The 56,300-nt window shown below is 60.4% G+C and carries 54 protein-coding genes and 1 pseudogene (2 of these 55 only partly in view); 24 read left to right on the top strand and 31 right to left on the bottom strand.

The features are described 5' to 3' along the window. The 4 genes from H6M51_RS02555 to H6M51_RS02540 form a co-directional block, all read right to left on the bottom strand. A protein-coding gene (locus tag H6M51_RS02555; RefSeq protein ID WP_185808297.1) for a chemotaxis protein CheA crosses the window boundary here: on the bottom strand, positions 1-2,008 show its 5' portion. The gene continues 260 nt to the left of window position 1, outside the view; the window shows 2,008 of its 2,268 coding nt (coding positions 1-2,008); the start codon lies at positions 2,006-2,008; its stop codon lies off the left edge, out of view. A 16-nt stretch (positions 2,009-2,024) separates the two neighbouring features. Beyond that, positions 2,025-2,390, bottom strand: coding sequence for a chemotaxis response regulator CheY1 (gene cheY1, locus H6M51_RS02550; protein WP_006726298.1), 366 nt, complete (start codon positions 2,388-2,390; stop codon positions 2,025-2,027). Continuing rightward, positions 2,387-2,686, bottom strand: coding sequence for an STAS domain-containing protein (locus H6M51_RS02545; RefSeq protein ID WP_185808296.1), 300 nt, complete (start codon positions 2,684-2,686; stop codon positions 2,387-2,389). Before H6M51_RS02545 ends, cheY1 begins: the two co-directional genes overlap by 4 nt. Positions 2,687-2,822: 136 nt before the next feature. Then, complete coding sequence (locus H6M51_RS02540) at positions 2,823-4,460, bottom strand: globin-coupled sensor protein (RefSeq protein ID WP_185808295.1); 1,638 nt, start codon at positions 4,458-4,460, stop codon at positions 2,823-2,825. 412 nt (positions 4,461-4,872) lie between these two features. Between H6M51_RS02540 and H6M51_RS02535 the strand changes: the two genes are divergently transcribed. Both H6M51_RS02535 and ligD read left to right on the top strand, forming a co-directional pair. Beyond that, complete coding sequence (locus H6M51_RS02535) at positions 4,873-5,715, top strand: Ku protein (RefSeq protein ID WP_185808294.1); 843 nt, start codon at positions 4,873-4,875, stop codon at positions 5,713-5,715. A 2-nt stretch (positions 5,716-5,717) separates the two neighbouring features. After that, positions 5,718-8,297, top strand: a pseudogene (gene ligD / locus H6M51_RS02530) (DNA ligase D). 6 nt (positions 8,298-8,303) lie between these two features. Here the strand turns inward: ligD and H6M51_RS02525 are convergent. Further along, entirely contained in the window at positions 8,304-9,110 is an 807-nt protein-coding gene (locus H6M51_RS02525) for a Ku protein (RefSeq protein ID WP_185808293.1), read from the bottom strand. Between the two features lie 287 nt (positions 9,111-9,397). Here H6M51_RS02525 and H6M51_RS02520 point away from each other — a divergent pair, with 287 nt between their 5' ends. Further along, positions 9,398-9,661: a DUF2934 domain-containing protein gene (locus H6M51_RS02520; RefSeq protein ID WP_185808292.1), complete on the top strand. Its 264-nt coding sequence runs from the start codon at positions 9,398-9,400 to the stop codon at positions 9,659-9,661. Between the two features lie 128 nt (positions 9,662-9,789). Next, positions 9,790-11,241, top strand: coding sequence for a glycogen synthase GlgA (gene glgA, locus H6M51_RS02515; protein ID WP_185808440.1), 1,452 nt, complete (start codon positions 9,790-9,792; stop codon positions 11,239-11,241). Between the two features lie 79 nt (positions 11,242-11,320). On the opposite strand, the gene H6M51_RS02510 is transcribed toward glgA, so the two are convergent. Together H6M51_RS02510 and H6M51_RS02505 are read right to left on the bottom strand one after the other, a co-directional pair. Beyond that, entirely contained in the window at positions 11,321-11,527 is a 207-nt protein-coding gene (locus H6M51_RS02510) for a hypothetical protein (protein WP_185808291.1), read from the bottom strand. Further along, entirely contained in the window at positions 11,524-11,802 is a 279-nt protein-coding gene (locus tag H6M51_RS02505) for a hypothetical protein (RefSeq protein ID WP_185808290.1), read from the bottom strand. The genes H6M51_RS02510 and H6M51_RS02505 overlap by 4 nt, the downstream gene beginning before the upstream one ends. Before the next feature lie 100 nt (positions 11,803-11,902). On the opposite strand from H6M51_RS02505, the gene H6M51_RS02500 reads away from it, so the two are divergent. Continuing rightward, positions 11,903-12,223 carry a hypothetical protein gene (locus tag H6M51_RS02500; RefSeq protein ID WP_185808289.1) on the top strand — a complete coding sequence of 107 codons (321 nt, stop codon included), beginning with the start codon at positions 11,903-11,905 and terminating at the stop codon, positions 12,221-12,223. A 197-nt stretch (positions 12,224-12,420) separates the two neighbouring features. On the opposite strand, the gene H6M51_RS02495 is transcribed toward H6M51_RS02500, so the two are convergent. Next, positions 12,421-12,651: a hypothetical protein gene (locus H6M51_RS02495; RefSeq protein ID WP_185808288.1), complete on the bottom strand. Its 231-nt coding sequence runs from the start codon at positions 12,649-12,651 to the stop codon at positions 12,421-12,423. Between the two features lie 57 nt (positions 12,652-12,708). Then, positions 12,709-14,409, bottom strand: a complete 1,701-nt coding sequence (locus H6M51_RS02490; protein WP_348644381.1) for a sensor histidine kinase — start codon at positions 14,407-14,409, stop codon at positions 12,709-12,711. A gap of 98 nt (positions 14,410-14,507) precedes the next feature. On the opposite strand from H6M51_RS02490, the gene H6M51_RS02485 reads away from it, so the two are divergent. After that, on the top strand, positions 14,508-14,786 hold the full coding sequence (locus tag H6M51_RS02485; protein ID WP_185808287.1) for a BON domain-containing protein: 279 nt from the start codon (positions 14,508-14,510) through the stop codon (positions 14,784-14,786). A 145-nt stretch (positions 14,787-14,931) separates the two neighbouring features. Here the strand turns inward: H6M51_RS02485 and H6M51_RS02480 are convergent, their stop codons facing one another. Together H6M51_RS02480 and treZ are read right to left on the bottom strand one after the other, a co-directional pair. Continuing rightward, the gene (locus H6M51_RS02480) at positions 14,932-15,186 is read right to left on the bottom strand and encodes a hypothetical protein (protein WP_185808286.1); all 255 of its coding nucleotides are present in this window, start codon (positions 15,184-15,186) and stop codon (positions 14,932-14,934) included. A gap of 85 nt (positions 15,187-15,271) precedes the next feature. Beyond that, positions 15,272-17,122: a malto-oligosyltrehalose trehalohydrolase gene (gene treZ, locus H6M51_RS02475; protein WP_185808285.1), complete on the bottom strand. Its 1,851-nt coding sequence runs from the start codon at positions 17,120-17,122 to the stop codon at positions 15,272-15,274. 190 nt (positions 17,123-17,312) lie between these two features. Between treZ and H6M51_RS02470 the strand changes: the two genes are divergently transcribed. Continuing rightward, entirely contained in the window at positions 17,313-17,492 is a 180-nt protein-coding gene (locus H6M51_RS02470) for a hypothetical protein (RefSeq protein WP_185808438.1), read from the top strand. 19 nt (positions 17,493-17,511) lie between these two features. On the opposite strand, the gene H6M51_RS02465 is transcribed toward H6M51_RS02470, so the two are convergent. Beyond that, on the bottom strand, positions 17,512-18,606 hold the full coding sequence (locus tag H6M51_RS02465; protein ID WP_185808284.1) for a GH25 family lysozyme: 1,095 nt from the start codon (positions 18,604-18,606) through the stop codon (positions 17,512-17,514). Positions 18,607-18,890: 284 nt separating this feature from the next. On the opposite strand from H6M51_RS02465, the gene H6M51_RS02460 reads away from it, so the two are divergent. The 3 genes from H6M51_RS02460 to H6M51_RS02450 all read left to right on the top strand — a co-directional run bounded on the left by H6M51_RS02460 (position 18,891) and on the right by H6M51_RS02450 (position 21,479). Then, positions 18,891-19,436: a histidine phosphatase family protein gene (locus tag H6M51_RS02460; protein WP_246780358.1), complete on the top strand. Its 546-nt coding sequence runs from the start codon at positions 18,891-18,893 to the stop codon at positions 19,434-19,436. A 284-nt stretch (positions 19,437-19,720) separates the two neighbouring features. Beyond that, positions 19,721-20,593: a hypothetical protein gene (locus H6M51_RS02455; RefSeq protein WP_185808283.1), complete on the top strand. Its 873-nt coding sequence runs from the start codon at positions 19,721-19,723 to the stop codon at positions 20,591-20,593. Between the two features lie 130 nt (positions 20,594-20,723). Continuing rightward, positions 20,724-21,479 (top strand): SDR family oxidoreductase, encoded by a 756-nt coding sequence (locus tag H6M51_RS02450; RefSeq protein WP_185808282.1) that lies wholly within the window; start codon positions 20,724-20,726, stop codon positions 21,477-21,479. 23 nt (positions 21,480-21,502) lie between these two features. Here H6M51_RS02450 and H6M51_RS02445 read toward each other — a convergent pair whose 3' ends face one another. Next, complete coding sequence (locus H6M51_RS02445) at positions 21,503-22,153, bottom strand: GntR family transcriptional regulator (RefSeq protein WP_185808281.1); 651 nt, start codon at positions 22,151-22,153, stop codon at positions 21,503-21,505. Between the two features lie 362 nt (positions 22,154-22,515). Between H6M51_RS02445 and H6M51_RS02440 the strand changes: the two genes are divergently transcribed. Genes H6M51_RS02440 through H6M51_RS02425 form a run of 4 tightly spaced genes read left to right on the top strand, consistent with a single transcriptional unit; the run spans position 22,516 to position 27,912 of the window. Beyond that, a complete protein-coding gene (locus H6M51_RS02440; protein WP_407073544.1) occupies positions 22,516-23,730 on the top strand; it encodes an NRAMP family divalent metal transporter in 1,215 nt (404 codons plus the stop codon). 23 nt (positions 23,731-23,753) lie between these two features. Continuing rightward, positions 23,754-24,524 (top strand): LamB/YcsF family protein, encoded by a 771-nt coding sequence (locus tag H6M51_RS02435; protein WP_185808279.1) that lies wholly within the window; start codon positions 23,754-23,756, stop codon positions 24,522-24,524. A gap of 7 nt (positions 24,525-24,531) precedes the next feature. Beyond that, positions 24,532-26,133, top strand: a complete 1,602-nt coding sequence (locus H6M51_RS02430; RefSeq protein ID WP_185808278.1) for an urea amidolyase family protein — start codon at positions 24,532-24,534, stop codon at positions 26,131-26,133. Positions 26,134-26,181: 48 nt separating this feature from the next. Beyond that, positions 26,182-27,912 (top strand): biotin carboxylase N-terminal domain-containing protein, encoded by a 1,731-nt coding sequence (locus tag H6M51_RS02425; protein ID WP_185808277.1) that lies wholly within the window; start codon positions 26,182-26,184, stop codon positions 27,910-27,912. A 118-nt stretch (positions 27,913-28,030) separates the two neighbouring features. Here H6M51_RS02425 and H6M51_RS02420 read toward each other — a convergent pair whose 3' ends face one another. The 3 genes from H6M51_RS02420 to H6M51_RS02410 form a co-directional block, all read right to left on the bottom strand. After that, entirely contained in the window at positions 28,031-28,222 is a 192-nt protein-coding gene (locus tag H6M51_RS02420) for a CsbD family protein (protein ID WP_185808276.1), read from the bottom strand. Positions 28,223-28,321: 99 nt separating this feature from the next. Continuing rightward, a complete protein-coding gene (locus tag H6M51_RS02415) occupies positions 28,322-29,149 on the bottom strand; it encodes a p-hydroxycinnamoyl CoA hydratase/lyase (RefSeq protein WP_185808275.1) in 828 nt (275 codons plus the stop codon). A 52-nt stretch (positions 29,150-29,201) separates the two neighbouring features. Then, positions 29,202-30,758 carry an AMP-binding protein gene (locus tag H6M51_RS02410; RefSeq protein WP_185808274.1) on the bottom strand — a complete coding sequence of 519 codons (1,557 nt, stop codon included), beginning with the start codon at positions 30,756-30,758 and terminating at the stop codon, positions 29,202-29,204. A gap of 165 nt (positions 30,759-30,923) precedes the next feature. Here H6M51_RS02410 and H6M51_RS02405 point away from each other — a divergent pair, with 165 nt between their 5' ends. Continuing rightward, positions 30,924-31,436 (top strand): MarR family winged helix-turn-helix transcriptional regulator, encoded by a 513-nt coding sequence (locus H6M51_RS02405; protein ID WP_185808273.1) that lies wholly within the window; start codon positions 30,924-30,926, stop codon positions 31,434-31,436. A 59-nt stretch (positions 31,437-31,495) separates the two neighbouring features. Here H6M51_RS02405 and H6M51_RS02400 read toward each other — a convergent pair whose 3' ends face one another. Further along, positions 31,496-32,941 (bottom strand): aldehyde dehydrogenase, encoded by a 1,446-nt coding sequence (locus H6M51_RS02400; RefSeq protein ID WP_185808436.1) that lies wholly within the window; start codon positions 32,939-32,941, stop codon positions 31,496-31,498. A gap of 208 nt (positions 32,942-33,149) precedes the next feature. Then, entirely contained in the window at positions 33,150-34,322 is a 1,173-nt protein-coding gene (gene pobA / locus H6M51_RS02395) for a 4-hydroxybenzoate 3-monooxygenase (protein ID WP_185808272.1), read from the bottom strand. Positions 34,323-34,425: 103 nt separating this feature from the next. Here pobA and H6M51_RS02390 point away from each other — a divergent pair, with 103 nt between their 5' ends. Continuing rightward, positions 34,426-35,349, top strand: coding sequence for a helix-turn-helix domain-containing protein (locus H6M51_RS02390; protein WP_210314667.1), 924 nt, complete (start codon positions 34,426-34,428; stop codon positions 35,347-35,349). Positions 35,350-35,353: 4 nt separating this feature from the next. Here H6M51_RS02390 and H6M51_RS02385 read toward each other — a convergent pair whose 3' ends face one another. Then, positions 35,354-36,955 carry a sulfatase gene (locus tag H6M51_RS02385; protein WP_185808271.1) on the bottom strand — a complete coding sequence of 534 codons (1,602 nt, stop codon included), beginning with the start codon at positions 36,953-36,955 and terminating at the stop codon, positions 35,354-35,356. 206 nt (positions 36,956-37,161) lie between these two features. Here H6M51_RS02385 and H6M51_RS02380 point away from each other — a divergent pair, with 206 nt between their 5' ends. Beyond that, positions 37,162-38,010: a YbhN family protein gene (locus tag H6M51_RS02380; protein ID WP_407073536.1), complete on the top strand. Its 849-nt coding sequence runs from the start codon at positions 37,162-37,164 to the stop codon at positions 38,008-38,010. A gap of 8 nt (positions 38,011-38,018) precedes the next feature. Here the strand turns inward: H6M51_RS02380 and H6M51_RS02375 are convergent, their stop codons facing one another. Genes H6M51_RS02375 through ribA form a run of 3 tightly spaced genes read right to left on the bottom strand, consistent with a single transcriptional unit; the run spans position 38,019 to position 40,722 of the window. Further along, on the bottom strand, positions 38,019-38,777 hold the full coding sequence (locus H6M51_RS02375; RefSeq protein WP_185808269.1) for an FkbM family methyltransferase: 759 nt from the start codon (positions 38,775-38,777) through the stop codon (positions 38,019-38,021). After that, positions 38,774-39,586: a CDP-alcohol phosphatidyltransferase family protein gene (locus H6M51_RS02370; RefSeq protein ID WP_185808268.1), complete on the bottom strand. Its 813-nt coding sequence runs from the start codon at positions 39,584-39,586 to the stop codon at positions 38,774-38,776. The genes H6M51_RS02375 and H6M51_RS02370 overlap by 4 nt, the downstream gene beginning before the upstream one ends. Before the next feature lie 29 nt (positions 39,587-39,615). Then, positions 39,616-40,722: a GTP cyclohydrolase II RibA gene (gene ribA, locus H6M51_RS02365; protein ID WP_185808267.1), complete on the bottom strand. Its 1,107-nt coding sequence runs from the start codon at positions 40,720-40,722 to the stop codon at positions 39,616-39,618. Positions 40,723-40,881: 159 nt separating this feature from the next. Between ribA and H6M51_RS02360 the strand changes: the two genes are divergently transcribed. The 4 genes from H6M51_RS02360 to H6M51_RS02345 are packed head-to-tail and all read left to right on the top strand — an operon-like array spanning position 40,882 to position 44,129. After that, a complete protein-coding gene (locus H6M51_RS02360; protein WP_185808266.1) occupies positions 40,882-41,883 on the top strand; it encodes a zinc-binding alcohol dehydrogenase in 1,002 nt (333 codons plus the stop codon). 13 nt (positions 41,884-41,896) lie between these two features. Next, positions 41,897-42,295: a 6-carboxytetrahydropterin synthase gene (locus H6M51_RS02355; RefSeq protein ID WP_185808265.1), complete on the top strand. Its 399-nt coding sequence runs from the start codon at positions 41,897-41,899 to the stop codon at positions 42,293-42,295. Continuing rightward, complete coding sequence (locus tag H6M51_RS02350) at positions 42,292-43,335, top strand: glycosyltransferase family 4 protein (protein ID WP_185808264.1); 1,044 nt, start codon at positions 42,292-42,294, stop codon at positions 43,333-43,335. Before H6M51_RS02355 ends, H6M51_RS02350 begins: the two co-directional genes overlap by 4 nt. Continuing rightward, positions 43,332-44,129 (top strand): methyltransferase domain-containing protein, encoded by a 798-nt coding sequence (locus H6M51_RS02345; protein WP_185808263.1) that lies wholly within the window; start codon positions 43,332-43,334, stop codon positions 44,127-44,129. Before H6M51_RS02350 ends, H6M51_RS02345 begins: the two co-directional genes overlap by 4 nt. Here H6M51_RS02345 and H6M51_RS02340 read toward each other — a convergent pair. The 3 genes from H6M51_RS02340 to H6M51_RS02330 all read right to left on the bottom strand — a co-directional run bounded on the left by H6M51_RS02340 (position 44,082) and on the right by H6M51_RS02330 (position 46,605). After that, positions 44,082-44,891, bottom strand: a complete 810-nt coding sequence (locus H6M51_RS02340) for a RibD family protein (RefSeq protein WP_185808262.1) — start codon at positions 44,889-44,891, stop codon at positions 44,082-44,084. The genes H6M51_RS02345 and H6M51_RS02340 overlap by 48 nt on opposite strands. Positions 44,892-44,909: 18 nt before the next feature. Beyond that, the gene (locus H6M51_RS02335) at positions 44,910-45,440 is read right to left on the bottom strand and encodes a cytochrome b (RefSeq protein WP_185808261.1); all 531 of its coding nucleotides are present in this window, start codon (positions 45,438-45,440) and stop codon (positions 44,910-44,912) included. A gap of 142 nt (positions 45,441-45,582) precedes the next feature. Next, the gene (locus H6M51_RS02330; RefSeq protein WP_246780357.1) at positions 45,583-46,605 is read right to left on the bottom strand and encodes a hypothetical protein; all 1,023 of its coding nucleotides are present in this window, start codon (positions 46,603-46,605) and stop codon (positions 45,583-45,585) included. 485 nt (positions 46,606-47,090) lie between these two features. Between H6M51_RS02330 and H6M51_RS02325 the strand changes: the two genes are divergently transcribed. Further along, positions 47,091-48,053: a transglutaminase-like cysteine peptidase gene (locus tag H6M51_RS02325; protein WP_185808259.1), complete on the top strand. Its 963-nt coding sequence runs from the start codon at positions 47,091-47,093 to the stop codon at positions 48,051-48,053. Positions 48,054-48,083: 30 nt separating this feature from the next. Here H6M51_RS02325 and H6M51_RS02320 read toward each other — a convergent pair whose 3' ends face one another. From H6M51_RS02320 to H6M51_RS02295, 6 genes are all read right to left on the bottom strand, one after another. Beyond that, the gene (locus H6M51_RS02320; protein ID WP_246780356.1) at positions 48,084-48,740 is read right to left on the bottom strand and encodes an aryl-sulfate sulfotransferase; all 657 of its coding nucleotides are present in this window, start codon (positions 48,738-48,740) and stop codon (positions 48,084-48,086) included. A gap of 3 nt (positions 48,741-48,743) precedes the next feature. Then, complete coding sequence (locus tag H6M51_RS02315) at positions 48,744-50,003, bottom strand: HlyD family type I secretion periplasmic adaptor subunit (RefSeq protein WP_185808433.1); 1,260 nt, start codon at positions 50,001-50,003, stop codon at positions 48,744-48,746. A gap of 29 nt (positions 50,004-50,032) precedes the next feature. Beyond that, positions 50,033-52,186, bottom strand: a complete 2,154-nt coding sequence (locus H6M51_RS02310) for a type I secretion system permease/ATPase (RefSeq protein WP_185808258.1) — start codon at positions 52,184-52,186, stop codon at positions 50,033-50,035. A 21-nt stretch (positions 52,187-52,207) separates the two neighbouring features. After that, on the bottom strand, positions 52,208-53,560 hold the full coding sequence (locus tag H6M51_RS02305; protein ID WP_185808432.1) for a TolC family outer membrane protein: 1,353 nt from the start codon (positions 53,558-53,560) through the stop codon (positions 52,208-52,210). A gap of 347 nt (positions 53,561-53,907) precedes the next feature. After that, a complete protein-coding gene (locus H6M51_RS02300; protein ID WP_185808257.1) occupies positions 53,908-54,147 on the bottom strand; it encodes a hypothetical protein in 240 nt (79 codons plus the stop codon). Positions 54,148-54,520: 373 nt separating this feature from the next. Further along, entirely contained in the window at positions 54,521-55,339 is an 819-nt protein-coding gene (locus H6M51_RS02295; protein WP_185808256.1) for an NAD(P)-dependent oxidoreductase, read from the bottom strand. A gap of 138 nt (positions 55,340-55,477) precedes the next feature. Between H6M51_RS02295 and H6M51_RS02290 the strand changes: the two genes are divergently transcribed. Both H6M51_RS02290 and kdgD read left to right on the top strand, forming a co-directional pair. Then, positions 55,478-56,221: a FadR/GntR family transcriptional regulator gene (locus H6M51_RS02290; RefSeq protein ID WP_185808255.1), complete on the top strand. Its 744-nt coding sequence runs from the start codon at positions 55,478-55,480 to the stop codon at positions 56,219-56,221. A 68-nt stretch (positions 56,222-56,289) separates the two neighbouring features. Next, positions 56,290-56,300, top strand: partial view of a 5-dehydro-4-deoxyglucarate dehydratase gene (kdgD, locus tag H6M51_RS02285; RefSeq protein WP_185808254.1) — the beginning only. The gene runs 895 nt beyond the window's last position; 11 of the gene's 906 nt are visible here — the first part of the coding sequence; the start codon lies at positions 56,290-56,292; its stop codon lies beyond the right edge, outside the window.

The following is a 56,300-nucleotide window of genomic DNA, read 5'->3' as shown; positions in this document are numbered from 1 at the left end:
CCTGAGACGCACGGAAGTTGAGGATCCGGCCCACATCGACCAGCGGGCAGAAGGAGTTGCGGATCGAGATGAGCCGCTGATTGGCGCCAAACGAATGAATGTGCTGGGCCTCGGGCTGCAGCGTCTCGACGATCGCGGTGAGCGGCACGACGAGGGTCTGACCGGCGACAGTTACCACCATGCCATCGAGAACGGCGAGCGTCAGAGGGAGGCTCATGGTGAAGGTCGAGCCGTGGCCGGGGCGCGAGGTGATCGAGATACGACCTCCCAGGGCCTGAATCGAACGCTTGACAACGTCCATGCCGACGCCGCGACCGGAAATGTCCGAGATCTTGTCGGCCGTCGAGAAGCCCGGCATGAAGATCAGGTTGTCGATTTCCTCATCCGTCAGGTTGGCATCGGCTGCGATCAGATCATTGTCGATCGCCTTCTGGCGGACGCGTTCGCGGTTGATGCCGGCACCGTCGTCGACCAGTTCGATGACGATGCGACCCGAGCGGTGCTTCGCGGTCAGCTTGACCGTGCCTTCCGGATTCTTGCCGGCAGCGGCACGCTTTTCAGGGCTTTCGATGCCGTGGTCGACCGCGTTGCGGATCATATGCGTCAGCGGCTCCGCCAGCTTGTCGATGACCGTCTTGTCGACTTCGGTGTTTTCACCTTCGGTAACAAGGCGGATCGACTTGCCGACCATGTCGGCCACTTCGCGAACGATACGCGACATGCGCTGGAAGACGGGCTTTACCGGCTGCGCGCGGATCGCCATGACCGAGTCCTGGATCTCGCGGGTCAGCTGCTGCAGCTCCTCGAGGCCCATGTTGATCGATGACGTACCGTTGTTGTCGTTTTCGATGACGCTCTGCGAGAGCATCGCCTGGTTGATAACAAGCTCGCCGACGAGGTTGATCAGACGGTCGACGCGGTCGAGGTCGACGCGGATGGTCTGACCGGCGGCAGCATTGGCCTGCGCAGCAGCGGCTGCTGCTGCGGCGGCGGCTGGAGATTCCTTCTTCTCCGGCTTTGCTGCACTGGCGGCCATCTTCATAACGTTTGATGCAGTGCCTGCGGCCTCGACGGCGGCGGCAACTGTTTCGTCCGAGGCTTCGTCGGCTTGTTCGGGACCTTCGTCAAGCGCCGACAGGTCGAATGGGACCGGGATCATCGGTAGCTCTTCGCTTGTTGCGGCAGCTTCCTGTTCCTGGACCTTGACCTCAAGATCGCAGTCCCACTCGGCGAATTCGAAGACCTGACGGATGCCTTCCTCGCCCTTCTCGGCCTTGATCTGGATCGTCCAGTGGAAGTAGGCGGCCTCCGGATCGAGATCTTCGAGAGACGGAAGGTCGTCAGTGTTGCAGTTGATGCTCATTTCGCCGAGGCGGGAGAGATCACGCAGAAGAAGGGCTGCTTCGTTGCCCTTGGAATAAAGCTCGCGGCGCGGCTTGAAGGTCACCTCGAAGGTCGAGGGTACAATGGTTTCCTCGTCTTCGCCGCCGAAGCCGTCAAAGGTGAAGGGGATCGGCTGGAAACCGCTGTCATCGGTCGGAGCGGCTGCGGGCGCGGGTGCCGGTGCTGCAGCCTTGGGAGCGGGTTTGGCAGCGGCCACGGGCGCGGCGGAGGGCGCGGGCACCTCACCATTTGCCAGCGCTTCCAGTTCCTTGACCAGACCGCTCGAGCGGCTTTCGTCGACACTGCCACCGTCACGTGATGCACTGACCAGGTCGGCCAGAACGTCGGCCGACTTCAGCATCACTTTCATGACTTCCGGGCCGGGCTCCAGCTTGTTGGAACGAACGCAATCAAGAGTCGTCTCGAAGACGTGTGCAAAGGCAACAAGGTCATCGAGACCGAAGGCGCCTGCACCGCCCTTGATGGAGTGAACCGCGCGGAACACGGCGTTGACCGTCTCCGGATCACGATCCCCATCATTCATTTTCAGAAGACCGGATTCCAGTTCTGCGAGCTGCTCCTCGCACTCCTGGAAGAAGATCTCTTTGATTTCGTTCATATCCATAGGAGAAATTCCCGGCTTAGGCGGTTACACGCTCAATGGCATCGATCAGCTTGGTCGGATCAAAGGGCTTGACGATCCAGCCCGTCGCGCCGGCCTGGCGAGCGCGGTTCTTCTTCTCAGCATCGCTTTCCGTGGTCAGAACCAGGATCGGAACCGCACGATACTTTTCGTTCCTGCGGACACCTTCGATAAAGCCGAACCCGTCGAGACGCGGCATGTTGATGTCGGTCACGATCACGTCGGGATTGCATTCTTCGAGAACTTCAAGGCCCTCGACGCCGTCTTCGGCCTGAATGGTCTCGAAGCCTGCGTTGTTGAGGGTCACCAGAAGCATGTTTCGAATGGTTCTGGAGTCATCCACGGTGAGCACTTTTTTCTTCATTGCCGGATCTCCTTAGCGAGCAGATGATCGATGTTCACGCCAATCAGTTGAAGGGTTTTGAGGAAAGCCTCGGAGGCCTTCCCGTATGAGAAGGGGTGCTTGTCGGCTTCCCAGGCCTTGGCAGCAGCTACCAGGACCTGAACGCACTGCGCGCCAACACGCTCGACGGCGGACGCGTCGATCGTCAGAGGGGCACCACGCATCGAGAGAATATTGGCCTTGAGATTGGATGCCTCGTTCAGGTCCAACACTGCGGCCAGCTTCAGACTCTTCTGTTCGCCTTTCTTACTTGCCATTACTTTCTATCCTTGTGTCCCGAGGCTGCAGCGTCCTGATCCATCGCTGGATCCCGGGAGAACCATTCTCCCGAATTGATCGCCGAAATTCCCGCCCTTAGCCTTCTTGTGTAGCGCATGGTGGTAAACAATCCCCTCATCTTCCGAGCCCGGCGATGTGCACCGGGAAGCCGAAATCGGTGGATTCGTCATCCAGATCCTCATTCAAATTCGGAGCCACTGCGAGCGGTGCGAAAGCTGCCGGTTCGCGCTGGCGAGCCGGTTGGACGAGGCTCGACGCCGTCTTTGGCGCGCGCGTCTGGCGCTCGATGTGAAACTCGCGGATCGTCGCCCCCAGTTCGAGGATGACCTTGTGCAGGTCGTCGGTCCCTTCGCTGGACTGCCGAGCGACTGCAGCCGTGTTTCCGATGTCGGCACCCAGGGCCGCGACCGTTCCGGCGATACCGGCGAGCTCACTGGCCTGCCGATCCGTCCGGGCGGCGATGTCGGACACAGTGCCGCTGATGTCGCCCACCTGGAACACAATGTCTGCAATGGCGCCCTGCGTCTTTGCGACCATCTCTACGCCGGCTTCAACCTGGTTTTTGGTCGTGGCAACCAGCGTCTTGATCTCCCGGGCCGCATCCGCCGACCGTTGGGCAAGGGCCCGGACTTCCTGGGCTACAACGGCAAAACCCCGCCCGCTGTCGCCCGCGCGCGCAGCCTCGATCCCTGCGTTGAGGGCCAGAAGATTTGTCTGGAAGGCAATTTCATCGATCGCCCCGATGATGTGGCCGATCTGCTCGGCGGAAGCTTCAATGTCGGCCATGGCAGAGATGGCCTGTCCCACAACCTCGCCGCTTGATTCGACTGACGAGCGGGTCGCCGCAACGGTGGCTTCCGCACGCTTCGTTTCGCCCGCGCTCTCACGCACGCTGGTGGTGAGGTCCTGGAGTGCGCGGCTGGTCTCGTCAAGCATTCCCGACTGGGTTTCGGCGCGCCCCGCATAATCACGGGAGGCTTCGGCCATGCGAGCCGTGGCTTTGCCGGCAAAGGCGAGCCTGTCCTCGGATGAGATGAAAGCCCTCTGGAGCTGCTCGATGGCCTCGTTCATCCGTCCTGCAAGATCGGCATAGGCCTCAGGCACGTCCTCTGCAGTCCTGGCCGTCAGATCGCCTGAGGCAAGTGCATCGACGACGGGGCGGAAAACGCTTTCGAATTCGGCACGATCCTGCTCGCGCTGGGCGGCGAGATCACGATGATGCTTGAGCCGCAACTCATTGAAGCGCAGTGATACGGAAATCTCGACGTCGACCATCACCAGTCGGATAAGAGCTGCAACCAGATCGGCGATTTCACGCTGGCGGCGGCGGCTTGATGGGAGAAGGCTGGTGCCGGCCGCCTCTCCGATGACGTTGGTTACGAGGTGCTCGAGAACCACAGCGTGGCCAGCAACGTGCCACCTAGGATCAAGACCCATGCGGCTTTCACTGTCCGAGAGGACCTTCACCCGCTCGGCATAAAGCGCATCGAAACGGGCGTCGGTCAGAACATCCCAATGCGATGACAGAAGATCATGCAACCGGTCATACTGCCGCTCGCTCGTGAAGACGCGCGCCGCATCAGGAGAGGACTGGAGGCGTTGGAAAAGATCTCGCAGGGCCGTCTTCATGGGTTGCGAAAGGACATGGCGGTTCTGGCGTAGAAGCTCGCACTGGGCCTCGTCGAGACCGGCAAAGCGCAGCCGGTCGCGCAGGCTGCCAGCCTGTGATCCCATCGCCCGCTCCGTGGACATCCCCTGACCCGTCATTCGCCCCGCACTATGTCCGCTGTTGCGGCGGACCTTCCGTCGCTCGACGTGCGCGCAGTCAAAGATGCGAAACTGGATGTAGCGGGATCCCGATCACCCTGCCGTCCGCATCATGGACTGCCAGTTCGTCGAACTGCTCCATGTGAACTACAGACCGGACCAGAACCGGTACGACGGGATGGCGTCATGCCCGAAGGAAACTCTCAATCGAGTCCCACTCCGACGTGTCCGCCAATCTTTATGGTTAATTCCTTGCTTGAAGGTTAATGAACTCCATACTTGAAGCCGCAATCAATAATATGAGAAAATATCGTTATAATTGAATCTGCCTGTCGTCTCAACGCTCGGAACAAAGGGGAGCTCCCGTCGTTGCGCCGAAAAGCGACAGGAGTTGAGCGTGAGCGCAAGAGCGATCTGGAAAGGGCATCTCTCGATCGGCGACCTCGGATGTTCTGTTGCCCTCTATTCGGCGATCAACGCCCAGGAACGTATGGCCTTCCACATCATCAATCGGAGTACGGGCCACCGCGTCCGCCGGGAATACGTGGACAGCGACACGGGCCGAAGCGTTGACAAGGACAATCTGGTAAAGGGCTACGACACAGCCGACGGCCAAACGGTGATCCTTGAGCCGGAGGAAATCCGCGACGCGGTCCCAGAGAGCGACAAGCGTCTGGAGCTTTCGACCTTTTTGACTTGCGACGACATCGACACCCTGTACCTGGAGCGACCGTATTTTCTGGCACCAGCCGATCGGCAATCGGCAGAAGCCTATGACTTGATCCGGGAGACGATGGAGGCGAAAGGTGTCGCGGCGCTCGCCAGAACCGTCTTGTTTCGCAGAGTTCGAAATGTGCTGGTGCGGCCGCTAGGCCGAGGCCTCATCGCGACGACGCTCAACTACGATTATGAGGTTCGCGATTCCGCCGAAAGCTTCTCCGGTATATCCAAGATCCGCATCGACAAGGAAATGCTGGACCTCGCACGGCATATCATCGGCACGAAAATGGGTGAGTTCGACCCCAGCCAGTACGAAGACCGCTACGAGGCTGCCTTGACCGAGCTGGTCAAGGCCAAAATTGCCGGCCGGAAGCCGAAGAAGCTGCCGAAACGGAAACCGGAGAACGTGACCAGCCTGCTCGATGCGCTGCGCAAAAGTGCTGGTGCTGCAGATGAAAGGCCGGCTGCGAAGCGGAAGGCAACGCCAGCTTCTGCGGCAAAGCAGAAGAAGGCCAGCTGATCATGTCGCTCACAGAATATCGCCGCAAGCGTGATTTCAAAGCGACGCCGGAACCCAAGGCAGGCAAGGCAAGCGGCAAGGGAAACAGCTTTGTCATCCAGAAACATGCAGCCCGACGGCTGCACTATGATTTCCGGCTGGAGATGGATGGCGTGTTGAAAAGCTGGGCGGTCACCCGAGGCCCGAGCCTTATGGCTGGCGAAAAGCGGCTGGCCGTGCATGTCGAGGATCATCCGCTCGCCTATGGTGACTTCGAGGGCGTCATCCCACCAGGTCAATACGGTTCCGGCGAGGTGATCGTCTGAGATCGCGGCACATGGGAGCCCCTGCAAGATGCGCGCAAGGGCTACAAGAAAGGTCATCTGGAGTTCGCCTTGAAGGGGGAGAAACTCGCAGGACACTGGCACCTCGTTCGGATGGCCGGCAAAGAGGGCGAGACGCGCGAAAACTGGCTGCTGATCAAGGGCGAAGACGAGGCCGCGCGCCAACCGGGTGATCCGGATATTGTCGAGGAGAAGCCGCTTTCGGTGAAAAGCGGTCGTTCGATCGAAAGCCTCAAGGGCGACAGCAAGGCCCAAGTGTGGAACTCGCGCAAAACCGCGACGAAGAAGAAGCCGGCTCATCGCGGGAGCGCGTCCAAGGACCGAGAAGCCTCGATCCCTGGAGCCAAGTTGGGCATCTTGCCCGATTTCCTGCCACCGGCTCTCGCAACCCTGGTGAAGAGGGTGCCGAAAGGCGACCGCTGGCTGCACGAGATCAAGCTGGACGGTTATCGGATCGAGGCGCGGATTGAGCATGGACGGGTGCAGCTTCTGACGCGCACGGGGCTGGACTGGACGGACCGCTTCGGAAAATCTCTGGTTACCGCCCTCAAGGGGCTCCCCGTGCGGACGGCCCTGCTCGACGGGGAGATCGTGATCGAGGGCGGCAATGGAAGCAGCGACTTCTCACTGCTTCAGCAGGATCTCAGCGACGGCCGCGACGATCGCTTCACCTATTACATCTTCGACCTCATGCATCTTGATGGGCAGGACCTCACCGGGGCGTCTCTTTCGGATCGAAAGGCGCTGCTGGAAACGTTGATTTCGGATGTCGAACCGCCGTTGAAGTATTCAAGCCATTTCGACGAGAGTGGCGATCTCGTTTTGAAGCATGCCTGCCGCCTCAGTCTTGAGGGGGTCATTTCCAAGGTCGCCGATGCGCCTTACCGCTCCGGTCGTGGCCGGGACTGGGTGAAGTCCAAATGCACGGCCCGGCAGGAACTCGTCATCGGCGGCTATCTGCCCTCCTCCGTTTCCAATGACGCCATTGGCTCTCTCATCATGGGTGTCCACGAGGCAGGTGGGCTTCGCCATGTCGGACGTGTCGGCACCGGCTATACCCAGACGCTCAGCAGGAAGATCTTCGCCCGGCTGCAGCCGCTCGTGCAAGACAAGAGCCCGTTCAAAGACAAGCTCACAAGCGCCGAACGAAAGGATGCCGTTTTCGTAAAGCCCGAGCTGGTGGCGGAAATCGAATTTCGTGGATGGACCGGCGACGCCCACCTGCGGCACGCCTCTTTCCGCGGGATTCGCGAAGACAAGGTCGCGAGCGAAGTGGTGCTGGAAACGCCGGCGGACAAGGTCTCGACCAGAGCTAAAGCCGGCAGCGCCAGGAGGTCCGCAGCAACCGAGACGAGCACGCTGGCTGCAGCGCAGTCGGCCCGGCGGGAGATCAACCTTACGCATCCCGACCGGCTCTATTGGCCGGAGGCCGGCGTGACCAAGGAGGGGCTTGCCGACTACTATGCCCTGGTCTGGCCTCGCATTGCCCCGTTCATCGTTGACCGCCCGCTCGCATTGCTGCGGTGCCCTGAAGGCCATGAGAAGACCTGTTTCTTCCAGAAGCACGGCTGGCGTGGCATGCGAAAGGAAATCATGACGGTCCGGGATCCCGCAGACGACGAGGCCTTGATCGGTATCCGCGACATTGCAGGGTTGCTTGCCCTCGTTCAGGGTGCAGCTCTTGAAATTCATCCTTGGGGCTCTCGGGCTGGCGATCTGGAGCGCCCGGACATGGTGAACATCGACCTTGATCCCGGCCCCGGCGTCACGTGGGAGCGTGTCATCCGGGCAGCCTTCGAGGTGCGTCAACGCTTCGAAGATCTCGGGCTCACGGGTTTCGTCAAGACCTCGGGCGGCAAGGGTCTGCATGTGGTGGCCCCGCTCAAACCAAAAGCGAGGTGGCCGGACGTCAAAGCTGCCATGAAGGCGCTGGCCGATGCCATGAGTGCAGACAGTCCGTCCGATTATGTCTCCACCATCAGCAAGGCCAAACGCAAGGACAAGATCCTGATCGACTACTTGCGCAATGGCCGTGGGGCCACAGCGGTCGCGCCCTACTCGACACGCGCGCGACCAGGCGCGCCGGTATCAATGCCGCTCTCGTTCAAAGAGCTGAACCCGGATATCCTGCCCAACCACTACACGGTGGAGAATGTGCCCGCCCGCCTCGCCAGCCTCGACGCGGATCCATGGGCGGACTTCCGCATAGCGGAGGCACCTCTGGTCGTTGGCGGCAAACGGGCAAAGAGGGCGCCCTAAGGGCCTCTATTTGCGAGCCGCCTTCTTTTCAGATGCGAGACTGCGTCTCAACGCTTCCATGATGTCGATGACATTGTCCTTGCGTTCGGGCTCTGCGGGCTTCTTCGGTTTTGTCTTTCTGGATTTCTTGGTCCGGTTCTCGATGATCTCGTGCAGGCGCTCCTCAACCGGGTCTCGCACGAGCTTCGGCTGCCAACTCCGCAGTCTCGCCTCCACGAGCTTCTTCATCATAGTTCTTGCGCTCGCCGAAACCTCGGTCTTGCCGGCCTTGTCGAAAAACGGATCGGGGTCTCGGACCTCGTCGCCATATCGCAGCGTCCAGACGATCATGCCCTCGTCTCTCGGAACAAGCAGGACAGCATGTTCTCGGCGATACAGCACCAGACGCGCGATGCCACCCGTATCGGTCTTACGCATCGCCTCGCGAATGACGGCGAAAGCCTCCTCACTCACCTTGTCGGCCGGGGCGAGGTAATGCGGGCTATCATACCAGATCCAGCCAATCGAGCTGCGCGGAATGAATCTCTCGATATCGATGGTCCGCGTGCTTTCGAGCGCGACTTCTTCGAGCTCATCGTCCTCGAACAGAACATAATCGTCTTCGCTCCGCTCATAACCCTTGACCTGATCCTCGTCATCGACTGGCTTGCCGGTCTCTGAATTGACATACCGACTGACGATCCGGTTGCCGGTCTTGCGATTGATGTTGTGAAAGCGAAGTTTGCTGCTCTCGGTGACTGCAGGTGTCATGGCCACCCGACAGGTGACGAGGGACAGTTTCAGATAGCCTTTCCAGAACGCGCGCTGCGCCATCGCCACATCTCCCAGCTGCCATCTGTCCGCAACACTGCCCTGCAAACGCCTCCGTCAAAAAACTGTTCCGACGGCCGTTCAAATCGGCGGTTGCACCGGGAACCGTTTGCCCCGGATGGCGTTCCTCTGTTGCCAGTTCCTCTCCAATGATGAGCCGGCGGATCGTCTGTCGGTATGGGGGTATCGCAGACATATCCGACCGGGGAGGCGGCGGGTGCGACGAGACCGCGCTCGGCCGAAGAACATTGGCGTGTGGAACCGGCAATGGGCGACGACGGAGAAATGCCATGCCTGAACGAGACTATGACTGGATTGCCCGGCGAGCCTATTCGCTCTGGGAAGAAGAAGGGCGCCCAGACGGCCGTGACGAGGCCCATTGGCAGACCGCACTCAACGACTGGGAGACGCTGAACGCAGCGGCGTCTGAAACAACGGCGAAAGCCGGCAGGCGCATAGCAGACGCTCAGGTGTCTGCCGAGCAGGAAGGACTTGTGATCACCGAAGAACCGGTTCGCCCGGTCAAGAAGATGGCAAGGAGCCGAAAGGGGTGAATAAGGTGGCAGGACTAGATCTTTCACCGGCGCTTGGCCGGGCGCAATTCATCCAGCGGGTTCGGGAAGCCTATCTCCGCGACGACGACGAGCTTCGCCCCCACCGTCGTTCTCCGACCCGAGTGCCATTGCATGTGTTGGCTGTGACCTCGGAAATCTATCCTCTGATCAAGACAGGGGGGCTCGCCGATGTCACCGGTGCACTTCCCAAGGCCTTGTCCGCCTTCGGCATCGAGACTCATACCCTGGTACCAGGTTATCCCTCTATCCTTGCGCTCGCGCGTCTGCATCCTCCCCTCATGGAGTTTGACGATCTCCTTGGCGAGAAGGCCACGCTGCGCCACCTCGAGATCGACGGGCTGAGCCTTTTCGTCCTAGACGCACCGGCTCTCTACGAGCGGCCGGGCGGTCCTTATGTCAACGAGCACGGCTTTGATCATGCCGACAACTGGAAGAGGTTTGCGGTTCTGTCGCTTGCGGGAGCCGAGATCGCCGCGGGCGCGCTCCCGGGCTGGAAGCCTGATCTCGTGCATACCCACGACTGGCAATCGGCTCTAACATCCGTCTATCTCCGGCAGATGGGCTCCGCCGTACCCGTGGTGCTGACGATCCACAATCTCGCTTTCCAGGGCCAGTATTCGGCTGCATTGCTGTCTCAGATCGGGTTGCCACCGGAGGTGTATACCGTCGAACAGATGGAGTATTTCGGTGATATCAGCTACCTCAAGGGCGGGCTGGTCACGGCCGATCATATCACCGTTGTCAGCCCGACCTATGCGCGCGAGATCCTGTCACCGAGCTTCGGCATGGGACTTGATGGCGTGCTGAACGCACGCCTCGACAGCCTGCAGGGCATTGTCAACGGCATCGACAAGGAGGTTTGGAACCCGGCGACGGATCCCTACCTGCCATTTCGCTATGACATGAAGAGCCTGCGGCTGAAGAAGCACAACAAGGCGCTCCTGCTCGAACGCTTCAACCTGGAGCCCGGTGACGGACCGCTGTTTTCGGCGGTCACGCGGATCACCTGGCAGAAGGGCATGGACATGCTGGCCGAGGTAGCGGATGAGATCTTCCACCGTGGCGGGCGCCTGATCGTGCATGGTCAGGGCGATCACGATATCGAAGATGCGTTGAAAGCGACAGCGGCACGTTTTCCCGGACGCATGGCCGTGACAATAGGTTACAGCGAGCCCACGGCCCATCTCATTCACGGCGGCTCGGACGGCATCATCCAGCCATCGCGCTTCGAACCCTGCGGCCTGACACAGCTTTATGCGCTTCGCTACGGCTGCGTGCCCGTGGTCTCGCGAACCGGAGGGCTTTCCGAAACGATCATCGATGCAAACGATGCGGCGATCTCAGCCCGGGCGGCCACCGGCTTCCAGTTCCATCCCGTCCGTCCGGAAGGACTGCGCCACGCGTTGCGTCGCGCGGTGGATGCCTATGGCGACAAGCGCAAGTGGGCACGGCTGCAATTGCAGGCGATGCGCGCTGATTACTCCTGGGATCGCAGCGCCGAGAGCTATGCGGAGGTCTACGGCCGGCTGACCGAATCCCGGGCACAGTTGCAGCACTGACAAGATCGGCAGATATCGCTGAACGGCAAAAGGGCCCGGGATTTTTCCGGGCCCTTTTGCCGTTGGCTATGGGCATTTTTCAGGGGCGGTTTTGGCCATTCGGTCTGCTCTGACCTGCACCTCCCTTGCCAGTCTGGGGCGTGGGATCGCTCTCCGTCTCCATCGCCGGAAGCGTGCCGGTCGTGGTCTGGCGCTCCTCGGTCGTGCCGCTGGTGCCTGTTCCCTCACCACATGCCGTAAGCAGGAGAAGGCTGAGACATGCGGCTGTTGTTCTGGTGAGTTTCATCTCCACTCCTCTCTCGCGTAATCGCCCTCGCCATGCAGCCGCTCGCGGAAGGCGATGGTCCGTTCAAGACCCGCAATATCCTCACTGCTCGCGGGGACCGGATCCTCGGCGATGGCTTCCAAAACGGCAGGATCGATAGCGCCTGAGCGGATCGCCTGGCGCAAGGTTTCACGTGTCTGGCGCTCCGCCTCCAGTTGCGCGAACAGCGCGATGATCAGACGATCACGCGGATCGGGGAAGCGACGCCAGCGCGGGGGGCGCACCGTCTCGGACATGATCCACTCCTTTTCGACAGAAGATATTGCTCTTCAAGGAAACTTTTGGCGCCGCCCAAGGTTCCCCTCACGATGACTTGTCGACACGGGAGAGACCATCGTGGACGCCGATCTGAAATCATTGGAAGCGCGGCTCAACGCGCATCGGGAAATCCTGATCTCACTCCTCAGCGAGACGCTCACCGCGCCGGAGAACGCGCCTGAACTGCTTCGCAATCTCGAACAGGAGGTGCTGCTGCGCGATGGCTCGGAAGATCCCGGCGTGGAGACGTCTGCTGGTGTCGGGCGCGGCCATGAAAAGGGTGAAGCGATCCGCGACATTCTGGACACCGCGAAAGCCCGTGCAGCTGCGCTTTTGCGGACTGCCCCGGATCTCAACTCGCCCAACGGCTTTACCGAAGCAATGAAGGAAAGGAAGTGACGATGATCCCGGCAATATTCAGGAATTGGATGCACCGTTTCCGCAAGTCTGAAAAGCCTGCGGAAAAGGCACAGGATCAGCCCCAGGTTACGCTGCCGCTGCGGGCTGATCTTCCGCTTCGCGAGCGCTCTCTCTCTCTTGTTGCGGTCCCCGCCCAGATTAACGGAGCGCGGATGGGGTCGGGCCAGTTGTGATCGTCAACGACGGTTGGTCTGATCACGAACATCGAAGTTTGGATCCCAGTCCTTGGGCGGATCTTTTTTGCCGGGCGGCCATTTGTTGACGGTTGCATCGTCGGATCCTGTCACGACGGTGGGCTTGGCACTTGCCACTCCATCATTGTCACCGCCCGCCTGCGTTCCGACAAACTGGCCTTCGGCATCCTTCTCGATCGTTTCCTTGTCGCGCTGTGTAGGCTGGTCGTCCATGCTCGGTCCTCCGATGATTTCATCAAGATCAACCCGATAGTCTGCGTTAGGTTCCTGTCAGGATGACTCGGCACTGCCGGCAAGGAAGGATGACAAAGGCGCGACCAGGGTCCAGCTTAACCCCTGGGGGTCGAAGTCGATCCTGACTTCCCCGGCAAAGGCGCTCGCCGCATGTCGCTCGACAACGGTCGAGCCGAAGCCACGTCTCGTCGGTGGCGTGACGGGTGGGCCGTGCTGCTCGACCCAGGTGAGCTCAAGCCTTTGCTCCCCTCCCGCTTCCTGGGGCTCGAGCACTTGCCACTCAATACGAAGGCGCCCCTCAAGCACCGAGAGAGCACCGTATTTGACAGAATTGGTCGCCAATTCATGAAACACGAGTCCGAGGTTCTGAACGGCGTTGGCATTGACAAGCAGATCCGGACCTCGGCGAGAGACACGATCCACCGATCCCGTAACTGTCGTCAGATGCAGGTCGACCAACGCGGCAAGCGGAATACCGCCCCATTGCTGCTTGGCCAGTGCTTCTATCGACTGGGCGAGGCCTGCAAGCCTGCCGCTCACGGCACGCTGAAACTCCTCGACGTCATCGGTGCCTCGGGCTAGCTGACGCATCATCGCCTGGACAAGAGACAAGATGTTCTTGGTGCGATGAACGAGCTCCTGCAGAATGAAATGGATGCGCTCTTCAGCTTCGGCGCGATCGAAGGAAGCATTCGAGAGGGCGACTGCAACCTGGTTCGCCTCGACAATCTTCGTTCGCTCCGGCGAGACGATTTCGCCACGCCCGATGCGCTCCGCCATCCAGGCGATCCGGCGGATCGCCGAACGCAGATGATGGGCCGCGACAAGGACAATGCCCAAGAGGAAGGTCATCAGGACGAGGCTGCCGATCAACAGGCTCTTCCAGAGCGTAATAAAGGAGCCCTTGAGGCTGTCGACTGGCCCCCAAACCAAAGCACGCCACGGCCAGTCTGCGACCTTGGCGTAACCCATCAGATACTGTCTTCCGTTCTGATAAAAGACCGCACTGTTGTTGTAGCCGTACATCAATTCCAGCCAGCTCTGGTCGATCTGTGTACCAGAGGGCTGGTTCTCGGCACCGTGCGACACGACGATGCGACCGTCACCATCCACAAGCGCCGAGGACCAACCGGGCGGAATCGCTTCGCGGGCGGCCAGGTTCGCCAAGCTGGCTGCATCCTGTGTCAGCACCACGGCATCGGCCTCTCCCGGGGTGTTGTTGATGCGAGGCATTGTCAGATTGACGACCCAGCGCTGGCTCGTCGCACCGAAGAATACGCCTGACAGTTCCACTCTCCCCGATCTCAAGGCGGATCGGACTGACTCCGGGTTTGCCATCGGCCTAAGCGTCGCGCCCCAGGGCATCCGCGTATTGAGGATCTGAACCCCGTCCTGCCGAGCAAGCATTACATAGAGCGAGCTTTCCTTGAGGCTTTCCCCGACGCGCGTATGGAAGGCCTGGAGATCCCCCTGCTGCAATTCGGCGGAATTGGCCACCAGCGCAAGCGTCGTCTCCATGTCGGCGATCTTGCGCTCAACGGCCCGACTGATCGCTTGCGCATCATCTGCGACGTCGGTTCGCAGGGTCTGAAACTGCGATCGTTCGAGCTGCAGGAGGAGGAATGCCACGAAGGCCAGGAGTGGCAAGGTCGCCAGGATCGCCATCGCGGCCAGGTACGAGCCGATGGAGGCTGTGGGAAAGATACCGAGAAACCGTCTGACCACGTGCCTCAACACGCCCTCCTCCAGGTGCCATAACTCAATTTGATACGCTGGATGTCGAACCAAATGGGCGGGGGAGCGTTAGGACTGCAGGATGGAGAGAGGAGCGTGCCATGATCTTCAAGCCACAACGGTTTCACGGAGAAGCGCCGGAGATGGCTGACGAGTTTCCGACGGAGGCGCAACTGGAACAGCAGGTGGCGGACGCGTTGGCGGCATCGCAAGGCACAGGTGCCGAGGGGTTGCGGGTTGTCGCGTCGGCTGGGGAAATCCTTCTGTACGGCGTCGTCGGGACGCGGGACGAAATGACCAGGGCCGTGGAAGTTGCCCTGGCGGTACCCGGGGTGAAGAAAGTGACAGTCCGCATGGAAAGCGGTGATGAGGCACCGTGACCTCTCGTGGCGCCGGCGAGGCGAGCGACGACATGGAATAACCCGGCGCTGGCAGGAGGCTTCAGACCATTGCCAAACACCGGGTAGATCCACGTTCGCGTCGATCAATTTTACCAACGTTCCGATTTTCTGGCGAATTTGATGGTCAGGCGCGCCCACGTATTCCGGCCGTGCCTTCCGGGCCCCATGCCTGAGCCATGCCGCCGATCTCCAGCATTCGGCCGCGCAGATCCTGCTGTCGAAGCACGGTTATCTTGCGGTTCGCAATCTGTTCGTCGGAATGACGACGGGCAGCTTCGACCGCCAGCCTGTAGCTCGGATAGACAGCAGACTGGCCCTGCTCCGAGAGAAAGCACCAGCCGTTTGACTGGGGGATGATGTCACAATAAACCTGAGTCATGCCGCACTCCTCATGATCCCCCTCAAACTCGCCGCGCGCAAGAGGGTTCCTGTTCCGGGCAGATTTTTTTTCGCAGCCCGGTCCGTCATCCGCAGGTGACAATCAGCGAACCCGGCAGGAAGCGCGAGAGATCGCGGATGTCCGCCTCCGCCTCGGATGGCATAACCTCGATCGTGGCGCCGTGGACCGGAGGCAGCATGACTTCCCTTTCACTGAAATTCACCCGGAGCTGCCATCGATGCTCGCCGAGCTGCCAGTCGACAGCCAGCTTCCCGTCCTGCGCCATCAGCACATGGCCCACGCCGCCACCGACATTGTCCAGCAATGGGAAAAGGTGCTGTCGCCGCTTCTCGAGCAGGCGTTGGCAGAAGGATCGTGCGGCCATCCCACGTTCTGTCTGCGCTTCCCCCCAGTCAAGCTTCGAGGCCGTGAAAGTTTCGCAGTCGTTCGGATCGCGAATGTCTTCCAGCTTCAGATCATCCGAGCCAAATGCCCGTGCCTCCCGCAATCGATCTTCCGGACTGCCCTGCTTGAGTTCCGGCGGATAGTCGCTGAAAAAATAGAATCTGCCCTTTGAACGAAATTCATCGCCCATGAAGATCATGGGGATCTGTGGCGCGAGCAGGAGCATCGCCATGAGGCGTTCCGCAAGATCTGGCTCTATCAAGCTCCAGAGTCTGTCGCCCCGGCCGCGATTGCCGATCTGGTCGTGGTTTTGTAGAAAGTTGACGAATGTCGTCGGTGGCAGGTGCCCACTCGGCTCCCCGATCGGCTGGTTTCCCTTTTCCTCTATCCGTTCGCCCTGCAGGGCAAATCCGCTCGCAAGTGTCCGTGCGATACGGGGCCAGAAATCCTCTGCAAATACCTTGTAATGGCCGCCGTGTTCGCCGGTTGCCCAGGCGTGGACAAGATGGTGATAGCCATCGTTCCAGACCCCATCGTAAAGCGCGACCGAGTTGTCATCGCGCCGCTCATGCAGGCGGGTGATACAGCGGCCATCCTCGACAACAAGATGGATATGACGCTCCGGCGATCGTTCACGGATCGTGCGCGCCATTTCCTCCATGATGTTGATCGCGCTGCTATCGTCGTCGATGCGGTCGACGGCATCGAACCGCAGGCCATCGAGGGCGAACTCTTCCAGCCAATAGAGTGCATTCTCTATCACGAAGTCGCGCATGGGCAGCTTCGATACGTCTGGTCTGGGGCCCCAAGGCGTGCCCTCAGTGGAAAAGAGATCCGGTGCGTATGATTTGAGGTAATTTCCGTCGAGGCCGAGGTGATTGTAGACGACGTCGAGCATGACCATCAGACCGAGACCATGAGCCTGATCAATGAAGGCCTTCATATCGTCCGGGGAGCCGTAGGCCGGATGAGGGGTATAGAGCAGGACGCCATCATAGCCCCAGCCGCGCCTCCCACCGAATGCGGCAACCGGCATGACCTGCACCACGGTGACGCCCAGCTCAGCCAAGACGGGGAGTTTTTCAGCGGCAGCCGCAAACGTCCCCTCCTCGGTGAAGGTGCCGATGTGGATTTCGTATACTGCGGCTTGCGACCAGGGCCTGCCTTTCCAACTGCTGTTCTTCCAGCGATAGGCCGTGGGATCGACGATCAGCGAAGGGCCGTGGACATCACCGGCCAAAGCACGCGCGGCCGGGTCCGGCACACGTGTCCCATCTGGCAATACGAATGAATAAACAGTCCCAGGCGCAATGTTTGTCGCGAGGAGCTCCCACCAGCCGTCTCCGGCAGGCGACATCGGCACCTCTTCGTCCATCAGGCGAAGCCCGAGCATCTGGACCCCGGAGGCCCATATGCGAAACCGCACTTCGCCCGCCGCGGTGTATTCCGCGCCCCAGCTCTTCGGGAAGACACGGTATTCCTGATCGACCTCAAGACCCCGAAAGTCGGGCTGTGATTGCCGGTCATCCATTGGTCATCCTCGCCGCTTGCTGATTGCGACGATCCAACAGCGGCGCGAAGGGAAATGTTCCAACTGGGAAGCTGCGGATTCGGAGAGGTGTCAGATGATTTCAGGAACAAAGTCGGTCACGGCCGAATTGCTCCTGCGGCATTCAGCACCCGACCGCATCCCGCGGCCGCAGGACTTCAGGGAGATCATCATGCCCAGCCCCAATCCCTCATCGCCTTACGACGATCAGCCGCCGATGCCAGCCCCGGCCTGGACGCCGGAGATACCGGTGGACGAGCCGGAGCCGGACGTCCTGCCGGACGAGGTTCCGAGACCCAATCCCGACGAGACCCGGGACCCGCCTATCGTGGATCCCGCCCCGCATATCTGAAGTTACGGCAAGGGGCGCTTCACCGCAGGCCGGCGACGCGCTCCCAGCTCTTCTTGCCGGCAACCCAGTTCTGCCAGTCCGATACCGAGCCGTAGAAGACGTTGAGGTCGATCTTGCCGTTGACGCCCTGGGACAGGCCGGATCCGGAATATTGCCAGAAGACCCATTTCCGGCCCGGGTATACCTTGGACGGATGCGCCGCCACCGAGCGCAGCCAGAAGGGATAGTCAAGGAAATGGCCGCGCAGATTGTCCTTGTAGAAATCGGGAGCCGTGTAAATCACCGGCCGCTTGCCGTAATGCTGCTCCAGACGGTCCATGAAGACCTGCATCTTTTCGCGTGCCTTTTCAGGCGACAGGCGGAAACGGCAGCTCGACTCGCCGTTGTATTCGACGTCAATGACTGGCGGCAGGGCATCCGGATCGCGCGGAACGTTCCGGATGAACCACTCCGCCTGCTCTGAGGCAACGCGGCACCAGTAGAAGAAGTGGTAGGCGCCGCGCTTCAATCCGGCATCCTTGGCGCGCTTCCAGTTGGTGTGGAACATGGGATCGAGATGATCGCCACCGTCTGTCGCCTTGATATAGGCAAAATTGGCGCCTTGGCTTCGCAGGGTTTGCCAGTCGATATTGCCCTGCCAGCGCGATACATCCACGCCATGAACCGCATGATGCTTTGGCTTCACCTTGCCGAAATTGATCGGCTTGGCGTCGCTGAAGCGCTGGTTGTAGACCCGGTGGCGTCCGGTCGAGCGCGTCGCGGGCTCCTGCTGTGGCAAGGCGGACGGCATCGGCGGTGCGAGCATCGCCAGCGGACGCTGGTTGGGCACCGGCATGCCTGCCGTCATCTCCGGCGTATCGAAATGAGCCTGGTTCGGCGATCTGCCGGCCCAGGCGAGCGCCTGAGCATGCGCCCCCGTCGGCGAGGCGACAGGTGTGATGGCGCCGGTCTGCTCATCCACGGCAACAGCAGGGGTCGGGGCAGCGGCAGTCTGTGCCTGCTGCTGTGTCGCTTGAGAGCGTAACTGCAAGGCTTCGACGGGATTGGTGCGGGCACTGCAGCCGCTAAGCACCAGACAACCGATGAGCAGCGAGGGGAAGACCTTGGAACGCATGGCACACAGACTCAAACTAACGACCGGGCACAGGCGTAGGCGAATGCCCGGAGCTTCAGGAGATTGCTAACAAAGCTTTACCGGGAAAAGGTGAATGCAATCTTTACGGTGCGGATCGGGCCTGCCCTAGCATCCGGACACTCTGAACAAGGGCTCGTCCGGCGCTCACAAGCATGTGCAGTGACACCGCTGATCCCGCGCATCTTGATCGCCGTATCAAGGTTTTGTTGCTTCACTCACGCTCAGGATAAGGCTCGATGATGATCCCTCGACGGTCTTTTCTCATGACTTCGTTGTTCACGCTTGCCGGTGTTCCTGCCCAAGCCGGCGATGCCTGGGAGGCGCTGCGCGCGGGACGCGCATTTGTGCTTTTGCGTCATGCCCTGGCGCCGGGTACCGGTGATCCTGCGGGAATGCAGCTTGGCGATTGCAGCACTCAACGCAATCTGTCGGACGAGGGACGAGCCCAGGCGTCAAGGATCGGGGCGCTGTTTCGTGATGAAGGAATAAAGAGAGCTGCCGTTTATTCGAGCGAATGGTGCCGCTGTCTGGACACCGCGCGTCTCATGGAACTCGGGCCGGTTTCACCGCAGCCCCTGCTGAACTCCTTCTTCGGCAAACCGGAAAACGGGAGGGAACAAACCGAAGCGCTGAGGCAATGGCTTTCAGCCTATTCCTACACCTCTGGGCGGCCTCTGATACTGGTCACACATCAGGTGAACATCACGGGACTGACTTCGATCGTTCCCCGCAGCGGAGAACTCGTCTTTGCGACCATGAGCGGTGTGGGCGAGACCGATGTTATCGGCCGGCAGTCTACCGGGGCATGACGGAGAAAAAAACCTGCGGCAGAAGTGGTCGCCGCGCGTGATGAAAAAAGTCCTGCAACAAGTTTAGGTGCGGCGGCAATCCGGACATGCCCCGGCAGACGCGCCGGAAGGCTCCGGCGCGGGTATAGTCGACGAAAACAGTCGCCGGCGGGAGTCAAAAATCCGCATCTATCCTAGTGTCAGCTGCAACGCGAAGATTTGAAAGTGCGGGTTGTAACTTTCGTCACCGTATTTCGTTACAAACCATGATAGTTTCGCTCGAAAATCCGGGAGCAGCGAAACCCATGGACGTATTGCGGGCGCGGATGGACGATCTCGCCTATGAGGATGCCATTCGTTATTGCGCAAACAGCATTCTGCCGATGCATTTCGGCGAGAAGCTGATCAACAAGATCTTTGGACGCAACCTACAGTCCCACGCCGCGGGACTCCTGGCGGTGATGCATTGCGAGGCTGAACTGGGCATCGGGGAGCGTCCGACACTCACCCGTATCCAGGGGGAGATGGGTCGATCGAGGACCCTATCCAGCTTCTTCGCCCTGCTGAGATTTGCGCGCTTCATCGAGGCCGTTGATCATCCGGAAGACCGAAGGACAAAGGTGCTGCTTGCGAAAGCGCCTCTTCTGGACGGTTTGAAGACCTGGCTTGCCCATCATATGACGTGTGCCGAAGTGGCGGGATTGCTTCCAACCGGCATGACGCACAAACTGCAGACGGATGAAGATTTCTCTCTTCGCTATATAGCAGCCGCACGCCTGATGTTCGACCGAGTCAGAGCGCATCTGGCACATGGTGACGATGCCTGGTGCTGGTTCGACAACTTCGACTGCGGCGACAGGATGGCTCTCGCCTTGCTGAGAGCGCATTACGAGCATCCCGGCGAGCCCGAGACCCGCTGGTTTCTCCTGGAAACGCGCCAGCTGGCAGATCGGCTGGGCATTTCCCATTCGCATGTCCGAAATGTCTTGAACGGGGCCGAGGTCCGAGGTTTCGTTGTTCAAGACCGCCGCACGCATCACGTGGCGCTGACCGAGCTAATGCTGGACGATATCAGGAACTACCATCTGAGCTTTTGGAGCTGGGTGGCCGACAGCGCCGACCAGGCGACGAGTATCGTGCCGCCACCGGGAGAGCATGCCATCGCGGTTGTCAGGTGACGCGCCGGACTGGCAGCGCTGCGGCGCTGCAACATAAGGTCTTGGCCCCAGTATCCGTCCAACTGCCTTGACTTTGGCAGAGCCTTGGCCAAGTCCGGGGTGAAATTCATTCTGGGTGGAGGCGGATACCATGCACAAGCTCTTCGATCTGGCAGGGCGCCGGGCGCTGATCACAGGATCATCGCAAGGCATCGGTCTTGCGCTGGCCACCGGCCTGCAGCAAGCGGGCGCCGAGGTCGTTCTCAACGGGCGCAGCATTGACAAGCTTGAATGTGCGGCCCGCCCGCTGGGTGCCGGCGCGCGCATCCTTCCCTTCGATGTGACGAATCATGCTGCGGTCAAAGAAGCGGTCGATCGGTTCGAAACCGAGGTCGGACCGATCGACATTCTGGTCAACAATGCCGGCATGCAGCATCGGGCACCACTGGAGCAATTCCCGGCCGATGCCTTTGAAAGACTGCTGGCGGCCAATGTTTCCAGTGTCTTCAATGTGGGCCAGGCCGTCGCCCGTCACATGATCGGCCGGGGCCGTGGCAAGATCATCAACATTGCAAGCGTGCAGACGGCGCTCGCCCGCCCCACGATCGCACCCTATACCGCCACCAAGGGAGCTGTCGGAAATCTGACAAAGGGCATGGCGACGGACTGGGCCCGACATGGACTGCAGTGCAACGCGATTGCGCCCGGCTATTTCGAAACGCCGCTCAACGCCGCTCTCGTTGCCGATCCCGAGTTTACCACCTGGCTTTCCAAACGGACGCCCGCCGGACGCTGGGGCAAGGTGGAAGAACTGGTTGGCGCCTGCATCTTTCTTTCCTCCGACGCCTCCTCCTTCGTCAACGGCCACATCCTTTATGTCGACGGCGGGATTACCGCGTCTTTGTGAGGACATCGGCGAAGCTGCGGTTGTCAGATCCGGGAGAAGGCGGCAAGCACAGTCCGTTCGGATTGAAGCAGATAGGCCTCGAGTGCGGCTGCTGCGGCTTTTGGCTCGCCGGCCTCGAGCTTTTCGAGGATTGCCGCATTCATTTCGACATAGGGGGCATGAAGCAGTTCGGGCTCCTTGAGCAGGCCGAAGCTCAGGCGTAGCTCGGCAGCGATCTGCGCATAGAAGCTGCTCAGCCGCTGGCTGTCGGCCAGATCGACGATGGCCGCATGGAATTTCATGTTTTCGCTGCCGACCGAGACCCAGTCGTTCAGTTCACGGGCAGCGCGTGCCGCCTCGACCGCAGCCTTCATGCGCGCCACCGCAGGGTGGTTCGGATAGGCGTTCGACAGCGCCTGGCCTTCAATAATGCGGCGAACACGATAGATATCGATAATCGAGGCCATGCTGGGCGTCGCGACGAAGACGCCACGGTTGGGTTCGTGCTGCAGCAGGCCATCCTTGGTCAGCAGTCGGAAAGCCTCACGAAGCGAATTGCGGGATACCTCGAAATCGGCGCTCAGGGCAGCCTCAGACAGGCGCTGACCGGGCTTCAATTCGCCGCTGATCAACCGGTCGCGGATGGCTTCCGCCAGGCGAGGTGCGAGTGCCGCTGTCGTTTCCGCTTCTGCCATCAGTCTCCCCAGGGGCCGTCCGCCCAGTACAGGGTCGCAATTGGCTCCGATGCAGCGGGCTATTCGCGACTGCTGCCTTATCGACCATGCGAGAAATTGCAGCAAGACGGGAGCCGGTTACGGCCAAAAATTGTTCCTCTAAGAGCGAGAACTGCCTTTCCGAGCATCAACTTGCTCAACATTGCGCCAATTAAGTAGAACAATAAAATAAAATCGTTGAACAATATTGACAGAATTGTGAAACCACGCGAGGCTAACCGGGCTAGTGATCAACAAGCCCCGCGTGAAGTCGGGGACAGGTCAATCGAGAGGGACACATGGAACAGACATCGAAAGCGGCCAACACGGCCGGATCCGGCGGAATGTCCGCCAAGACACGCCGGAGCGCCTTGATCGCCGCGATCTTCCTGATGGCAACATCGGCCATCGGACCTGGCTTCATCACCCAGACGGCGACCTTCACGACAAAGCTTGGTGCCGCCTTTGCCTTCGCGATCCTCGCCTCGATCCTGATCGACTTCGTGGTTCAGCTGAACATCTGGCGGATCGTGACGCTGACGAGGATGCGGGCCTCCGACATTGCGAACGCAGCCATTCCAGGGACCGGTTATCTGCTTGCGATCCTCGTCATCATTGGCGGCCTTTTCTTCAACATCGGCAATATCGGCGGTGCCGGCCTTGGTCTCAATTCCCTGCTTGGTCTCGACCCCAAGCTGGGCGGCTCGATCAGTGCGCTGATCGCCATCGGCATCTTCCTGTCGCATCGCGCGGGAGTGGCGATTGACCGGCTGATCGTGGTGGCCGGTCTCGCGATGATCATCCTGACCCTTTACGTCGCGATCGTCTCGCAGCCTCCGGTCGGTGATGCGCTCTTCCAGACCTTTATCCCATCGACCATCGACTTTGCGACGATCACCACCATCGTCGGCGGCACGGTGGGTGGCTACATCACCTATTCGGGCGCGCACCGCCTGCTCGACAAGGGCACGGTCGGGATCGAGAACCTCGGTGCCGTCAACCGCGCCGCCCTTTCCGGCATCGCCGTGACAGGCGTGATGCGCTACGTGCTGTTCCTCGCCATCCTCGGCGTGGTCGCGAGCGGTGTCGCGATCGATGTTTCGGGCAAGGGGGCCAACCCGGCCGCACAAGCTTTCCAGGCCGCAGCCGGTGACGTGGGTCTTCGCATCTTCGGTGCCGTGCTCTGGTTTGCGGCGATCACCTCTGTGATTGGTGCCGCCTACACCTCGGTGTCCTTCATCACCGTCTTCAAGCCTGATATCACCGAGCGCGGGCGCAACATCGCGACTGTCATCTTCATCGCCGTTTCGCTGTTCTTCTACGTGATCATCACCACGCCTCCGGCACAGATGCTGGTCTTCGTCGGTGGTCTGAACGGCCTCATCCTGCCGATCGGTCTCACGATCTTCATCTATGCGGCCTGGGCTCGCTCAGACCTGATGGGTGGCTATCGCTACCCGCGCTGGCTGTTGATCCTCGGAGCACTGACTTGCGCGCTTACCTGGTACATGGGCTACAAGTCGATCGGGCCGATCTTCGCGCTGCTTTCGGCGGCCTGAGCAAGACGAATAGGGAGGAAGACATGACTGCCATCGATCTCAACAGCGACCTCGGCGAAAGCTATGGCGCCTGGGCCATGGGCGACGACGAGGCGATGCTCTCCATCGTCTCCAGCGCCAATGTCGCCTGCGGTTTCCATGCCGGCGATCCCGTCGGCATCTGCAAGACCGTGAAAGCCGCCGCAGAGCGCGGTGTCTCGATCGGGGCGCATGTCTCCTATCCCGACCGCGTCGGCTTTGGCCGGCGCGACATGGATGTCACATCGGCGGAACTGACCGCCGATGTGATCTACCAGATCGGTGCGCTGAAGGGTGTTGCGGCGGCCGCCGGCGTCACCGTCGGCTATGTGAAGCCCCATGGCGCGCTCTACAATCGCATCGCCCATGACCCGAAGCAGGGCCAGGCGGTGATCGACGGCATCCGGGCTATCGATCCAAAGTTGGTCATGATGGGGCTAGCCGGTTCACCAATTCTGGACCTCGCCCGCGCCTCTGGCCTGAAGGCCGTCGCTGAGGCCTTTGCCGATCGCGCCTATACGCCCTCGGGTGCGCTTGTTTCCCGCCGGGAGCCGGGTGCCGTGCTCCACGATACCGCGCTGATTGCCCGACGCATGCTGCAACTTGCCCATGAGGGCACGATCGAGGCGATCGATGGTTCGACCATCAAGATCGAGGCTCAGTCCATTTGCGTGCATGGCGATAGCCCCGGTGCTGTCGCGATCGCGCGGGAGATCCGCCAGGCTTTCGAGAAGGACGGCATCACGGTGCGATCCTTCCTCCACGCGCGCTCCTGAGGCTTTCATGCGTTTTCTCCCCGTCAGCCTGACTGTCCTGATCGTCGAGTTGAAAGATCTCGACGAGACGCTCGCGCTCTTTGCCTCGCTTGAAGCCGAGCCGGTGAACGGCATCGTCGATATTGTCCCGGCGGCGCGGACGCTGATGATCCGGTTCCGTCCGGAGATCCTGACGGCGGAGGGCCTGGCAGCAACGATCAGCACCCGTGATCGTTCGGCGAAGATCGCGCCATCCGACATGCTGGTCGAGATCCCCGTCGTCTATGATGGCGAAGACCTGGACGATGTCGCGGCGCTGACAGGTCTATCCGTGAGTGAGGTGATCGAGCGGCATACGGCAAGCGAATTCACCGTGGCCTTTTGCGGCTTTGCGCCGGGTTTCGGCTATCTGGTCGGGGGCGATCCGGCGTTGCAGGTGCCGCGGCGGCAAAGCCCGCGCACGAAGATCCCCGCCGGATCGGTCGCGCTCGCCGGCGCCTTTTCCGGCGTCTATCCGCAGGCAAGCCCCGGCGGCTGGCAGATCATCGGCACAACGCCGCTCAAGATGTGGGACCTGACGCGCGATCCGCCTGCACTCTTCCAGCCGGGATACCGGGTGCGGTTCTTCGATCTTGCAAAGCGGCCTCAGAGCGTGGTTGTGCCCGGCCGAGCAGAACCGATCTCCACCGGCACCACTGCGTCTGATGCAGCCACGACGATTACTATCACCGCAGCCCCGATGCCGGCGCTGGTGCAGGATCTCGGCCGTTTCGGCCAGGCCGGACAGGGCGTATCCTCCTCAGGCGCTCTCGACCAGGGGGCCTTCCGGGCCGCAAACCGGATCGTCGGCAATCCCTTGGAAGCGCCCTGCCTGGAGATAACGCTCGGCGGTTTCGCATTCGAGATTTCCGGGCCGACCGTGATGGCCGTGACAGGTGCCCCATGCCCGATCGTTATCCGCAACAAGGCGGGTCGGAACATCGCCGCCGAAGGATATCAGCCGATTTCGCTCGAAGCGGGAGACACGGTTTCCCTCGGCTTTGCGACGCGCGGCGCCCGCAGCTACCTGGCATTTCGTGGTGGTCTCGACGTGGCACCGGTTTTGGGCAGCGCCTCGACGGATACGCTCGCCGTCGTCGGGCCGGCGCCGGTCAGCGTCGGCGCCGTGCTTGCCATGGGAAATGGGGAGCACCGCCTTTCGCCCGTGTCGCTGACCGAAAGCCCCGCATTTGTCTGTCCGGCACCGGGTGAAATCGTCACGCTCGATGTCGTCATGGGCCCCCGCAGCGACTGGTTCACCGAGCGGGGAATCGAAACGCTGTCGAGCCAGGTCTACGAGGTGACGCCGCAATCGAACCGGGTCGGGATCCGTCTCTCCGGTCCTGAGGCGCTAGAGCGCAAGGACAAGGCGGAGCTTCCGAGCGAGGGGACGGCGACGGGTGCCATCCAGGTTCCGCATAGCGGGCAGCCCGTGCTCTTTCTCGCCGACCACCCGCTGACCGGCGGTTACCCGGTTATCGGCACGGTCGCCGAATATCATCTCGATCTCGCCGGCCAGATCCCGGTGAATGCGAAAATTCAATTCCGGCCCATAACGCGCTTCGCCGAGATCGAGCCCGACCGGGCATGATCCGCCAAGCAGCGATGGCAGGCCAAGAGAGACAGTGAGGAGACCCCGATGAAGAAAGTGCTGATCGCCAATCGCGGCGAAATCGCCGTGCGCATCATCCGCGCCTGCCGCGACTACGGGCTTAAGTCCGTCGCGGTCTATGCCGATCCGGATCTGGATGCGCTGTTCGTCAGGCTCGCAGATGAGGCTTATGGGCTGGTCGGCAGTCGTCCGGCAGAGACCTATCTCGACATCCAGAAGCTCATCGAGATTGCCCGCCGGTCCGGTGCGGACGCGGTGCATCCTGGCTATGGGTTCTTGTCCGAACGGGCGGATTTCGCCCGCGCCGTGCAGGAGGCAGGCCTCACCTGGATCGGTCCGGATCCGCACGTGATCGAGGCGCTCGGCGACAAGGTCGAGGCGCGGCGGATCGCGCTTTCGGTCGGCGCTCCGCTGGTCGCCGGCAGCGACGGACCTGTCGAGACTGCCGAAGAGGTGATCGCCTTCGCAAAAGCACACGGACTGCCGGTTGCGATCAAGGCCGCGCATGGCGGCGGCGGGCGGGGCCTGAGGGTCGCCTGGAAGATGGAGGATGTGGCAGAGCTCTATCATTCCGCCGTGCGCGAGGCGGAAGCCGCCTTCGGTCGTGGCGAATGTTTCCTCGAACGTTTCCTTGATCGTCCGCGGCATATCGAGGCGCAGGTTCTCGCCGACAAGCATGGGAATGTTCTGGTGCTCGGCACACGCGACTGTTCGCTGCAGCGACGCAATCAGAAGCTCGTCGAAGAGGCGCCGGCGCCCTTCCTCAGCGATGCACAGCGGCAGGCGATCCACGACGCGGCGAAGAAGATCTGCGCGGCGGCGGGTTATTCGGGTGCCGGCACCGTCGAAATTCTGCTCGGTGTCGACGGGACGATCTCGTTCCTGGAGGTCAACACCCGCCTGCAGGTCGAGCACCCGGTGACCGAGGAAACGACAGGCATCGACCTCGTCGTGGAGCAGTTCCGAATTGCAGAAGGCAAGGCGCTTGAGGTGCTGGAAACCCCTGCCCCGCGCGGTCACTCGATCGAGTTCCGCATCAATGCCGAGGACCCTGGACGGGGCTTTCTGCCAACGCCGGGCGCAATCACCCGCTTCGACCCGCCATCCGGTCCGGGCGTGCGCCTCGACACGGGCGTTACCACCGGCTCGACCGTTCCGGGCACCTTCGATTCCCTGATGGCAAAGCTGATTGTCACAGGCGCGACCCGCGAGCAGGCGCTTGCCCGGGCGCGGCGTGCCCTGGCAGAGTTTTTCATCGAGGGTGTTGCAACGGTCCTGCCCTTTCATCGTGCCGCAATGGAAGCCCGCGACTTTACGGGTGAAGATGGTTTCCGCGTTCACACCCGCTGGATCGAGACGGATTTCGCCGAACCGCTTGCGGCGGCGGCCCGACCGGAACCGCTTCCAGATACTTCGGTAATCCGCACCCATGTGGAGATTGACGGCAAGCGGCACGAACTTGCCATACCGGCTCTGCTCCTGTCCGGGCTTGGCGGTGCCGCTGTTGGTGGCGGACATGGACAGACCGCTGCCAAATCGGAGGATGTCTCCAGCATCACCGCGCCGGTCTCGGGAACACTTCAGGCGTTCAAGATCGAGGATGGATCCGAGGTGCAGGCAGGCGATCTGATTGCCGTGATGGAAGCAATGAAGATGGAAACCCAGGTGACCGCAGCGCGCTCCGGCCGCGTTCGCTTCAAGGCCGAGGCCGGTGGCTATCTGCAGGCGGGGACGGAGATTGCGCGCTACGAAGCGTGACAATCAAGGCAGAAGGGCCGCTTGTCGGTGGACCACGATTGCTGCGTTGTCCCTACACGATCTGTCGACAGCAAAAGGCCCGCCAATGGCGGGCCAGAAGCTCTGGATCTGATCCAGGTCAGGCCTTGTCAACGACGTTCTTGACGGCGTCCTTCGCATGGCCCTTGGCCTGCTGCGCATCGCCCTTGGCTTCCTGGGCAAGGCCCTTCGCCTGAAGGCTGCGGTTGTCGGTGGCGTCGCCGACGGCCTGCTTGGCCTTGCCGGCCAGTTCGTTGGCCTTGCCGGCGATCTTGTCAGAAGTGGCACCCATGGTCGTTCTCCTTGTTGGCGGTCTCGCACGGCACCGAAGCCGTTTCACGATCCGCTTGGCCAGAAAACGCTCATGGAGGCCAAACGTTCCGGCTGCCGTTCAGCGCTTGTAGGCGCCGAGACCCGGCCGGTAGGTCTTGTCGTCCAGGAATTGCTTCAGCCCCTCGGCGCGGCCATTGCTCTTGTCCAGGAAGAGCATTTGTTCGAGCTTGGCATAGATGTAGTCGTCCGCCTGCTCCCAGGGCATGTTACGGACACGCTTGAAGGTATCCTTGGCAGCCTTGAGAACAACGGGGTTCTTTTCGAGCAGGCTCGCGCAGAGGACGCGGACGCGGGCTTCGAGATCTGCCAGCGGCACGGACTCGTTGACCAGCCCCATCTCCCTTGCCTTACGGCCGCCAAAGGTTTCGCCGGTCATGATGTAGTAGAGCGAATCCCTGTGGTTCATCACTTCTGCCACGGCGCGCGTCACGTTGCCGCCCGGCAGGATGCCCCAGTTGATCTCCGAAAGGCCAAAGGTCGCCTCGTCGGCGGCAATCGCCAGATCACAGGATACGAGAGGGGTGAAGGCCCCGCCGAAGCACCAGCCGTTGACCATGGCAATGGTCGGCTTTTCAAAATACATCAGACGGTTCCACCAGCCGCCGGACTGGCGCCGGCTCTTGAGAACGGCCGCGCGACCCTTGCCGTCGTTCTCCCTGAAGTACTCCTTGAGGTCCATGCCGGCGGACCAGGACTGGCCGGCGCCGCGCAAGACCAGAACGCCACAGCGATCGTCGGCTTCGAGTTCGTCAAGCACTTCCAGCATCCGGACATTCAGTCTCGGATTCATGGCATTGCGCTTTTCAGGGCGGTTCAGGGTGACAAAGGCGATCCCGTTGTCGAACTCGACGAGAACCGGGTCTGGCTGGGTATTCGCATCGGACATGATGGACTCCTTGAGGCATTACGTTGGGGCGATGATGCCCATTGATCAATTTTCACTGCGGCGCATGGGTCTGGCGCAAGATGTGCTTTTGTGCCTTGCCGGATGCCGTTCGCGGTATCTGGTCGAGAAAAACAATGCGGCTTGGCCGCTTGTAGGATGCCAATCGTTCCGCGCAGTGGGCAAAGATTTCCTCGGTCGATGGCGCATCCGCGCGCGCCACGACAAAGGCAACGCCGCACTCGCCCCACTTGGCATCGGGAAGTCCGATGACCGCGACATCCTGAACCTTGGGATGAGCCCCGATCACGGCTTCGATCTCGGCGGGGAAAACATTCTCGCCGCCGGAGATATACATGTCCTTCAGGCGATCCGGTACGTGGATCACACCGCCTTCGGCGCGACGACCGAGGTCGCCAGTGCGATACCAAGACCCGACGAACGCGCGTGCCGTCTCCGCCGGCTTGTTCCAATATCCGGGGGTCACCGAGGGGCCCTTGACCCAGATCTCGCCAACTTCGCCATCGCGAACATCCTGCCCATCCTCGCCAACCAGGCGGACGGCGAGAAGCGGAGCGGGATAACCGACGCTGCCGGGGTGCCGCGCGACCGCATCACGGTCCAGCGGCATGTGAATGGTCGTACCAGCCTCGCTCATGCCATAGCCGTTGACGAGGGGGATGCCGTCTTTCAGGAAGGTCTCGATCAGCGCGGGAGACAGTGGAGCCCCGCCGATGAAAATTGCCTGCAGCGCCTTGAGAGCCGTCGGATCCCATGCCGGTGAATTCCGCAAGGCTGCAGCCATCTGGGGAACAGCGAAGTAATGGGTGACCCCGAGGGCTGGATCGCCGAGGACAGAGAGCGTCCGCTCGGGCAGGAAGCGGTCGGAGATGATCAGGCGACCGCCCATCATCAAGGTGGTTCTGCCGATGGCGACCAAACCAATCGTGTGAAAGAAAGGAAGATCGCAGAGCGACACCGAGCGGCTTGTCACTTCGCCGACCAGCGAAAAGTTGATCGCAGAAGCGAAGGCGTTCCCTCTGGTGATGATGACACCTTTCGGGGTTCCCGTTGTGCCGGATGTGTAAAGCATAATGCATGGGGCATCCGCATCCAACACGACGGGCTCCGCCTCCGGACCCGAGGCGACCATCGCCGCCCAGCCCTGCTCGCCGTCAATGGCGATCGTCTTCGGCGGGATATCCGCCATCTCGGCAACAACTGCCACAAACTCTTCGTCGTGCAAGAGCACGGACGGCTGACAGTCCTCAAGGATCTGGGCCAGCTCTGCGGCACCGAGACGCCAGTTGAGGGGCACAAATACGAAGCCAGCACGCTGGCAGGCCAGGCAGACAACCAACTGCTCGATGGAGTTGCGCCCCAGAAAGGCGATGCGCTGCGCCGCAGGTTGCTGACCGACGATCTCTGCCAGACGCTTGGCTGCACGCCCGACGGCACCGTTCAGTGCCGCATAGGTCGCACTGCGCCCGGTCGCCACCTCGTAGACAGCCTGTCGCTGCGGCGTGGCCATCGCGCGATAGATGACAGGGTCATCCGTCTCAAGGCCAACGGCAGCCCTCTCTGCCCACTCCGACCGCAATTCAGGCTGCATGCTCGTACCCCCTCTCGCCAGCCACTCGGGCCCTCCTTGGCGATTTGTATGTTACGCATACTAATTACAGTCTTGCCATTTGACAAGCGGTAATTTGACTGTTGCAGTCGAAAGTGATCATGAATGATTCCACACTCTTGGCGGCGCATGAATGGAATGGAAGCCATGACTCGACACAACGACTTGAAGCCGGCGAATGACGACGAGGTTTTCGAAGTGGGGTCTCCGCTCCGTACCGGTCGCCTCGATGATATTCTCGGCTTCCACTTGAGAATGGCGAATGTTGCCGTGTACCAGGATTACACGGCCGCGATGGGCGACATTGGATTGACGCAGAAGCAGTTCGCGGTGCTCGAACTCATTTCAGCCAACCCAAGGGTCAGCCAGATCGACATCGCGAACCAGCTCAGCATGGACCGGGCTACGATGATGGCTCTGGTCAACCGTCTTGAGAGTCGTGATCTTCTGGAGCGGCAGCCATCACCGGTCGACCGGCGACGCCAGGAATTGCTGCTCACCGGAGCGGGCGCAGAGATGCTGAAGCAGGCTCGAAGCATCCAGCAACAGCATGAGCTGCGTTTCACCTCACGTTTCTCGGCGGAGGAACTCGAGGCTTTCATTCAGTGTCTCAAGCGCATCTATTCGGACATCGTTCCGCGCAACGGCCAGTTGGACTGATCCCCCGAACATCCCGAACGAAAACGGCCGCCTTGTGGGCGGCCGTTCCATTTCAGATCTTAGAAGGGGTAATGCTGGTTGGGATCTTCGATCGTGATCCAGCGCAGTTCCGTGAATTCGGCAATCGCTGCCTTACCGCCGAAACGGCCATAGCCACTGCCCTTGACACCACCAAACGGCATCTGCGGCTCATCGAAGACCGTCGGGCCGTTGATGTGGCAAATGCCGGATTCAATGCGGGCGGCAACGGCGAGCGCGCGACGGATATCACGGCTGAAGACCGCGCCGGACAGCCCGTATTCGGTGTCGTTGGCGACACGGATCGCCTCTTCCTCGCTCTTCACACGGATGATCGGCTTCACGGGGCCGAAGCTCTCTTCGGAGTACATGCGCATATCAGGCGTCACCTGATCGAGCAGCGTCGCCTCGACAACGCTGCCTTCGCGCTTGCCGCCAGCCACAAGCTTGGCACCCTTGGAAACCGCGTCGGCAATTAGATCATCCATTTTCTTCGCCGATTCCAGGCTGATCAGCGAGCCGAGGACGACGTGACCCTTGGGGTCGCCGGCCGGCAGCTTGGATGCTTTGGCGGCAAGCTTGGCGACAAACTCGTCGGCGATCTTCTCGTCGACGATGATCCGTTCGGTCGACATGCAGATCTGGCCCATATTGGCAAATGCGCCGAAGGCAGCCGCGTTGACGGCAGCGTCGATATCGGCGTCGTCGAGAATAACCAGCGGAGCCTTGCCGCCGAGCTCGAGCAGAGCCGGCTTCAGATGACGGCCGCAAAGCTCACCGATGATCTTGCCGACCTTGGTGGAGCCCGTGAAGTTCACCCGCTTCACGGCCGGATTGGTGATCAAGGCCTCGACGATCTTAGCTGCGTCTTCCGGTGCATTGGTGATGACGCTGATGGCACCGGTCGGCAGACCGGCTTCCACGAGGCATTGTGCGATCAGGCGATGAGTGCCGGGGCACTGCTCGGACGCCTTCAGGATGACAGTGTTGCCGCAGGCGAGCGGCATGGCGACGGCGCGGGTGCCAAGGATGATCGGCGCATTCCAAGGCGCGATGCCGAGGCAAACGCCTACGGCTTGGCGCATGCCCATGGACAGGGAGCCCGGCTTGTTCGACGGAATGACTTCGCCCGAGATCTGCGTCGTCATCGAGGCGGCCTCGCGCAGCATGCTGGCGGCGACCATAACGTTGAAGGCGCCCCAATGACCGGTGGCACCTGTTTCCGCCACGACCAGTTCCGAGAACTCGGCGGTTTTGGACTCCATGATTTCGGCAGCCTTGAGCAGAATCTTGCGGCGCTCACCCGGGCCAGTCTTCGACCATGCTGGGAAAGCGGCTGCGGCCGCCTCGACAGCTGCATTTGCATCCTCGAGGCTGGCAGCCGACGCCGTGGTCGCGACTTCCTGCGTGAAAGGATTGATACGGGTAAACGTACGCCCGCCGGCGGCTGCCTTTTCGGCACCGTTGATCAATAGCGATACATGCATATTCATGGATCTTCCTCCTCCATCATTATCCGGTTTAGAAACTGGTCAGCCGTCGTCGACCTGACCCACCTGCTCTCTTGCGATCCCGTTTCGATCCTCCAGCCAGCAGGGTATGCAACAAAGGATCGGCGACCTCCCCCGACCCAAAATATTTTGTAAGTCTAGCAAACAATTGCTTTTTGACAAGTGGTGCCGCTTGCTTGCGTGGTCAATAAGGAAGCCCGACATAGTTCTCGGCCATGGCCGTCGCGGCGGCCCTTGAATGCGTCAGGTAGTCGAGCTCGGCCTCCTGGATCTTCTGGCCGAAATCTCCGGTATCCGGGAACCGATGCAGCAATGTTGTCATCGACCAGGAGAAGCGAACCGCCTTCCAGACACGTTTCAGCGCACGGGTCGAATAGGCATCAAGCGCTGCGCCGGACTTCTCCTGATAGTGTTCGAGAAGCCCATCGATCAGATAATGCACATCGGATGCGGCAAGGTTCAGACCTTTGGCGCCAGTCGGGGGCACAATATGAGCGGCGTCGCCCACGAGAAACAAACGACCGAAACGCATCGGCTCGGCGACGAAGGAACGCAGCGGCGCGATCGACTTTTCGAAGCTTGGCCCCGTCACCATTGCCTCGGCATGGTGGACGGGCAAGCGGCGGCGCAACTCGTCCCAGAAGCGGTCGTCGGACCACATCTCGACCCTGTCATCGAGCGAGCACTGAACGTAATAGCGGCTTCGGGTTTCAGAGCGCATCGAGCACAGCGCAAAACCGCGGGGGTGGTTGGCATAGATGAGTTCGTGGTTGACCGGCGGCACGTCGGCGAGGATTCCCAGCCAGCCGAAGGGATAAATCTTTTCGAAGGTTTTGATCGCACCTTCGGGCACCGCCTTGCGGCTTGCGCCATGGAAGCCGTCACAGCCGGCGATGAAGTCGCAATCGATGCGCTGCGTGACACCATCCTTCTCGAAGGTGACATAGGGATGGTCGCCATCGAATCCGGACGGGACGACATTGGCCGCATCATAGATCGTGACCCCGCCATCGCGCTCTCGGCGCTCGATAAGATCGCGCGTCAATTCCGTCTGGCCATAGACCATGACCCGCTTGCCACCGGTGAGGTCGAAGAGATCGATGCGGTGGTCCCGCCCGTCAAAGGCCAGCGAAAAGCCGTCATGCGGCAAACCCTCGCGATGCAGGCGTTGGCCGACACCGGCGCGATCAACAAGACCCACCGTTCCTTCCTCAAGCACACCGGCGCGGACACGTGCGAGGATGTGATCCTTGCCGACGCGATCAACGATGACGTTGTCGATGCCCGCATTGGTGAGAAGCTGCCCGAGCAGCAGGCCCGAAGGGCCTGATCCGATGATGACGACCTTTGTCCGCATGCTGTTCCTCCCGCCGCGCACCCAACTTGTCTTTCGGCAAATCTGGCGGGATGGGGCGATCTCAACAATGGACGCATCGCGTCTTTTGTTGCACAAATCGAACATGACGAAACGCAAGCAACAGATCCGTGGGCATATCCCGACCTATGAACTTTATGGAGAGGACGATCCGGCAGGATCGCGTTTCTGGGTGCATTGCGAGACAATTCCTGCTCGAAGCGCGCTTCATCATTGGGAAATCGGGCTGCACCGGCACGAACGCTACTTTCAGATCCTTTTGGTGACCGGGGGCTCCGGTGATGCGATCTTCGAAGGCAGTATTGCCCGTTTCGAACCGAATTCCATCGTCACTGTCCCGCCGGCGGTCGGACATGGCTTCCGCTTTTCACCGGACATCGACGGTTACGTCTTTACGTTTCTCGCCAGTCGCCTCCCCGTCCGACCGGGGGAACCGAGTGCGCTCGGGCAGTTTCTTTCCGCCCCGAGTATCACGCGCCTTGCTCCGCAGGATCCGGACAGCCATCTGATCCTTTCGCATCTCTTGCGGGTCGCCGCAGAATGGCAGGGACGCCTGACCGGGCGTACCGTTCTCATGGAGACGGGGCTTGCCGCTGCACTCGCCCTCGCAGCGCGGCTTGCCGCACAGGACCGGATCGAGACTGAAGAAACGGATGATAATGACCGAAGGGTCGAAGCCTTCTCCTCCCTTCTACATCGGGAGGTGCGCAATCAGCGGCCGGCTTCGTTTTATGCCGATGCGCTGGGCATCACGCCGACCCACCTGAACCGCGTTCTCAGGGCGAAAACGGGTCTCGGCACCCAGCAACTGGTGGCGCGCCGACTGATCGAAGAGGCGCAACGGGAACTGCTCTTCACGCCCGGAAGCATCAAGGAAATCGCATTTCGCCTGGGCTTTTCCGATCCAGCCTATTTCTCCCGGTTCTTCAGTCGCCAGACATCCATGACGCCTGCCAGTTGGCGGGCGCAAGAGCAGGCACGGCTCGGCTCCCGTGCCGAAAGAAGGTGATCCCTCAGGGGGCGCTTAAGAGATCGATCAGGACCTGCCGCATCTCGTTCATCGGCCACTCGCGCGTTTGTGCCCCCGGGATCATCCCTGAGAGGAAGCCTTCGCCCTCGAACCGGGCGACGAGTTCCCTATCTGCCGAGACAACATGGATCGGCACCGCACGTGATGCATTCGGACCCGTGACGATGGCCGCCGGCTGATGGTCTCCGAGGATCACGAAGACGGTGTCCTCGCCGAAGCGCGCCATGTAGCTGCCAAGCGTGTGCAGAGAATAATCGATCGTCTGGATGTACTGACGGCGCACACGTTCCGGATCCGCCCAGACCACGGAAGGCGGATCTCCCCTTTCCGCCTGCTCGCTGAAAATCGAACCATCGCCGACTGCATCCCAGTCGATGAGCCGCGCGACGGGCGTCCAAGGCGCATGGCTGGAGATCAGCGCAACCTCGGCCATCACGTTTTCGCCCGCCTCACGGGCGGGCTTACGCCCAAGGCGCTCGAAGGCCGAAAGCGTATACTGGTCCGGCATCGTGACCCAGTTGAACGGCTTGCCGCGATATTCCAGATCGGCAGCGGCCAGAACCTGGCGATAGCCATAATAGGCGCTCTCCGGCCAATCCATGGTGATTGCCGGCATCACGGCGATGCTCTTCCATCCCCCCTCCGCAAAAAGACGGTTGAGGCTCGGCTGCTGGCTGATCATCAGCCGGTCATAGCGCGCCTGGCTGTCGACCCAGAGACCAGAGAGAAGGGTGCCATGGGCCAGCCAGCTCAAGCCACCGACTGTCGGAGATGTCACCCAGGCGCTGGCGGAGGCGAGACCGGCTCCTGCAATTTCCGCGTCGACGCTCTTCAATCGTGGGAGCGTGATCATCGAGTATCGGGGGTCCTCGATGGCCGAACGTCCGTAGGATTCAACAAAGATCAGTACGAAATCCTTGCCCTTCAGTCGCTGGAAGAGGCCGGAACCGCTGTGCGGGCCTTCTCCTCTGGACAACGCACTTTCGAAAAGATGCATGTCCTCAATAGAACGGACGACCAAGGCAATTCTATTGTTGAGATAGGCGGGGATCTTTGCATCGACGCGCGGCGTGCCGGCCCAAAGGGCAACCCCGCCGAAGACGGCAAGCGCAGCCATCACAAGGACCAACCAGGATCGAGCGGGACGCGCCGTCTCCGACAGCCAGCGCGCTGCCGACAGGAAGAGGAGGAGGAGCAGGATCAGCCCGACCAAAGCTGCTGCGACGCCGGCAAAGGCAACAAGCCTCCCAACCGTACCGGACATCAAGTTCCAGCCATCGGAGAGCATCTTCACGTCAAGATAGGGATTGAAAGGCCTCTGGAAGGCGGCTTGCGTGCCAATATCGGCAAGCTTCAGAAACAGGATGATCAGGAGCAGCAGACCAAAAACCAGTGCCACAAACCTCCTCAGACCTCTCGGCACGACAAGCAGCAGAAGCATCATCAAGGGCCATTCGAGCGGCAGGCGGGCAAAAGCCGCGGCATCAATGGCATCGGGATGATCCGGCAGCGTGAACGCAGTCCAAGCGATCAGCGTGACAATCAAGGCGCCGACCATCGAGCGGATAGCACTCGTGCGGGTCATGAGAGAGCCCCCTCAACTCCAGAGCAAACATTTCCGTTGCGTATTCCTGATTCCGGACTCATGAAGGTCCGCGAAGCTTCTTCCTGCGTACCGGTTGGAAACAGACGCTTCATCATCGACGAAAGCCCCAACATTTGGCCATCCTGCGTTTCCTTGTCCCCCTCGCGCTGATCGCTATTCTGGTTTTTCTCGTATCCAGAACGGATGTGCACGCGTTGAGATCGGCATTCTCGCAGGTCTCTATCGGCCACGTGATTTTCGGGCTGCTGCTTGTCCAGGTGCAAGTCGTTGCATCGGCGCTTCGCTGGCGCTTTACCGCCATGCGGCTCGGTGAGACGATACCCGCCACCGTGGCGGTGAGTGAATATTATGTCGCGAGTTTCCTCAACCAAACCCTGCCGGGCGGTGTGGCCGGAGATGCCATCAGAGCCTACCGGATGCGCAATGCGGGGAATGGAGGCTGGAAAGGACCGGCCAAAGCCGTTGTTTTCGAGCGCCTGTCGGGACAAGCCGCCTTTTTCGTGCTTGCCCTGTCCGGCCTGATTGCTTGGCCGTTCGTGCTCGGTGGCGAGGAAGCCGGGCGCCGGGCCTCGCTGCTGGTCCTCTGCTTTCTTATGCTGGTCGTCACGCTCGGCCTTGTCCTTGTTGTCTTCGGCCACAGATCTTCTCGTTTCAGACGGATCAAGGAAGATGTCGCCCTGGTCTTCCTTCGCCGGGGCGCGCTTGCGATCCAGTTCGGACTGAGTGTCCTTGCCGTCGGCAGCTATGTGGCGACCTTCATCCTGGCAAGTCATGCCGTGGGTGCACCCCTTCCATGGATCGCTGCGCTGACCATTATCCCACTCTGTCTGATCGCCATGCTGGTACCGGCTGGTTTCGGCGGCTGGGGCACGCGCGAGGCCGCAGCCATGGCGCTTTGGCCCTTGCTTGGCGCGACCCAGACCGAAGGGCTCGCGGCGAGCCTGGTCTATGGCGGACTGTCGCTCGCGGGCGCCCTGCCGGGCCTCGCAATCATCACGCTCGAAGCGATCCGCGGCAGGCCGCGTCGCGCCTGACGCTGTCGTCATCGGGTCTCGATCCGGGCGTAGACATCACCGGATTGCGCATCCGCCTGCATTTGCGACAGCTCGACCAGAAGCTCGTCCGCAGATTTCCAACGGTCCCAGACAAAGCGATGCTGCTCGCCAACGACGCGGTTGAAGCGGTAACCTCCAAGTCCCATCAGCCGGTCGATCGCATTGGACGCGACCGAGGGCATGGCGGGGATGTATTCGAAGGCAACCAGCGGGATTGGCTTGGTGAGGCCGTAAAGGATCTCCGCCTCCGCGCCCTCCACATCGATCTTGCAAAAGGCTGGCATGCCGTATTTCGCAATCAGATGGTCCAGCGTCACCATGGGGACGGTTACCTTGCGGTCCCAGACCACCTGCGAGAAGCCCTTGCTTTGCTTGACCGTCTCGACGAAGCGGCTCGAAATGCTGGTCACAGTCGGGTGACGGCTCGATATCAACAGGTCGATTTCACCCGCCGAGCGTCCGACGGCGACCCGTTCGAAACCCTTCAACCGGTCCAGAAACCGGCTTTCGATGAAATCGGCAAAGGCCGGCTGCGGTTCGACCGCAACGACGTCGGCGCGAAGGTCGAGAAGAGTGCGGCTTCGGCTGCCGACATGGGCGCCGATATCGAAGACCAGATCCCCCGGCTTGACGATCGAAGCGTAAAACCGGCGCAGGGCGGTGCGGCGCCAGGGCTGGCCATAATAGACCACAAGCGACCGGGCGAGACCGAAGGAGGTGGAGAGACGCTCTGCAAAACCACTCATGGGGAGACCGGCGGGCGCAGGAGATAGATGACGTCCACCGTGAAAGAGTAGACCAGTGCCAGAAGCGCCACTGCGGCGATCAGCGTCGAATAAGGCGGGGTGACGAAGGGCACGAGGATCACGCAGAGTGCTGCAATCTGCACGACGCAAACCAGCTTGCGCCGAAACGATGGGAACAGCTCGCCGTTGAGGCGCGGGATCAGCCAGCCAGCCGCTACGAAGCCGTAGCGCATCAAACCGATCAGCAGAACCCAGAGAGCCGCTTTCTCCAAAAATGCCGCAGCCAGCGACAGGACAAGGATCAGAAGGGCGTCCACTTCCATATCGAAGCGGGCCCCAAGCGGCGATTCATGCCCGTAGCTGCGGGCGAGATAACCATCGACCCCATCGAGCGCGAGCGCGATCAACACCACCGCGACAAGGGTCCAGAGCGCAATGTCTGCGGCCGCAAGGCTGTCGAAGCACAGGACGGTGGCGCCGGTCAGGCTGACAAGACAGGCGCGGAAGGCCGTCACCAGATTGGCAGGCCCGAACTTCCGATGCGGGTGATCCGGCAGGGCATAGACGACGAGCGCGAACATCAGCGCAAGCGACAGAATGACGGAGGCAACGAAATCCCAACCGAGCGGCAGACCAAATGAGACCAACAGTGCGAGGACCGAAGTGCCGACGAGGAGGCCTGACAGTCCCGATAGCGTGTCGGCCAACAGGCCAGGTCGCTGCCGCAGGCGCGACGTCCAGTCGGCCGGCATAGTCGACCAACGCCGACCGAAATCATCGCCGCCAAGCCGTTCAGGCTCGCTCGCCATCGCGTCTACCTCCCTGCCCGCTTTCGAGCTTACTCTGCAGCGACCAGCGTTTCCAGATCCAGCATATGGCCGGCGCGCAGGGTCTTGGTGCGCAGGTAGTTTTCGTTCTCGGCCGTGACACGGCCGGTCACGGCGGCCCGCGCCTCGACGTCGATACCGCCGAGCTTGAGGCCTGCGATCTTCGTCGGGTTGTTGGTGTAGACCGCAACCTTGGAGATCTCGAGATGCCGCAGCATGGCCACGGCCGCCTCGTAGCGGCGGTGGTCCTCGGCAAGACCTAGTTCCGCATCGGCATCGATCGTGTCGAGACCAAGGTGCTGGTAGCCATAGGCACGCATCTTGGCGCCGATACCGGTGCCACGGCCTTCCTGGTCGAGATAGAGAAGCACGCCGCCACCGGCCTGCTTCAGGAGCGCTAGACCGTTGCGCAGTTGGTCGCCGCAATCGCACTTCAGCGAGCCGCAGAGGTCGCCGGTGATGCAGGACGAATGAATGCGGATAGGGACGGTCTTCGTCACATCAGGCCTGCCTACGACGATCGCGACCTGATCCTTCTGTGCCAGCCCGCCACGGAAGACGACAAAGTCGGCATCGCCCAAATCCTTCAGCGGCACGCGCGTACTTACCACCTTGTCGAAGCGCTGGCGCGCGGCATCGGCACCCTTCAGCCGATTTGCTGCAATCTCGCAGCAGGCGCCGAAGCGGTCCGAGATCGAGGTCACATCTGCGAGCACCATGGCCGGCAGCAGCAGCGCCAGGCGTGCAAGTTCTGCCGACTGGGATGCGAGCGCATCAGCAGGCTGCCAGATGGCAGGCTTTTCGGCGCCCAATGCGTAAGCGAGACGCGACGATTCATCAAAGGAGACGCCCGCGAGCGGAGTGATCACGTCACGGTCGACGCCGATTCCGAGGCGACCGGCGCGAGGTGAAGTGAGAAGAAGATTGTGGCGATTGTCGGTCGCCGAAGCAAACTGGTCAAAGAGCGAGGGGGCCACACAGTCAAGCGCCAGCACCGCGAGCTTCCGTTCTCCCTCCGTGAGCACGACGGGGCGACCATAGCGCAGCTCGGCTACGGCGCGTTCTACTTCGATTGCGGCGGATGAGAATTGGAAAGCGGACTGGCTGGACTTGGACATGAGGCGTACTCTCCCTATCAGTGGCAACCATTACGCCGGAGTATCGGCTATGGTTTGCGAAGGTGTCATAAAATTATTTTGATGACGTCCTGGGAACAAAATGTCTGCTTCCGCAATACGTTCCATTGGGACGCAAATTTAGGGTAGGGGTAGCGCAGTTTGAAGCTCGACAGGGATGAACAGACCGTATCTGGTGCAGAGACCGCTTCGGCGCTGTGGTTCGAGGCTCCGGAAATCTGCCGCATCCGGCAGGAAGAGCTTCCCTCAGTCGGTGAAAATCAGGTTCTGATCCGCAACCTGTATAGCGGCATCAGCCGTGGCACCGAGGCACTTATCTTCAAGGGGCAGGTGCCGGAGAGCGAGTTCGACCGCATGCGCGGGCCGCACATGGAGGGCTCCTTTCCCTTCCCGGTCAAATACGGCTATGCCGCAGTCGGCGAGGTCGAAGATGGCCCTCGGGATCTGATCGGACGGAATGTTTTTGCCCTACATCCCCATCAGGGTCGATTTGTTCTCCCCGCCGATCAGGTTACGCCTTTGCCGGACGCCTTGCCGCCAAGGCGCGCCGTGCTGGCCGCCAACATGGAGACGGCGCTGAACATCACCTGGGATGCGGGCATTCAACCGGGCGATCGGGTCGCTGTCTTTGGTGCGGGCGTGGTTGGAGCTCTGGTTGCCTATCTCTCATCGCGGATCGTCGGTACCGAGACGGTGCTGATCGATCAGGATCCGATACGCCAGAGCCTCGCTGCAGACCTCGACATCCCCTTTGTCGAAGCTGGTTCACTTGAGGGCGAATTCGACGTACTTGTGAACGCGACCGCGTCGGGGGCAGCACTGGCAAATGCGATAGACCATGCCGGGCTCGAAGCGCGGATCGTCGAGGCCAGCTGGTACGGCGACCGCCAGGTCAGCGTGCCGCTGGGCGGTGCCTTTCACTCCCGGCGTCTGTCTCTGGTCAGCTCCCAGGTCGGCGGCATTCCATCCTCACGCCGGGCGCGCTGGAGCTATCGTCGGCGCATGACAAAAGCGCTCGAGTTGCTGCTGGACGGTCGCCTCGACCGCCTTATCTCCGGCGAGACGACATTTTCTGAACTGCCCGACGCTTACGCACGTATCCTGAGCACACCGGGCACGCTCTGCCATCGCATCCGCTACTGACGAAAGAGATCTCATGTTTGCCGTTGAAGTTCGAGACCATATCATGATCGCCCACAGCCTGCCGCGCCCCGTGTTCGGACCGGCCCAGGGGATGCATGGCGCTACATTCGTCGTGGATGCCGCCTTCTTCACCAAAGATGTGGACGAGGATGGGCTGGCCGTGGATATCGGAGCTGCAACCACCGTGCTCTCAGAGACGCTAAAGCCGCTCAATTACCAAAACCTCGATGAGCTCGACGTCTTCAAGGGTAAGGTCAGCACGACAGAGGTTATCGCCAAGCACATCTTCGACGAGCTGGCACAGGCAGTTTCCGACAAGCGTCTCGGCCCGGGCAGCCACCGGATCTGCCGCCTCAAGGTCACCCTGCACGAGTCGCATGCCGCCCGTGGCTGGTACGAGGCCGATCTTTGAGCCGTTCGCTGGTTTTCGCCTATCCTGGCGACCTTTCGCTAAAGACCGGCGGCTATGGTTACGACCGCAAGGTCATCGACGGCCTTCGATCGCTCGGGTGGCATGTCCAGCTCTTGTCCTTGGGTGATGGCTTTCCGGCTCCCTCGCAGGCGACACTGCAGCATGCAAACGAGGTCCTTTCCGCTCTGCCGGATCGGACGCTCGTGCTGGTCGACGGACTGGCCTTTGGGGTGCTCGATGCCTGGGTCGGTGCCCATGCCGACCGGCTGCGGATCGTGGCCCTCGTCCACCACCCGCTCGCGCTCGAGACGGGGCTTTCCGCAGACGAGCAGGAGCGGTTGCGCAAAAGCGAGCGGCTGGCGCTCGAACGGGTACGGCATGTGCTCGTGACATCGCCGATGACAGCACGTGAGCTGGTCGAGAATTATGCGGTCTCGCCTTCAGCGATCACCGTGGCTCTGCCCGGCACCGAAAGGCCGAGCAAGGCGCGCGGCACCGGCGAGATCCCGCGCATCCTTTCCATCGGCACTCTATCGCGCCGGAAGGGTCATGATGTGCTGCTGGCAGCGCTCAAATCCATCGACGATCTGGAGTGGCAGGCCGTCATCATCGGCAGCAAGACACTCGATCCGTCGACGGCTGCAGCGCTGGCCCGTCAGGTCGAGGCGCTGGAGCTGACGGGGCGTGTTGACTTGCGGGGCGAAGTGGACGACCCCAGGGACTTCTACGCCTCATCCGACATCTTTGCACTCGCGAGCCGCTATGAGGGTTACGGCATGGTGTTTGCGGAGGCGCTTTCGTTCGGTCTGCCGATCGTTGCTTGCCACGCCGGAGCCGTTCCCGACGTCGTGCCGGAGGACGCAGGCATGTTGGTCCCGGTCGACGACAGCACAGCATTTGCAGATGCCCTGCGCCGGCTTCTGACCGACGCCGGCGAACGTCAGGCTCGGGCTGCAGCCGCACGGCGCGCGGGCGAGGCGCTGCCGGACTGGCCCGATACGGCCAAGATCATTTCCAACGCATTGGACGGTATGGCATGAGTGGCTTCGACAAGGACTGGCTGGCGCTTCGCGAACCGGTCGACATGCGTGCGCGGGCCATGCCACTCGTACCGCAGCTGGCTGGCATCCTGGACAAGAGAGAGCGCCCTGTCGTCCTCGATATCGGCTGCGGGACAGGCTCCACCTTTCGCAGTCTGTCCAAGCATCTTCCAGCCGGCGTGTGCTGGCACCTGCTCGATTATGACCCGCTGCTTCTGGCGGAGGCCGAGCGGCGGATTGGCAAGCGTGCCGATGTGACATTCCGGCAATTCGATCTGAACGCGATCGAGAGCCTCGACCTCTCAGAAGTCAACGTGGTGACGGCTTCGGCGCTTTTCGATCTCTGCTCGGCGGCGTTTTGCGACATGTTCGCCGCGAGCCTTGTGGCGAGCAGCACAGGTCTCTACGCCGCACTCAATTATGACGGTGTGATGGAGTGGTCGATCGTCCATCCGCTCGATCAGCAGGTTGCCGACGATTTCAATCGCCACCAGCATTACGACAAGGGCTTCGGACCCGCGCTCGGCCCCGATGCAACCGAACATCTGCGCCAGTGCTTTGGATCAGCCGGTTATGATATCGCCATCGCCAGCAGCCCCTGGATCATGGGGCCCGAGGATGAAGCCCTGCAGGTGGCATTCCTTCGGGGGCTTCGGCGGCCCCTCGTGGAGGTTGGATTGCTGACTGAAAACGAGATCCAGGCATGGTTGCAGTTTCGACTGGATAAGATCAGCGAGAGCGGCAGCTCATGCGTGGTCGGCCACACGGACATTCTCGCCCTGCCCCGCTTCTGAAGTAACCTTGTTGCGCAAATCGCAGTCGAAGACGATGTCACTGCCAAGGGTGTAGACGCGGGCTGCCGGCCTATGGGCGCTCGAAAGCCGTTCGATCGGCGGCAGCGCGATGCCCGTGGGGCCGGAGCCGATGATCAGCGGGGCAATCGAAACGTGAAGCCTGTCGACGAGATCAGCTTCGATGAAGCGCGCAATCGTCCGCGCACCGCCTTCGACAAGTATGCGGTGAAGGCCGCGCGATGCCAGGGCGTCGAGAATATCTTTCGGATCGAGCCCAGTCTTGCTGCGTCGCACCCTGACGACGTCCGCAGCGTACCGTTTTTCGGCGGCATCGTGGCCTTGCACCAGGATAACCGGCGCGCCGCCGTCGCGGAATAGCCGTTCCTCGCCCGTCAGTTCGGCGCGACAGTCGATGACCACACGAACGGGGTTCGGTCCCTTGACGGCACGCACGGAGAGCCTCGGATCGTCGCATTTGACGGTTCCGACGCCAACGATGACCGCTTCCACCAGGGCCCGGCAGCGATGAAGATGGGCGATACCCTCCGGGCCTGAAATATCGCGTGCATCACCTGAGGGGGTTGCGACCCGACCGTCAAGGGATTGTCCCACCTGGGCAAGGACGAAATGCCGAGCGGCGGCTGCAATCGGAGCATAGAGGGCCATGACCGGCTCGGCATCATCAAGGGCAACAGGGGCCTTGCTGCCTCGCATTGCGAGCAAGCGTGCCCAGAGCTGATCCGTCATGTCGATCTTGCGCATGCGATGTCGTCCTGAGATTTACAAAATGCGGTAGAGCGTACGGTCTCGACGGATCACATGGTGGAAAATGACCGCCGCGAAATGCAACGCAAAGAGGGCCAAAAGGATCCATGCACTCCAGGTGTGAATGGCCGATAGGGCGAAAGCGATGTCCGGCGACTTGCCAATGGGGCTCCAGACAGTGAACAGGCCAAACCATTTCAGCGGAAAACCATGTGCGTTGGTGGCCAGGAAACCGGACACAGGCATAATGATCAGGAAGAGATAGAGAAGCCCGTGAACGGTGTTGGCTGCAGCCTTCTCGAGCGGAGGCGCCTCAATACGGGGCGCGCCGCTTGTCATTCGCGTGCCGATACGTACCAACATCAGCCAGAGAACCAGGAAACCCAGGCTCTCGTGAATCAGGTAGAAGTCGAGCTTCACGTCGTCCTTGACGAAACCGATCATCTGGCCGAGCGGCCAGGTCATGAGAACAAGAGCTGCGATCAGCCAATGCAGAACGCGAAGCGAGCCGGCATAACGCTCGGCTGTCGATAATGCGCCGTTCATTCCATCATGCTCCGATCCCGGACCGTTCGTGCTGCCTGCAGCCTTACCGGCATTACAAAACCCACCGGCACACAGGATGTGTCGGTTTGACGACAATGTAAACGTAAGATGACGGCTGACAGATCAGGTCACACTGTGGTGATCACAACGTGGGCGGTGCCTTCTGGAAGAAAACGTAGGAGCCCTTGGCGACCTTGAAGATGTCGCAGTTTCTCCGAACCTTGCGATCGCCTTCGAGCCGGAAGACCCCCAACGAACCCGAGAACCCGTCCGGAGACATTATCCGCTCGGGTGCGAACGCCAATTCGCCATATCGCCCGGCAAGCCCGATTGCCATGGCCATGGCATCGAAGCCATATCCGGCATAGGTGGATGCGGGCATACCGTAACTTGACATGTAACGGCTCCCGATACGGGCTTGCACGTTCTGATCGTAACGACACACGATACTGCCGGTCAGCTTGGGCTCGTTCAGATCCTGCGGTGTCAAGACAGCGCTTGCAACGATCCGGCGCCCGGGCAGCGGGGGCTTGGCAGCATCGGCCTTCTTCAAGATCTCGCCAGGCGTCTTTATGCCGGGCATCAAGACGACCATGTCGGCCTTGCCCCAGGATGCCAGCGCCCGCGCAGGCAAGGCACCGCCGGCGACCTCTACGATCGGCTCGACCTTGCCCCCAAACGCCTTGATCTGCTGAGCAATGCGCTCTGCCTGCAGTTTCTCGGCCGCAGACGATGCAAGAATGACAGCATGCCTCGCCCCTTCAGCCATGGCAAAGGAAGCGCCTTCAATCAGACTGTCCGCGGGGCTGGACATAAACGGATAAACGCCCTCGGGAAGACTGGCTTCGTTGGTCTGAAACGCGATCATCGGAACCTGCAAGCCTCCAAGGCCGCGCTGGATCGCTTCAAACTCCGCGCCGCGCGCCGTGGTGATGATCAAGGATACCTGCTCGCGTGCCAGGGTCTTTGCAGCAGCCTCAATTGCTTCCGGCTTTTCAGTGGTCTCCAGCATGGTCAGCTTCACCACATCGGAGCCCAAGGTGTTGACCGCAAGCGCCGCACCGTCCCTGAACTCGGTATCAGCCTGTCGGCTCGGTTGCTCGGCCCGGCGAACACCGACATAGGCAACCTTAACCGCCCCAGAACCGAGCGTCTGATTGTACAAGCCCGCATCCCTGACCGGTCCTGCGGGCGCAGCAGATCCGGCTGCGGAACCGCTCGCCGGCTTGAAGTCATCAGTCTGGCAGGACGCCAGCCCAGCAAGCAACAGCACGAAGGTGCCAGCACGCCACGAGTTCCGGATGATTTTCTCTGATACGACCATGTTGTCGATTAAGTCTCGCGCTGATCCTGCGCCGAACCGTAAGCACAGGCACACCCCGAAGCAAGAGGAAGGGTGTTCCATATCTGGGCAGATCGCAATCATGGTAACTGCGGCTGCCCAACCATTTACATGCAGAGGCAAATGGCCGGTCACGCAAGAGTCCCGACCGGCAAGGACGCCTAGGACCCAAAGTTAATCACGGGTTACGATTATTCGACGTATTTAACTATAATATATACTCCGGGCTTCAAAGTATAGAAATCATGTGTTGGAACCAATAATTCAAACAAAATTGCTAGTCTCCAAGCAACAACTGGAGAATAGCGATGCAAAAGAACAAAAAGAACATTATCGCAATCTCGGCCCTCGCAGGAGCCATGCTGGCCTCATCGGGTGCAACGGCAAGCCCCCTTCTGCCGCAAACACTGTCATCCTACTCCACGGTGGCGCAGACGCTGGTCCTTGGGATCAGTCCTGTCATGGCGTCGCTGGGCAAGAGTTTCATTGGCAATTTCGAACAGCAGTGGCAGCAGGCTGCTCACCTCCTCGCGCGGCCGACACCGACGACAAGCGTCGCTTTCGTCCCGGGTGCCAAAGACTTGTCGACGGGCGCAGTCAGCAGACCTCAGAACAGCCTGTCACCGAATGCAGCCAGAACGCAGACGGACGATGTCTTCGGCTCGGTTGCCATTCCCTTCAAGAAACTCGGTGCGCTCAGGAAGGCCGCACCGACCTTCGCAGAAATCGCCAAGGGCACGGCGCTGAAATGCGGCAAGGTCAACTGCTTTGACACCGACGCCGTCGTGCAGCGCACCGCGGCCGGTAGCGGCATGTCGTCGGTGCGCGACAAGCTCAACCTCGTCAACCACGAGGTGAACAGCAGGATCAAATATCGAAAGGATATCGATAGCCATGGTCGCCTGGACCAATGGTCCTCCCCTTCGCAGACGCTCGCGTCAGGTTATGGCGACTGCGAGGATTATGCTCTGTTGAAGATGGCGGTCCTTGAGGCGCAGGGCTTCTCGCTTCAGGATATGACCCTGGTCATCCTCTATGACAAGAAGCGGCATTTCTATCACGCTGTGCTTTCCGTCGAGGTGCAGGGAACGCATTACATCCTCGACAACATGCGCAATCAGGTCCTCGCCGACAGCCGGCTTCCCGATTATCAGCCGCTGTTTTCCATTTCGAATGGACGCGGCTTCCTTCATGGCACCCGGACAAAGGGCAAGGCCACGGCAATGAAGAGCTTCGACAGCATTGCCCCGGGCGAAGGCGGGGAGCTCTGACCTAAGCCTTAAATTCTCGCAAGTGGCATATCAGCCGCGAACGACATAGCCGATCACCATCTGCTTCTGGTGGGTCGGCGCCATCGCAAGGTTCATCTGACCAGTCAGCTGTTTGCCTGCGCAGGTCGCGGTGAACCCCGTGGTGATCATCTTTCCCTTGGTCGACAGGCCCTGAAGAGCTTCGTCGACCTGCGTGTCGAGCACGAAGCGAAAGCCGGCGGAAAGTTGTGCGACATTGCCCAGCACCAGACGCTGCTTCAGCATTGTCATGAAGGGCTCGTTGAAAAACTGAATCTTCTTGTCGCGGGTCAGGACAATCGCTGGGGTTGGGCAAGCCTGAATCAGCGCATTCAGATTTTCCAGCGAATAAACGTTCTCGGTGAGCGCCAGCCGTCGCCACATCCAGCGAAACGCTATGACCCGCAACATGGATGCGAGGTTGCCGTTCTCACCCACCTGGGCGGCCGCCTGATCAACGACATCCCCCAGCGACTGGCGCGAACCGCCGATGAGCCAGGCAAGGCCCTCCCAGTAGACGCTTTCGAGCCGGATGCCTCGCCGAGTGCCTCCCCTGCCCAGGATCGCCCGAAACTTCGGCTCGGCATCGTTTTCTTCCACATGGCGCATGGCAGCCGGATTCAGATCCGCCTGCTCCAAGAGACCCGACTGGCGATCGGGAAGCGCCATGGGTCACCGTTCGGTCAGCGCGACGGATTGCGCCTTGTTGATAGGCTTCATGAGATAGCTGAGGATGGTCTTGCGCCCCGTCATAATCTCAGCAGTGGCGACCATACCCGGAATAATCGGATAGGACTTCCCATTCCGGATGAGTTCGGACTTGTCGGTCTTGACCTGAACGAGATAGAAGGTCTCGCCCTTTTCTTTGTCTACGATGCTGTCGGCGGAAACATTCGTGACTTCGCCTTCAAGGCCACCGAAGATCGAGAAGTCATAGGCAGATACCTTGACGATGGCCTTCTGTCCCCGCGTGACGAAAGCCACGTCGCGCGGGGAGATCTTTGCCTCCACCAACAGCGTGTCGGCAGTCGGGACGATGCCGGCGACAACCGTGCCCGGGTCGACATAGGCACCGATCGTGTTGACTTCGAGCGTGTTGACAATGCCGTCCACCGGAGAGCGGATGTCCGTTCGGCTGACGCGATCCGTGGCGCCTCTGATCGTCTCGTCGATGACCGAGAGTTCGGCCAGAGTTTGTGCTTTCTCCGTCAGCGCCTGCTGACGCAGTTGCAAGGCAAGTTCCTCGACCTGAAGGCGGGCTTCCTCGACCGCTCCGCGCAGGCGTTCAAGGCTCTCCTGGTAGACCGTAATCTGGCCTCTCTGATCGGTCAGCTCGCGCTCAAGCCCGATCAGTTCCGTCTGGGCAACGAGCCCACGCTTGGCCAGCGGGCTCATCAGATCGTATTGGCGGGTCGACTGAGCAATGTTCTGTTCAAGACGAACGATATTGGCCTGGGCTTCACTCAGTTCGTTCTCGCGCTGGCGCACACGCTCGCGCAAGACACCCGCCTTGTTCAGGTAGGCGGCCTTGTTGGCTGCAAACAGCCGTTCCTCATTCTCGCACACCTGGACGGCGACTGCCTGCACTTCCTGCGGGCAGACAAACGCGGCATCATACAGACCCGCCTCCTCCAGCGCGAGGCGCGCGATCTTCGCGCCCAGCGCGCGCGCCTTGGCGACGGACTCGCCGAGCGACGCCTCGGTCAGCTTGTTGTTCAGCTGGACAATCAATTCTCCGCGGCGAACGACCTGTCCGACTTGCACGGCGATGGTCTCGACAACGCCTGCTTCGGAAGACTGCACGATCTGCGTCTTCGAGACAGGGATCACCTTTCCCTCGCCTCTGGCGATCTCGTCGATTTCGGCAATAGCGGCCCAGGCGAGGAATATGACGATCAAGGCCGCCACCAGGGCTACGATCATGCGGGCCATGAATGGCGGAGTATCGGCTACGGGGCGGCTCACGGCTTCACCCCCTTTTTCTGCATGGCGTCGATAACTTGCTTCTTCGGTCCATCCGCCACAACACGTCCCTTGTCGAGAACGATCAGGCGATCCACGAGGTCCAGCATGGTGAAGCGGTGGGTCGCGATCAACAGTGTCGTGTTCCTGTCGAAGGCAGTGGAGAGGCGATTGATCAGATGGCGCTCGCTTGCCAGATCCATCGCGCCCGACGGTTCGTCAAGAAAGACGATCTTCGGCTTCGTCAGGAGCAGTCGCGCGATCGTCATGGCCTGCTTCTGGCCACTCGACAGGTTGGACCCGCGCTCCCCGACCGGCATATCGAAACCGCGGGGATGGCGCGAGACAAATTCCTCCACGCCGGTCATCCGCGCCACCTCGAGCAGTTCCTCGTCGGTCGCGTCTGCTCGGCCGATCAGGAGGTTTTCCTTGACGGTTCCGGAAAACAGATCCGATGACTGGCCTGCAACCGCAACAGCGGAACGGACTTCAGACATGTGATATTGGCGAATATCCACGCCATCGATCAGCACGCGCCCTTCGGTCGGGACAAAAAGGCCATCCAGAAGACGCCCCAGGGTTGTCTTGCCCGACCCGATGCGTCCGATGATTCCGACTCGCTCTCCAGGGGCTACCGTCAGCGACAGCTTGTTGATCACCGGGTGGTCGGAACCGGGATACTGGAAACTGACGTCTTGGAAGCTGAAGCCACCTTGCTGGATCTCGCGATTGACGAAGCCAACGGTCGCAGGCCGATCATCCGGTTGCTCCATGACCTGATCGAGGATGCGGAGGGACAGTGTAGCCTGACGGAAGCGGGCAAGCGTCATGGCGATCTGACCGAGCGGTGCGCCGGCGCGGCTTGCCAGCATCACGGTCGCGACGATTGCCCCCATTGCGAGACGCCCTTCGGAAAACTCGTAGGTGCCGGCAATGACGATCAATACGCCGACGATCTGCTGGATCAAAGTCGTGAGATTGATCGCATTGGTCGAGATGTGTTTGATCTCTTCACTGGTCCGGCTCGAATGCTTCATCAGTTCCTGCCAGCGGCGCAGCATGGTGGCTTCCGCGCGCAGGCTTTTCAGCGTTTCAATAGTCGAGATTGTCTCGACCAGAAGCGATTGACGCTTCGACGCCTCGTTGGCGGCCGCCGCCATACGATGACCGATCTGAGCCTGAGCGCGCAATCCGATGGCGACAGACAGGATCAATGCGACGGCTGGAATAATCGCCAGCCAGCCTGATATCAGATAGATGACAATCAGGAAAATAAAGACAAAGGCTGTATCGATCATCAGACCGATGGTGTTGGAGGTAAAGAACTCACGCACGAACTCGTATTGCATGACGCGGTTCGCATACTCCCCCGTGGACATCGGGCGGGAAGCCAGCGTGGTGTTCAAGACCTTGTCGAAGATCATCTGCGATAGTCGCAGATCGGCATTTCGTCCGGCATGGTCTATGAGAGCCGCTCTCGCTTCTTTCAGGAGATAGTCGAAGAGATAGGCCAGCAAGATGCCGACGGCGAGTACCCAAAGCGTCGGGATTGCCTTGTTTGGCAGAACCCGGTCATAGACGTTCATCGTGAAGAGCGGCGAGGCCAGTGCAATCACATTGATGAACAGCGCAGCCACGATGACGCGCATATAGGTGCGCCAGTAGGGCATCAGAGCCCGGACCAGCCAATGCCGCTGCTCGATTTCATCGGCGGTGCCGACCAAAGCCTCTTCGCTGTCGTTACGATAATAGAGCGTGAAGCCGAACGCGAAGTCTGGTGCAAGAGCCAGAAGCTCCTGATGCGTCAGGCGGGCCGCAGTCGTCGCATCACGGACGTCAAGCGTGTATATGCCGTCGTCGCTGACCTCAAGAAGCGGGAGCGTGCCGCCATCCTTCAGGACTACGATTGCGGGACAGTCGAAGTCGTTCTCGCGAATCGCCCTCTCGCCGATCCGCATGACCTGAAGACCGATGCGCTCCGCGACATGCTCCACGTCGTCGAGTTCAAGGGATTCAACGATTTCGTCCGGCAGCCCCGAAAACAAAACGGTGTCTGAACTGGGACGACCGTAGTAGGTCGCCACAGCCTTGAAGGACGCACGAAAGCTCAAGCGGGCACGAGTGCCCGCCGTTTCAGTCCAGGAATTTAACATGTCATCCTATTGGATGGGCGTTTATTGGAGCGGCGCCAGGAGGTCCATCGGAATCCCCGCCTTTTGCCGCGAATCCCGCTCGACATAAGCCCCATTCTGGGTTGTCTTCACGGTGAATTCATTGCGCGCATAAGCGTCAGTCTGGTTGACCGCCTTGACGTTCATCGTTTTCAGCAGCGAGCCCGACGCCGCCAGAATCTTGTACTCGGCGAAAAGGGCGGCTACGCGAGCCGTTTCGGCAACTATGCTTGTGTTAAAACGGGTGTTTTGCGCATCGAGAACGTCGAGCAACGACCGCTGGCCGATCTTGAACTGCTCGCTATAGGACGATACCAGCTGCGCATTCTGCGACGACTGCGAATTCAGGATCTGGGAGAGTTCGCCACGGCTGCTACGTTCGTTCCAAGCGGACCGTACGGACTCTTCGATCTCGCGATGGACCTGATCCGAGGCAAAACGCTGCTCGCTGGCGCGACGGATACGCTCTTGCTCCCGGGCCTGATCGATACCGCCACGATAAAGGTTCCATCGGGCGACCAGGCGCACCTGAACGTCGTTGGTGTTGCCCTGACTTGAGCCGACGTCATTTCCGACAAGTGCACGACCTTCGAGATCAAGGGTCGGCGCATAATTCGAGCGGGCAGCACGCACGGCAGCATCCGCGGCATCGATATCAGCACGAGCCGAGTAGATACGCGGATTGTTCGCCTTCGCCGCTGCAATGGCATCCTGCAGGGTGCGCGGCAGCGACTTGGCGACCGAGCCCGGGACCTTTGCATTGGCAATCGGCTCACCGACCGTTTTCAAAAAGCGGATCTTCGTGAGCTCGAGCTCTTCTTTAGCTTCGCGCAGACGGGCCTGGGCAGCAGCAAGCCGCTCACGCCCCTGCACTGCGTCAACCTCGGTCAACGCACCGCCAGAAATGCCCTGGTTGATGTCAGCAAGGATCCCGTTGTGGAAGGAAACATTCTGCTGAGCAACACCAACGATCTTGGTCTGCAGGATATACTCGAGGTAATCCTGGACGACCTGAAGAGCGATTGTCTCCGAACGCTCGAGAACGCGGAAGGATGCACCATCCACGCGCGAGGCCTGCTGATCCACCTGAGCCCGGCGACCGCCGCCGTCCAGCAGACGCTGCGTCACAGTGAGACCGACCTCGGAAGAGTTAAAATTTTCGTAGTCGCGCGTCAGCGTTCCCGTGCTCGCGTTGGACAGCCGGCGCTTTCCCACACTTGCCTCGAGATCGATAGAGGGCAGGTAAAGTCCCCGCGCCTGGCGCAGCTCGAACTCCACCGCCTCACGATTTTCAACCGCCTGCGAAATTTGCGGGTTCGTCGTCAGTGCCTTCTGAATGGCTTCCTGCAACGACATTGCGCTCACCGGAGACACCGCGGCCACAGCGAAGGCTGCCGAGGTGTACATGGTCATAAATAATGTCTTTTTGGTAAACAACGGTGTGCCCCTGCCCAAATCTTCCATGGCCGAACTTATACACCGTCGATGTCACTTCTGGGAAGTCTATTCTCGGCGTCAAAAATGTTCACCCAATTTTGAACTATTAAGAAACGCCTTAAATTGGCTTTGATTGCAATAAATTTGATAGTGTAAAATCTTTTTTTAATAAATTTCAAATATCTCTTTAGTTATTTATATTCCTACAAATTCCAACTTTATTTTATTTATGATTAGTTTTTCACATTATCGTTGCGTTACTACATTTATAAAAATATTTTCTTCGAAGCAAATTGTAATAAAGTTGATTTTTTGAATTTTGCTCCATATAAATATTTATATTTTTGAGATTTGTTTAAATTTTTACTTTGGAGGTTGGCTTCCGCTCTAGACGTTTGAGTTGAGCACATCAGTTCCCAGCCCGTGTTTTTTTGGGGTTTTTTTGCCCTGCGGAGACGACGATTAGCAATTTCAGCCCGGCGGAAATCAGTAAGCGCCGCCAGCATCTGTTATATCAATAATGCTTTTGATGAGTCCTCAACAACATAATTTCAAAAACAAAGTATAAATTCAAATTCAAGCTTCATATCTCTTCATGTGATTTAGAACATCGTTTTCTTCGATCAAAATAATTCGCTTTTTCTTAATTTGAGAGATATCTAAAATCAATTGAAGCGCTTTGGCATAACATATTATACTCAAAATGCATAATGGGTTATGCTTTGATTTGAAGGCCGAGCTATCAAGCCGTGAAAAACAGACGCGTTCAACTTAGATGATAAAATCGCAGACAAGGCCGCAACTCTGACGAGATCAAGCTCAAGCGGACACATCATTACCTGAAACGCCAAGCAACGCCTCGGAGCTTGACCGTCACCATTAGCCCATAGATTCGGGCGATGAGTCGTCTGCTAAGATCGGATCCTCAACGAAACGACCGCCCTGATAGATTGCAATTGCCTCATCAGGCTTCGGCGTCGGCATGGTCGCGTTTATTTCGGCGCGAAAGCGCTCAGCGTTGTCCTTCGGCTGCCACCCGAGATAGGAGACATGCGAATTGTCCCACCAGCGGGTGTCATTGTTGGAACACCCCCAGATCACGGGGCAACCAAGGCGCGGGACGCGGAAGATGCACTCGATCATCGACAGAAAATCGTCGTAGCTCATCCAGGTAGAGAGCATGCGATGGTTCCTTGGCTTCTCCGTGCAACTGCCAATGCGCACCAATGCCGTTTCCTGGCCGAATTTTTCGAAATACATGCGAGCCAAGGCCTCGCCGAAGCATTTGGAGACACCGTAGAGGCCGTCGGGTCGAAGGGGCGCCCCATGGTCAAGGAACTCGTCCTGACGATAGAAGCCGATCGCATGGTTCGAACTGGCGAAAAGAATACGCGGCATGCCGTTGGCGCGTGAGGCTTCGTAGAGATTGTAGAGGCCCAGCAGATTGGCATTCATGATCCTGGAGAACTTGTCCTCGACGGAGATGCCGCCGAGATGAATGATGGCGTCGCATCCTGCGACCAGCCTGTCGACAGCCGCACGATCGGCCAAATCACAGGCGATTGCCTCCTCATGTGCAGCCACCGGTCCCAGATCAAGGATATCCGAGACCCTGACGAGATCCGCGAGCCCTTTCAGGCGCCCGCGCATTGCACTGCCCAAACCACCGGCAGCTCCCGTCAGCAAAAGCCTCTTCACGTCATCACCCTCCCTGTCGGATTTGCCAAGTCATCATACAGGTTGCCCCCAGTCGGTCAATATCGTACACATGGGGGGGCAAACCTCGGACGACCGAGCTTCATGCGCGGGTCCGAACAGCAGGGGACAGCAAACCGGATGGCATTGCAGGCGAGAAAGGAAGCAGGCGCGGGCACGCTGGTACAAAAGCTCGGAGACACCCTGAGGAAATCGATCGTCGCCGGGCAGTTTCCGCCTGGAAGCAAGCTCCCCAGCGAAGCCCAGCTTTCCGAGGCCCATGGAGTCTCGCGCACCGTGGTTCGAGAGGCGATCGCCTCGCTGAGGGCAGACAGACTCGTGGAAGCGCGCCAGGGTGCTGGCGTCTTCGTTCTTGCCCCATCCGAACCTGCCCCCGCCCCGCTTATCGTGGGCAACATCGATCCCGCGCGGGTTTCCTCGATGATCGAGCTGCTCGAGCTTCGCACAGCAGTCGAGGTAGAAGCAGCAGGACTTGCCGCCCTGCGGCGCTCGCCTGCGCAAGAAGAGGTTATCCTGGAGCGGCATTCCGCCATCCGTGCTTGCCTCGAGGCGGGACAATCAACGACAGCTGCGGATTTTGCCCTCCACCTTGCCATCGCCGAGGCCACGAACAATCCGCGTTTCCGCGAGTTTTTGGCCCTGATTGGCAAAAATGTCATTCCGCGGGCCGCCCTGCGTGACGAGGACAGCGAGGAGGATCAGCCCGCCTATCTACGCATGATAGACACGGAACATGCCGACATCGTCGAGGCAATTTCCTCAGGCAATGAGGCGGCGGCTCGTGACGCGATGCGCCGACACTTGCGTGGCAGCCAGGCCCGCTACAGGGCACTTTTGCGCGAGCAACGCCGTCCTGTACGATAACGTTGACCTATACCTCATAAATACGTATGACAACTTGGCCAAAGCAGGCCAAGGGAGGACACTCGACCATGACGCCGCA

The sequence above is a fragment of the Rhizobium sp. AQ_MP genome (assembly GCF_014237835.1).
In the GTDB taxonomy this organism is placed as follows: domain Bacteria; phylum Pseudomonadota; class Alphaproteobacteria; order Rhizobiales; family Rhizobiaceae; genus Allorhizobium.
The sequence above is the reverse complement of the archived record's forward strand: the minus strand, read 5'-3'. Positions and strand labels throughout refer to the sequence as shown.

What these genes read in the sequence shown, in the direction of transcription:
- cheY1 (WP_006726298.1), bottom strand. Translation starts at nt 2,390, where the DNA reads ATGAAGAAAAAAGTGCTCACCGTGGATGACTCCAGAACCATTCGAAAC.
- H6M51_RS02545 (WP_185808296.1), bottom strand. Translation starts at nt 2,686, where the DNA reads ATGGCAAGTAAGAAAGGCGAACAGAAGAGTCTGAAGCTGGCCGCAGTG.
- H6M51_RS02540 (WP_185808295.1), bottom strand. Translation starts at nt 4,460, where the DNA reads ATGTCCACGGAGCGGGCGATGGGATCACAGGCTGGCAGCCTGCGCGAC.
- H6M51_RS02525 (WP_185808293.1), bottom strand. Translation starts at nt 9,110, where the DNA reads ATGGCGCAGCGCGCGTTCTGGAAAGGCTATCTGAAACTGTCCCTCGTC.
- H6M51_RS02520 (WP_185808292.1), top strand. Translation starts at nt 9,398, where the DNA reads ATGCCTGAACGAGACTATGACTGGATTGCCCGGCGAGCCTATTCGCTC.
- H6M51_RS02510 (WP_185808291.1), bottom strand. Translation starts at nt 11,527, where the DNA reads ATGAAACTCACCAGAACAACAGCCGCATGTCTCAGCCTTCTCCTGCTT.
- H6M51_RS02505 (WP_185808290.1), bottom strand. Translation starts at nt 11,802, where the DNA reads ATGTCCGAGACGGTGCGCCCCCCGCGCTGGCGTCGCTTCCCCGATCCG.
- H6M51_RS02495 (WP_185808288.1), bottom strand. Translation starts at nt 12,651, where the DNA reads ATGGACGACCAGCCTACACAGCGCGACAAGGAAACGATCGAGAAGGAT.
- H6M51_RS02485 (WP_185808287.1), top strand. Translation starts at nt 14,508, where the DNA reads ATGATCTTCAAGCCACAACGGTTTCACGGAGAAGCGCCGGAGATGGCT.
- H6M51_RS02480 (WP_185808286.1), bottom strand. Translation starts at nt 15,186, where the DNA reads ATGACTCAGGTTTATTGTGACATCATCCCCCAGTCAAACGGCTGGTGC.
- treZ (WP_185808285.1), bottom strand. Translation starts at nt 17,122, where the DNA reads ATGGATGACCGGCAATCACAGCCCGACTTTCGGGGTCTTGAGGTCGAT.
- H6M51_RS02470 (WP_185808438.1), top strand. Translation starts at nt 17,313, where the DNA reads ATGCCCAGCCCCAATCCCTCATCGCCTTACGACGATCAGCCGCCGATG.
- H6M51_RS02465 (WP_185808284.1), bottom strand. Translation starts at nt 18,606, where the DNA reads ATGCGTTCCAAGGTCTTCCCCTCGCTGCTCATCGGTTGTCTGGTGCTT.
- H6M51_RS02460 (WP_246780358.1), top strand. Translation starts at nt 18,891, where the DNA reads ATGACTTCGTTGTTCACGCTTGCCGGTGTTCCTGCCCAAGCCGGCGAT.
- H6M51_RS02455 (WP_185808283.1), top strand. Translation starts at nt 19,721, where the DNA reads ATGGACGTATTGCGGGCGCGGATGGACGATCTCGCCTATGAGGATGCC.
- H6M51_RS02450 (WP_185808282.1), top strand. Translation starts at nt 20,724, where the DNA reads ATGCACAAGCTCTTCGATCTGGCAGGGCGCCGGGCGCTGATCACAGGA.
- H6M51_RS02445 (WP_185808281.1), bottom strand. Translation starts at nt 22,153, where the DNA reads ATGGCAGAAGCGGAAACGACAGCGGCACTCGCACCTCGCCTGGCGGAA.
- H6M51_RS02440 (WP_407073544.1), top strand. Translation starts at nt 22,516, where the DNA reads ATGTCCGCCAAGACACGCCGGAGCGCCTTGATCGCCGCGATCTTCCTG.
- H6M51_RS02435 (WP_185808279.1), top strand. Translation starts at nt 23,754, where the DNA reads ATGACTGCCATCGATCTCAACAGCGACCTCGGCGAAAGCTATGGCGCC.
- H6M51_RS02430 (WP_185808278.1), top strand. Translation starts at nt 24,532, where the DNA reads ATGCGTTTTCTCCCCGTCAGCCTGACTGTCCTGATCGTCGAGTTGAAA.
- H6M51_RS02425 (WP_185808277.1), top strand. Translation starts at nt 26,182, where the DNA reads ATGAAGAAAGTGCTGATCGCCAATCGCGGCGAAATCGCCGTGCGCATC.
- H6M51_RS02420 (WP_185808276.1), bottom strand. Translation starts at nt 28,222, where the DNA reads ATGGGTGCCACTTCTGACAAGATCGCCGGCAAGGCCAACGAACTGGCC.
- H6M51_RS02415 (WP_185808275.1), bottom strand. Translation starts at nt 29,149, where the DNA reads ATGTCCGATGCGAATACCCAGCCAGACCCGGTTCTCGTCGAGTTCGAC.
- H6M51_RS02410 (WP_185808274.1), bottom strand. Translation starts at nt 30,758, where the DNA reads ATGCAGCCTGAATTGCGGTCGGAGTGGGCAGAGAGGGCTGCCGTTGGC.
- H6M51_RS02405 (WP_185808273.1), top strand. Translation starts at nt 30,924, where the DNA reads ATGACTCGACACAACGACTTGAAGCCGGCGAATGACGACGAGGTTTTC.
- H6M51_RS02400 (WP_185808436.1), bottom strand. Translation starts at nt 32,941, where the DNA reads ATGCATGTATCGCTATTGATCAACGGTGCCGAAAAGGCAGCCGCCGGC.
- pobA (WP_185808272.1), bottom strand. Translation starts at nt 34,322, where the DNA reads ATGCGGACAAAGGTCGTCATCATCGGATCAGGCCCTTCGGGCCTGCTG.
- H6M51_RS02390 (WP_210314667.1), top strand. Translation starts at nt 34,426, where the DNA reads ATGACGAAACGCAAGCAACAGATCCGTGGGCATATCCCGACCTATGAA.
- H6M51_RS02385 (WP_185808271.1), bottom strand. Translation starts at nt 36,955, where the DNA reads ATGACCCGCACGAGTGCTATCCGCTCGATGGTCGGCGCCTTGATTGTC.
- H6M51_RS02375 (WP_185808269.1), bottom strand. Translation starts at nt 38,777, where the DNA reads ATGAGTGGTTTTGCAGAGCGTCTCTCCACCTCCTTCGGTCTCGCCCGG.
- H6M51_RS02370 (WP_185808268.1), bottom strand. Translation starts at nt 39,586, where the DNA reads ATGGCGAGCGAGCCTGAACGGCTTGGCGGCGATGATTTCGGTCGGCGT.
- ribA (WP_185808267.1), bottom strand. Translation starts at nt 40,722, where the DNA reads ATGTCCAAGTCCAGCCAGTCCGCTTTCCAATTCTCATCCGCCGCAATC.
- H6M51_RS02355 (WP_185808265.1), top strand. Translation starts at nt 41,897, where the DNA reads ATGTTTGCCGTTGAAGTTCGAGACCATATCATGATCGCCCACAGCCTG.
- H6M51_RS02345 (WP_185808263.1), top strand. Translation starts at nt 43,332, where the DNA reads ATGAGTGGCTTCGACAAGGACTGGCTGGCGCTTCGCGAACCGGTCGAC.
- H6M51_RS02340 (WP_185808262.1), bottom strand. Translation starts at nt 44,891, where the DNA reads ATGCGCAAGATCGACATGACGGATCAGCTCTGGGCACGCTTGCTCGCA.
- H6M51_RS02335 (WP_185808261.1), bottom strand. Translation starts at nt 45,440, where the DNA reads ATGAACGGCGCATTATCGACAGCCGAGCGTTATGCCGGCTCGCTTCGC.
- H6M51_RS02325 (WP_185808259.1), top strand. Translation starts at nt 47,091, where the DNA reads ATGCAAAAGAACAAAAAGAACATTATCGCAATCTCGGCCCTCGCAGGA.
- H6M51_RS02320 (WP_246780356.1), bottom strand. Translation starts at nt 48,740, where the DNA reads ATGGCGCTTCCCGATCGCCAGTCGGGTCTCTTGGAGCAGGCGGATCTG.
- H6M51_RS02315 (WP_185808433.1), bottom strand. Translation starts at nt 50,003, where the DNA reads ATGGCCCGCATGATCGTAGCCCTGGTGGCGGCCTTGATCGTCATATTC.
- H6M51_RS02310 (WP_185808258.1), bottom strand. Translation starts at nt 52,186, where the DNA reads ATGTTAAATTCCTGGACTGAAACGGCGGGCACTCGTGCCCGCTTGAGC.
- H6M51_RS02305 (WP_185808432.1), bottom strand. Translation starts at nt 53,560, where the DNA reads ATGTCGTTGCAGGAAGCCATTCAGAAGGCACTGACGACGAACCCGCAA.
- H6M51_RS02300 (WP_185808257.1), bottom strand. Translation starts at nt 54,147, where the DNA reads ATGCTGGCGGCGCTTACTGATTTCCGCCGGGCTGAAATTGCTAATCGT.
- H6M51_RS02290 (WP_185808255.1), top strand. Translation starts at nt 55,478, where the DNA reads ATGGCATTGCAGGCGAGAAAGGAAGCAGGCGCGGGCACGCTGGTACAA.